Source organism: Paenibacillus sp. CECT 9249 (assembly GCF_918697855.1).
GTDB lineage: Bacteria > Bacillota > Bacilli > Paenibacillales > Paenibacillaceae > MSJ-34.
On record NZ_CAKKLI010000025.1, the window covers coordinates 1 to 57,671 of the forward strand.

Annotated in this window: 58 protein-coding genes and 3 pseudogenes (1 of these 61 running past the window's edge); 25 read left to right on the forward strand and 36 right to left on the reverse strand. The window is 50.5% G+C overall.

The window, feature by feature from the left end; all coding sequences use genetic code 11:
• The first annotated feature begins 169 nt into the window (after positions 1-169).
• Both LQ229_RS17010 and LQ229_RS17015 read left to right on the forward strand, forming a co-directional pair.
• The gene (locus LQ229_RS17010) at positions 170-532 is read left to right on the forward strand and encodes an ATP-binding protein (protein ID WP_230192350.1); all 363 of its coding nucleotides are present in this window, start codon (positions 170-172) and stop codon (positions 530-532) included.
• Positions 529-2,148 carry a response regulator gene (locus tag LQ229_RS17015; RefSeq protein ID WP_230192351.1) on the forward strand — a complete coding sequence of 540 codons (1,620 nt, stop codon included), beginning with the start codon at positions 529-531 and terminating at the stop codon, positions 2,146-2,148. Before LQ229_RS17010 ends, LQ229_RS17015 begins: the two co-directional genes overlap by 4 nt.
• 53 nt (positions 2,149-2,201) lie before the next feature.
• Here the strand turns inward: LQ229_RS17015 and LQ229_RS17020 are convergent, their stop codons facing one another.
• The gene (locus LQ229_RS17020; RefSeq protein WP_230192352.1) at positions 2,202-2,660 is read right to left on the reverse strand and encodes a helix-turn-helix domain-containing protein; all 459 of its coding nucleotides are present in this window, start codon (positions 2,658-2,660) and stop codon (positions 2,202-2,204) included.
• A 92-nt stretch (positions 2,661-2,752) separates the two neighbouring features.
• Here LQ229_RS17020 and LQ229_RS17025 point away from each other — a divergent pair, with 92 nt between their 5' ends.
• Complete coding sequence (locus LQ229_RS17025) at positions 2,753-3,313, forward strand: dihydrofolate reductase family protein (RefSeq protein WP_216541255.1); 561 nt, start codon at positions 2,753-2,755, stop codon at positions 3,311-3,313.
• A 68-nt stretch (positions 3,314-3,381) separates the two neighbouring features.
• Here LQ229_RS17025 and LQ229_RS17030 read toward each other — a convergent pair whose 3' ends face one another.
• Entirely contained in the window at positions 3,382-3,954 is a 573-nt protein-coding gene (locus LQ229_RS17030; protein WP_216541256.1) for an NAD(P)H-dependent oxidoreductase, read from the reverse strand.
• A 254-nt stretch (positions 3,955-4,208) separates the two neighbouring features.
• Between LQ229_RS17030 and LQ229_RS17035 the strand changes: the two genes are divergently transcribed.
• The 6 genes and pseudogenes from LQ229_RS17035 (at position 4,209) to LQ229_RS17060 (ending at position 8,453) form a co-directional block, all read left to right on the forward strand.
• Positions 4,209-4,964, forward strand: coding sequence for a MerR family transcriptional regulator (locus LQ229_RS17035; RefSeq protein WP_216538471.1), 756 nt, complete (start codon positions 4,209-4,211; stop codon positions 4,962-4,964).
• A complete protein-coding gene (locus LQ229_RS17040) occupies positions 4,961-5,917 on the forward strand; it encodes an ABC transporter ATP-binding protein (protein WP_216538470.1) in 957 nt (318 codons plus the stop codon). Before LQ229_RS17035 ends, LQ229_RS17040 begins: the two co-directional genes overlap by 4 nt.
• Complete coding sequence (locus LQ229_RS17045) at positions 5,892-6,626, forward strand: ABC transporter permease (protein WP_216538469.1); 735 nt, start codon at positions 5,892-5,894, stop codon at positions 6,624-6,626. Before LQ229_RS17040 ends, LQ229_RS17045 begins: the two co-directional genes overlap by 26 nt.
• Positions 6,627-6,704: 78 nt before the next feature.
• Positions 6,705-6,830: pseudogene (locus LQ229_RS17050) on the forward strand (antibiotic biosynthesis monooxygenase); the annotation flags it as partial.
• A 258-nt stretch (positions 6,831-7,088) separates the two neighbouring features.
• Entirely contained in the window at positions 7,089-8,036 is a 948-nt protein-coding gene (locus LQ229_RS17055) for an aminoglycoside phosphotransferase family protein (RefSeq protein ID WP_216538468.1), read from the forward strand.
• A gap of 21 nt (positions 8,037-8,057) precedes the next feature.
• Positions 8,058-8,453, forward strand: a complete 396-nt coding sequence (locus tag LQ229_RS17060; protein ID WP_253298101.1) for a glyoxalase superfamily protein — start codon at positions 8,058-8,060, stop codon at positions 8,451-8,453.
• 35 nt (positions 8,454-8,488) lie between these two features.
• On the opposite strand, the gene LQ229_RS17065 is transcribed toward LQ229_RS17060, so the two are convergent.
• The 9 genes from LQ229_RS17065 to LQ229_RS17105 all read right to left on the reverse strand — a co-directional run bounded on the left by LQ229_RS17065 (position 8,489) and on the right by LQ229_RS17105 (position 16,596).
• The gene (locus LQ229_RS17065; RefSeq protein WP_230192353.1) at positions 8,489-8,914 is read right to left on the reverse strand and encodes a hypothetical protein; all 426 of its coding nucleotides are present in this window, start codon (positions 8,912-8,914) and stop codon (positions 8,489-8,491) included.
• Between the two features lie 170 nt (positions 8,915-9,084).
• Positions 9,085-9,507 carry a DUF1801 domain-containing protein gene (locus tag LQ229_RS17070; protein WP_216538467.1) on the reverse strand — a complete coding sequence of 141 codons (423 nt, stop codon included), beginning with the start codon at positions 9,505-9,507 and terminating at the stop codon, positions 9,085-9,087.
• 16 nt (positions 9,508-9,523) lie between these two features.
• Positions 9,524-10,681, reverse strand: coding sequence for an N-acetylglucosamine-6-phosphate deacetylase (gene nagA / locus LQ229_RS17075; protein WP_216538466.1), 1,158 nt, complete (start codon positions 10,679-10,681; stop codon positions 9,524-9,526).
• A 121-nt stretch (positions 10,682-10,802) separates the two neighbouring features.
• Positions 10,803-11,171, reverse strand: coding sequence for a monovalent cation/H(+) antiporter subunit G (gene mnhG, locus LQ229_RS17080; RefSeq protein ID WP_216538479.1), 369 nt, complete (start codon positions 11,169-11,171; stop codon positions 10,803-10,805).
• Entirely contained in the window at positions 11,152-11,445 is a 294-nt protein-coding gene (locus tag LQ229_RS17085; RefSeq protein ID WP_216538465.1) for a Na(+)/H(+) antiporter subunit F1, read from the reverse strand. The genes mnhG and LQ229_RS17085 overlap by 20 nt, the downstream gene beginning before the upstream one ends.
• Positions 11,442-11,921, reverse strand: a complete 480-nt coding sequence (locus LQ229_RS17090; protein WP_216538464.1) for a Na+/H+ antiporter subunit E — start codon at positions 11,919-11,921, stop codon at positions 11,442-11,444. Before LQ229_RS17090 ends, LQ229_RS17085 begins: the two co-directional genes overlap by 4 nt.
• Positions 11,860-13,407: a Na+/H+ antiporter subunit D gene (locus tag LQ229_RS17095; RefSeq protein ID WP_230192354.1), complete on the reverse strand. Its 1,548-nt coding sequence runs from the start codon at positions 13,405-13,407 to the stop codon at positions 11,860-11,862. Before LQ229_RS17095 ends, LQ229_RS17090 begins: the two co-directional genes overlap by 62 nt.
• Positions 13,400-13,738 carry a Na(+)/H(+) antiporter subunit C gene (locus LQ229_RS17100; RefSeq protein WP_216538462.1) on the reverse strand — a complete coding sequence of 113 codons (339 nt, stop codon included), beginning with the start codon at positions 13,736-13,738 and terminating at the stop codon, positions 13,400-13,402. The genes LQ229_RS17095 and LQ229_RS17100 overlap by 8 nt, the downstream gene beginning before the upstream one ends.
• Before the next feature lie 2 nt (positions 13,739-13,740).
• Complete coding sequence (locus tag LQ229_RS17105; protein WP_230192355.1) at positions 13,741-16,596, reverse strand: Na+/H+ antiporter subunit A; 2,856 nt, start codon at positions 16,594-16,596, stop codon at positions 13,741-13,743.
• 136 nt (positions 16,597-16,732) lie between these two features.
• Between LQ229_RS17105 and LQ229_RS17110 the strand changes: the two genes are divergently transcribed.
• From LQ229_RS17110 to LQ229_RS17125, 4 genes are all read left to right on the forward strand, one after another.
• Positions 16,733-16,981: a hypothetical protein gene (locus tag LQ229_RS17110; RefSeq protein WP_216538460.1), complete on the forward strand. Its 249-nt coding sequence runs from the start codon at positions 16,733-16,735 to the stop codon at positions 16,979-16,981.
• A 156-nt stretch (positions 16,982-17,137) separates the two neighbouring features.
• Positions 17,138-18,310, forward strand: coding sequence for an ROK family transcriptional regulator (locus LQ229_RS17115; protein WP_230192356.1), 1,173 nt, complete (start codon positions 17,138-17,140; stop codon positions 18,308-18,310).
• Between the two features lie 18 nt (positions 18,311-18,328).
• The gene (locus LQ229_RS17120; RefSeq protein ID WP_216538458.1) at positions 18,329-19,609 is read left to right on the forward strand and encodes a hypothetical protein; all 1,281 of its coding nucleotides are present in this window, start codon (positions 18,329-18,331) and stop codon (positions 19,607-19,609) included.
• Between the two features lie 2 nt (positions 19,610-19,611).
• Entirely contained in the window at positions 19,612-20,793 is a 1,182-nt protein-coding gene (locus LQ229_RS17125; protein ID WP_216538457.1) for an MFS transporter, read from the forward strand.
• Positions 20,794-20,857: 64 nt separating this feature from the next.
• Here the strand turns inward: LQ229_RS17125 and speD are convergent, their stop codons facing one another.
• Positions 20,858-21,655, reverse strand: a complete 798-nt coding sequence (speD, locus tag LQ229_RS17130) for an adenosylmethionine decarboxylase (protein ID WP_216538456.1) — start codon at positions 21,653-21,655, stop codon at positions 20,858-20,860.
• A 474-nt stretch (positions 21,656-22,129) separates the two neighbouring features.
• Between speD and LQ229_RS17135 the strand changes: the two genes are divergently transcribed.
• Positions 22,130-23,143: a methyltransferase domain-containing protein gene (locus LQ229_RS17135; protein ID WP_216538455.1), complete on the forward strand. Its 1,014-nt coding sequence runs from the start codon at positions 22,130-22,132 to the stop codon at positions 23,141-23,143.
• 84 nt (positions 23,144-23,227) lie between these two features.
• Here the strand turns inward: LQ229_RS17135 and LQ229_RS17140 are convergent, their stop codons facing one another.
• From LQ229_RS17140 to LQ229_RS17190, 11 genes and pseudogenes are all read right to left on the reverse strand, one after another.
• On the reverse strand, positions 23,228-24,709 hold the full coding sequence (locus tag LQ229_RS17140; protein WP_216538454.1) for an MDR family MFS transporter: 1,482 nt from the start codon (positions 24,707-24,709) through the stop codon (positions 23,228-23,230).
• A 153-nt stretch (positions 24,710-24,862) separates the two neighbouring features.
• Complete coding sequence (locus LQ229_RS17145; RefSeq protein ID WP_230192357.1) at positions 24,863-25,159, reverse strand: hypothetical protein; 297 nt, start codon at positions 25,157-25,159, stop codon at positions 24,863-24,865.
• A gap of 336 nt (positions 25,160-25,495) precedes the next feature.
• Positions 25,496-26,332, reverse strand: a complete 837-nt coding sequence (locus tag LQ229_RS17150; RefSeq protein ID WP_230192379.1) for an aminoglycoside adenylyltransferase domain-containing protein — start codon at positions 26,330-26,332, stop codon at positions 25,496-25,498.
• Between the two features lie 21 nt (positions 26,333-26,353).
• Positions 26,354-27,223: pseudogene (locus LQ229_RS17155) on the reverse strand (aminoglycoside 6-adenylyltransferase); the annotation flags it as partial.
• Between the two features lie 602 nt (positions 27,224-27,825).
• A complete protein-coding gene (locus LQ229_RS17160; protein WP_230192358.1) occupies positions 27,826-28,602 on the reverse strand; it encodes an ABC transporter permease in 777 nt (258 codons plus the stop codon).
• Positions 28,599-29,492, reverse strand: a complete 894-nt coding sequence (locus LQ229_RS17165) for an ATP-binding cassette domain-containing protein (protein WP_356711119.1) — start codon at positions 29,490-29,492, stop codon at positions 28,599-28,601. Before LQ229_RS17165 ends, LQ229_RS17160 begins: the two co-directional genes overlap by 4 nt.
• A 78-nt stretch (positions 29,493-29,570) precedes the next feature.
• Positions 29,571-30,392: an NAD(P)H-binding protein gene (locus LQ229_RS17170; RefSeq protein WP_230192360.1), complete on the reverse strand. Its 822-nt coding sequence runs from the start codon at positions 30,390-30,392 to the stop codon at positions 29,571-29,573.
• A 1-nt stretch (position 30,393) separates the two neighbouring features.
• Complete coding sequence (locus LQ229_RS17175; protein WP_230192361.1) at positions 30,394-31,305, reverse strand: YafY family protein; 912 nt, start codon at positions 31,303-31,305, stop codon at positions 30,394-30,396.
• A 123-nt stretch (positions 31,306-31,428) separates the two neighbouring features.
• Positions 31,429-32,868, reverse strand: a complete 1,440-nt coding sequence (locus LQ229_RS17180; RefSeq protein ID WP_230192362.1) for a DUF6179 domain-containing protein — start codon at positions 32,866-32,868, stop codon at positions 31,429-31,431.
• Complete coding sequence (locus tag LQ229_RS17185) at positions 32,865-33,344, reverse strand: DUF6323 family protein (RefSeq protein WP_230192363.1); 480 nt, start codon at positions 33,342-33,344, stop codon at positions 32,865-32,867. The genes LQ229_RS17180 and LQ229_RS17185 overlap by 4 nt, the downstream gene beginning before the upstream one ends.
• A 227-nt stretch (positions 33,345-33,571) precedes the next feature.
• Positions 33,572-33,721 (reverse strand): annotated as a pseudogene (locus LQ229_RS17190) (methylated-DNA--[protein]-cysteine S-methyltransferase); the annotation flags it as partial.
• 418 nt (positions 33,722-34,139) lie between these two features.
• On the opposite strand from LQ229_RS17190, the gene serS reads away from it, so the two are divergent.
• Positions 34,140-35,420, forward strand: coding sequence for a serine--tRNA ligase (gene serS / locus LQ229_RS17195; protein WP_230192364.1), 1,281 nt, complete (start codon positions 34,140-34,142; stop codon positions 35,418-35,420).
• A gap of 98 nt (positions 35,421-35,518) precedes the next feature.
• Here the strand turns inward: serS and LQ229_RS17200 are convergent, their stop codons facing one another.
• The 4 genes from LQ229_RS17200 to LQ229_RS17215 form a co-directional block, all read right to left on the reverse strand.
• On the reverse strand, positions 35,519-36,622 hold the full coding sequence (locus LQ229_RS17200) for a Ger(x)C family spore germination protein (protein WP_230192365.1): 1,104 nt from the start codon (positions 36,620-36,622) through the stop codon (positions 35,519-35,521).
• Positions 36,615-37,736, reverse strand: a complete 1,122-nt coding sequence (locus LQ229_RS17205; protein WP_216538444.1) for an endospore germination permease — start codon at positions 37,734-37,736, stop codon at positions 36,615-36,617. The genes LQ229_RS17200 and LQ229_RS17205 overlap by 8 nt, the downstream gene beginning before the upstream one ends.
• A complete protein-coding gene (locus tag LQ229_RS17210) occupies positions 37,708-39,228 on the reverse strand; it encodes a spore germination protein (protein WP_230192367.1) in 1,521 nt (506 codons plus the stop codon). Before LQ229_RS17210 ends, LQ229_RS17205 begins: the two co-directional genes overlap by 29 nt.
• 114 nt (positions 39,229-39,342) lie before the next feature.
• A complete protein-coding gene (locus LQ229_RS17215; protein WP_216538477.1) occupies positions 39,343-39,543 on the reverse strand; it encodes a copper ion binding protein in 201 nt (66 codons plus the stop codon).
• Positions 39,544-39,734: 191 nt separating this feature from the next.
• On the opposite strand from LQ229_RS17215, the gene LQ229_RS17220 reads away from it, so the two are divergent.
• Complete coding sequence (locus LQ229_RS17220) at positions 39,735-40,415, forward strand: succinylglutamate desuccinylase/aspartoacylase family protein (protein WP_216538442.1); 681 nt, start codon at positions 39,735-39,737, stop codon at positions 40,413-40,415.
• Between the two features lie 15 nt (positions 40,416-40,430).
• Here the strand turns inward: LQ229_RS17220 and LQ229_RS17225 are convergent, their stop codons facing one another.
• Positions 40,431-41,285, reverse strand: coding sequence for a helix-turn-helix transcriptional regulator (locus tag LQ229_RS17225; protein ID WP_216538441.1), 855 nt, complete (start codon positions 41,283-41,285; stop codon positions 40,431-40,433).
• A gap of 201 nt (positions 41,286-41,486) precedes the next feature.
• Here LQ229_RS17225 and fabF point away from each other — a divergent pair, with 201 nt between their 5' ends.
• Positions 41,487-42,722 (forward strand): beta-ketoacyl-ACP synthase II, encoded by a 1,236-nt coding sequence (gene fabF / locus LQ229_RS17230; protein WP_216538440.1) that lies wholly within the window; start codon positions 41,487-41,489, stop codon positions 42,720-42,722.
• Positions 42,723-42,890: 168 nt separating this feature from the next.
• A complete protein-coding gene (locus LQ229_RS17235; RefSeq protein ID WP_230192368.1) occupies positions 42,891-44,051 on the forward strand; it encodes a hypothetical protein in 1,161 nt (386 codons plus the stop codon).
• Between the two features lie 18 nt (positions 44,052-44,069).
• Here the strand turns inward: LQ229_RS17235 and csaA are convergent, their stop codons facing one another.
• Positions 44,070-44,405 carry a chaperone CsaA gene (gene csaA, locus LQ229_RS17240; protein WP_216538438.1) on the reverse strand — a complete coding sequence of 112 codons (336 nt, stop codon included), beginning with the start codon at positions 44,403-44,405 and terminating at the stop codon, positions 44,070-44,072.
• Positions 44,406-44,547: 142 nt separating this feature from the next.
• Between csaA and LQ229_RS17245 the strand changes: the two genes are divergently transcribed.
• On the forward strand, positions 44,548-45,087 hold the full coding sequence (locus LQ229_RS17245) for a DMT family transporter (RefSeq protein WP_230192369.1): 540 nt from the start codon (positions 44,548-44,550) through the stop codon (positions 45,085-45,087).
• Between the two features lie 84 nt (positions 45,088-45,171).
• Here the strand turns inward: LQ229_RS17245 and LQ229_RS17250 are convergent, their stop codons facing one another.
• Both LQ229_RS17250 and LQ229_RS17255 read right to left on the reverse strand, forming a co-directional pair.
• Entirely contained in the window at positions 45,172-45,852 is a 681-nt protein-coding gene (locus LQ229_RS17250) for a TerC family protein (protein WP_216538437.1), read from the reverse strand.
• Between the two features lie 414 nt (positions 45,853-46,266).
• Positions 46,267-46,839 carry a cob(I)yrinic acid a,c-diamide adenosyltransferase gene (locus tag LQ229_RS17255; protein ID WP_216538436.1) on the reverse strand — a complete coding sequence of 191 codons (573 nt, stop codon included), beginning with the start codon at positions 46,837-46,839 and terminating at the stop codon, positions 46,267-46,269.
• A 119-nt stretch (positions 46,840-46,958) separates the two neighbouring features.
• Here LQ229_RS17255 and lepB point away from each other — a divergent pair, with 119 nt between their 5' ends.
• The 5 genes from lepB to LQ229_RS17280 all read left to right on the forward strand — a co-directional run bounded on the left by lepB (position 46,959) and on the right by LQ229_RS17280 (position 51,034).
• Complete coding sequence (lepB, locus tag LQ229_RS17260; RefSeq protein WP_216538435.1) at positions 46,959-47,510, forward strand: signal peptidase I; 552 nt, start codon at positions 46,959-46,961, stop codon at positions 47,508-47,510.
• Positions 47,511-47,709: 199 nt separating this feature from the next.
• Entirely contained in the window at positions 47,710-48,036 is a 327-nt protein-coding gene (locus LQ229_RS17265; protein ID WP_216538434.1) for a helix-turn-helix transcriptional regulator, read from the forward strand.
• A 106-nt stretch (positions 48,037-48,142) separates the two neighbouring features.
• Positions 48,143-49,012 (forward strand): class I SAM-dependent methyltransferase, encoded by an 870-nt coding sequence (locus tag LQ229_RS17270; RefSeq protein ID WP_216538433.1) that lies wholly within the window; start codon positions 48,143-48,145, stop codon positions 49,010-49,012.
• Positions 49,013-49,014: 2 nt separating this feature from the next.
• The gene (locus LQ229_RS17275; RefSeq protein WP_230192370.1) at positions 49,015-49,728 is read left to right on the forward strand and encodes an RluA family pseudouridine synthase; all 714 of its coding nucleotides are present in this window, start codon (positions 49,015-49,017) and stop codon (positions 49,726-49,728) included.
• Positions 49,721-51,034 carry a CapA family protein gene (locus LQ229_RS17280; RefSeq protein WP_230192371.1) on the forward strand — a complete coding sequence of 438 codons (1,314 nt, stop codon included), beginning with the start codon at positions 49,721-49,723 and terminating at the stop codon, positions 51,032-51,034. Before LQ229_RS17275 ends, LQ229_RS17280 begins: the two co-directional genes overlap by 8 nt.
• Here the strand turns inward: LQ229_RS17280 and LQ229_RS17285 are convergent.
• Positions 51,031-51,438: a MarR family transcriptional regulator gene (locus LQ229_RS17285; RefSeq protein WP_230192372.1), complete on the reverse strand. Its 408-nt coding sequence runs from the start codon at positions 51,436-51,438 to the stop codon at positions 51,031-51,033. The genes LQ229_RS17280 and LQ229_RS17285 overlap by 4 nt on opposite strands.
• 172 nt (positions 51,439-51,610) lie before the next feature.
• Here LQ229_RS17285 and mgtE point away from each other — a divergent pair, with 172 nt between their 5' ends.
• Entirely contained in the window at positions 51,611-52,969 is a 1,359-nt protein-coding gene (gene mgtE / locus LQ229_RS17290) for a magnesium transporter (RefSeq protein ID WP_216538431.1), read from the forward strand.
• On the opposite strand, the gene LQ229_RS17295 is transcribed toward mgtE, so the two are convergent.
• The 4 genes from LQ229_RS17295 to parE all read right to left on the reverse strand — a co-directional run.
• Complete coding sequence (locus LQ229_RS17295; protein WP_216538430.1) at positions 52,927-53,100, reverse strand: hypothetical protein; 174 nt, start codon at positions 53,098-53,100, stop codon at positions 52,927-52,929. The genes mgtE and LQ229_RS17295 overlap by 43 nt on opposite strands.
• Positions 53,101-53,375: 275 nt before the next feature.
• Positions 53,376-54,272 carry a transposase gene (locus tag LQ229_RS17300; RefSeq protein ID WP_230192373.1) on the reverse strand — a complete coding sequence of 299 codons (897 nt, stop codon included), beginning with the start codon at positions 54,270-54,272 and terminating at the stop codon, positions 53,376-53,378.
• Between the two features lie 500 nt (positions 54,273-54,772).
• A complete protein-coding gene (gene gyrA, locus LQ229_RS17305; RefSeq protein ID WP_216538428.1) occupies positions 54,773-57,208 on the reverse strand; it encodes a DNA gyrase subunit A in 2,436 nt (811 codons plus the stop codon).
• A 12-nt stretch (positions 57,209-57,220) separates the two neighbouring features.
• Positions 57,221-57,671, reverse strand: the 3' portion of a protein-coding gene (gene parE / locus LQ229_RS17310; protein WP_216538427.1) for a DNA topoisomerase IV subunit B. 1,535 nt of this gene lie beyond the right edge of the window; 451 of the gene's 1,986 nt are visible here — the last part of the coding sequence; its start codon lies off the right edge, out of view — the gene reads right to left on this strand; the stop codon is at positions 57,221-57,223.

Consider the following 57,671-nt stretch of genomic DNA (forward strand, 5'->3'; position numbering starts at 1 on the left):
GGGGAAAGTGTATCCACATAATGTTGACTTGAACCGAACGAACTGGGAAACCTCCACTTTTTTACAGTCCGCGAGGCAGATCCACTATATTCAGTGTTTGATATTACGGGCTTTCGAAATTTAGGTTGAAGACGAAGCGCTGCTCTCCTGTCCGATTCCCCGGTTCTCCTTGCAGCCGCTCGTCGAAAACGCGATCTTCCATGGCATCGAGCCCAAGGGCCGCGGGCATATCGTCATATCCGTGGAAAAAAGCGGCGAATCCGCTATTCTCGTGACGATCGAAGATAACGGCGTCGGTATGGAGGAAGAGCAAATTGCACGCATTCTCTCCGCTTCGGACTCCGAATCGGACGGTTTATTCGCGAATGTCGGACTTCGCAGCGTTCATGAACGTTTGCGGCTCACTTTCGGAGATCAATACGGCCTTTCCATAGAAAGCGAACGGGATCGCTACACGAAAATGAATATTTTGTTGCCGTACCAAACAATGGAATCATCTACGAATCAATCCGCAAATTTAGCGAGGAAGTGATAGTATTGTTCAAATTGCTGATCGCCGATGACGAAGCCCTTGTCTGTATCGGCCTCCAGTCGATGTTGAAATGGGAAGCGTATGGAATCGAAATTGTCGGCGTCGCCCATAACGGCGCCGAGGCCGAAGAGATGATCGACGCGCTGCGCCCCGATCTCGTCATTACCGACATCAAGATGCCGGTCAAAACCGGCCTGCAGGTGGCCGAGTCCGTTCGCAAAAAGTACGGTCGCATCCCGCTTTTCATGATTTTGACCAGCTATGAAGAGTTTGAATATGCCCGCAGCGCGATCGAAGTTCAGGCGGTGGACTATTTGATCAAGCTGGAGTTGAACGCGCAGACATTGGGGGAATCCGTCAAAAAGGCGGTTGCCATGCTGGAGGAACACAATGCCAAGGAAAGCTATCCGAACTGGCTCCATCGCAGCAATTTGCATGCGCTGCGCGATAAATTTTTTATCCGCCTGTTCAACCATTTATTCGAAAATAAAAATCAGTACTTGCTGCAAAAGGAAGATCTCGAACTGGATTTATCTTCCCCGGCCTATGTTGTCTGCATTTGCCGCATCTCGGGCCCGGACAGCGTGCCGCCGCGCGGGGATAAGCTCGTCGCCCTATGCTCAAGCACGGTGCAAATGGCGAAAGATACGCTAGCTTCGGTCAGGCCTTGTTATGTGACAAGTCTGGATTTGCGCAATTTCGCCATTACGCTGCCCGTTTCCGGAACGGATCCGGAAGGCTGGAAGGCCGAGGTCGAACAACTGCTGAACGAGATGGCTACGGTACTGCGCAATTATTTTAACGTCAGCGTTATCGGCGCCGTCGGCTATGCGGTGGAAGACCCTTATTTGCTGCACGAGAGCTATCTGGCCGCCCGAAGAGCGCTGCCGACGGCGATTGAGAAGCAAGCTTTCGTTTTCTTCGCCCAGGGGCGACGAGTGGAACTCGAACCGCCATTGTTCGACTATGCCAAATCGCGGCTCGAAATCCGCCGCGCCTTTGAAGAGATCGATACCGGCGCCCTGCATGCGATCATTACGAATATGATCGAAGTGTTCGAAGGCAGGCCGGATTTGCTGGTGCCTGCTACGGACGCCGCCTGCAACGTATTGTATATGGCCGCTTCGCTGCTTGCGGACGGCGAGAATATGGTCGAGCAGATTTTCGAACACGAACCGGAAGGGTACCGCGCCATTTACAAGAAGCATACGATCGAGGGCGTCATAGACTGGCTGATTCGGTTCCGGGACGGCTGCTGCGAGATTCTGTCTTCCAGAAGGCAAAGCTACAAGGAGCAGATCGTTAAGAACGTGCAAGACTATATTAAAAGGAACTTGGACAGCAAACTGTCGTTAAATCAGGTCGCCACGATGTTCAACTTCAGCCCGAATTATTTGAGCCACTTGTTCTCGAAAACGGCCAAGGTCAATTTCGTGGAATATGTAACGGAGACGAAGATGGCGGCCGCCAAGGAAATGATGTCCCGCGGAGAAGGCCGAATATACGAAATATCGCAAAAGCTCGGCTACGACAGCGCCTTTTATTTCAGCAAAGTGTTCAAGAAGGTGGAAGGAATATCGCCGCGCGAATATATGCAGCGGATGGAATCGAAATGATTATCGCGGAAAGAACCGTTCACATCATGGACGGTTCTTTTATCGCTCGGAGCCTATAAATTCAATCTTTTCACAACGCTGTTAGGACCGTTCATGAAAGAACTGCCCGATTCGACGGCTTCCCGATATAGCTTTAATACGACTTCCCGATCGTACCGCAGCGATTTGAACCAGGCGTCGGGCGCTTCCGGATGCGGGGAATGCCGCGAACCCCATACTGCCATCTCATAAACAATCGGAATAACATCCATTCCCTTCTCCGTCAACGAATAAATATATTTTCTTTTATCCGTTTCGCTGGGCGATTTGACAATAATGCCTTTTCTCTCCAAATGCGCAAGCCGGTCCGCCAACACGCTAGGCCCGATCCGCTCCTCCGAATCCAGAAATTCGCCGAACGTTTTTTTGCCGAGCGCAATCATGTCGCGCACGATCAGCAGCGACCAGGTGTCGCCGAATATTTCTACGGTATGGTTAATGGGACAATTGGATTTATGATCTTCTCTTTTCATACATCAAGTTTACCATATTTCAGTTTGATTATCAAAGCAATTTATGATACATTACTATCATTATCAAAGTAAAAATTTTGGAGGGCTTTTACATGGGCAAAATCGTATTGACGATGCAAATGTCGATCGACGGCGTTGTGTCAAATGAAGATCGGTGGATGACGTTAAGCGAAGAGATTTTTGAAGATTATTTGGAGTATTACCAGTCGTTGGAGGCGATCATCATCGGGGGCCATTCCTATTCCTCTATGGCGCACTATTGGCAAAATGCGGAGCAATCGTCCCATTCCCCGCTCGAACGAGCTATAGCCGAACGAATGAACGCGCTTCCCAAAGTTGTCATTTCCCGCTCGCAATTGGACCTAGTATGGAGAAATTCGGAGCAGATCTTAGCCATTGACGATGAATCCGTCGCTCGTGAAATCGGCAAACTGAAACAAAGGGCCGGAAAAATTTCCGTCGAGAGCGGGGTTGGAACGTGGCAGCGATTGATCCGGCAGGATCTTTTCGACGAGCTTTGGCTGCTCGTTCATCCTGTGGTGGCTTCTGACGGAGAGAAACTGTTCGCTTTGGCCGACAAGCCATTTTCCATGAATCTAAGCGGCAGCAAAATATATAAGAACGGCGTCGTCGGATTGCATTATCAGAAATAGAACTTTCTTAAGGGGTTGTCTCTGTCATCTTGGATGATGTTTGAGACATCCCCTTTCGTTTTCTATTTTCATTGTTTTCCGTTTCTTCTTACTGTCTTTAACGCACCGCTCCAAGCGATTAGTTGATCAAGCATTTGATTGGCATTATTGGCATGGTAATGGGCCGGTTTGAAGGATTTCATATTGTCGAAATCCGTCATAAGCGAGAAAGTTACCGCCGTGCGTACATCTGCAATTTGAAGCTCTCCCAGAATAAGACGAAGATTTTCGATCGCGCGCGCACCGCCCAGGCCGCCGTAAGCGACAAAGCCGGCTGCCTTGTTGTATGCTTCCGAATGCAAGTAATCGAGCGCATTTTTCAATACTCCCGATGTGGCGTGATTATATTCCGGCGATACGAAAATATAACCGTCAAAGGAAGCCATTTTATCCGACCAGGCTGTCATCGCCGCATTGGCATCGATTTGCATCGCTTCAGGTACGGCTGCACCCAAAAACGGCAATGGGTATTCAACAAGATCCACAAGTTCATAAGCGACATCATCGTTTCGTTGCACCGCAAAATCATACATCCATTGTGCCACAGCTGCACCGTTTCGACCTTGACGCGTACTCCCGATTATGATTCCGATTTTCAACATGGAATTTCCCCCTCAATCATGTGTCCTCGGAATCATTTTATAACGGTTTTTAAATAATTAATAATATATATTTATACATCTATTCATAACTTATAGTATATCAATTAAGCTGCGATGACAGAGCAGCGGGACTTCTGTTCGAATGATATAAATACGGTGTCAACGCATTTTGTTGAAACTTTTTCCAATTCCCCCTTGAATCGCACGTAACGTGTTGTTTTATACTTGGATTAGATGAATAAAGGGGTGAAAAAATGTACTCAATCGGTCAATTGTCCAAAAAAACGGGGGTCACGGTCAGAACGCTCGACTATTACGACGAGATCGGCCTGGTCGTTCCTTCCTCCTCCACAGACGGAGGCCATCGCTTATATAGCGAGAACGACGTTTTACGATTGGAACAGGTTTTGGCTCTGAAGTATATGGGCTTTCCCTTGCGGCAAATCAAGAAGATTTTAAAAGAGTCTACCGTATCGTGGCAGCAATCGATCGCTCAGCAATTAGGAATGGTGAAACAGCAGCAAATCCGGCTGCAGGCGCTTGAAAGAGCTTTGGAAGGCGTCCTCTACTCGATAGAATTCGAGGGTGAAGTGAAGTGGCCGATCGTTTTTGAAACGATCCGCTTGTTTCATCATGACCCGGAGATCGCCTTCCGTATGTTAAACAAATATTTTCCCTGCGAAGAGACCGAGGAAATACTTCGTTTGAACGATCGATTGACGAAAGAAGAACTGCGCGGATGGTTTCATATTATTCAGGACATTCAAGCCCATCTCCATGAGGACCCCGGCTCGGATCTAGCCCAGGCCTTGGCCGATAAATGGCTGGACCAAGTACGGAGCATGTTCGGAACGGATGAATCCCGCCTGGATAAAATGTGGGAGGTTGTCAAAGACCGGAAGGACGGCATCCCTTTCTACCCGTTGAATGCGGAAGTCGTTCATTTCATCGAACGTGCGATGGCGATTAAGGAGCAGCGTAACGAAGCGCAGGCGGAGGTGGAGCGATGATCCTTGACGTGAACGGGTTAACGAAAATATTCCCCGGACCGAACCGGACGCAAGTTGTCGCCAACGACCGGCTTACCTTTCAGATCGGGGAAGGAGAAATTTTTGGATTGTTAGGGCATAACGGGGCCGGAAAAACGACGATCGTCAATCAAATTTTAGGTTTATTAACTCCTGACGACGGTGAAATCACTTTAATGGGTAAATCGGTTATCACATCGCCAATGCACGCAAGAGCGATCTGTTCAGTACAGCCTCAATCGCAAGTGTCATTAGGATTCCTTACGCCGACGCAGGCCGTTACGCTTATGGGAAAAATGCGGGCGGGATCCAAATTTGATCCGAAGCGGATGAACAGATTGTTCGACATGTTGGATATGGGCGAATGGGCAAACAAAGAAGGCCAAAAACTGTCGGGCGGCATCCGCAGGTTGACGGCTTTTTGCATGGCGGTCATCACCCCTGGCAAATTGGTCATCCTTGACGAGCCGACCAACGATGTCGATCCCGTTCGCAGACGTTATCTATGGCAAGCGATTCGGGAAATAACCCGCGATGGAACTTCCGTCATTTTAGTAACGCATAATGTCGTTGAAGCCGAGAAGGCAGTCGATCGAATTGCGATCTTGGATAAAGGAAAGTTTCTCGCGCAAGGGACGCCTTCCGAAATCAAAAGCGCCGTCAGCGATCGAATGCGGCTGGAGATTCGATGGAATAAAGAGTTGGCCGATTCCGATATGCCGGATTGGGCACGCATCACTTATCGCAACGGCAATCAGATGCTATGCTCCCTTCAACCTTCTTTGGCGCCGCTTGCGATTCGTTGGGCGGCGGAACAAGTCGATCAAGGCTTTATTCTGGATTATTCCTTATCCCCCACGACGATGGAAGATGTATATATCGAATTGACTGTCGGAAAGGAGAAGTCCAATGAGCCATCTGTTCAATCAGTATAAATACGTGTTTCAAATGCAGTTTCTTAGAAATTCGGGATATTTGTTTTTCTTTGCTCTCATTCAAATTTTGCTGGCGATCGGAATTGTCATCGGGCTTACTTATATCATTCCCGACCCGAGTCCGGACAGCATCCTGTTTCTGGCGACCGGTGCGCCTACGCTCATTTTGATCGTGACCGGAATGGTTATTTTGCCGCAGCAAATCGGTACGGCGAAATCGGACGGATTCATGGAGTTTATGCGGACGTGGCCGATCCATCGCGGGATCATTCTTGGAGCGGATACGACGTTATGGCTATGCATTACGATTCCGGCAATCGCCGTTTCTTCCGTCGTCGCGCATTTGATGTTTCAACCCGGATACGATGTATCTTGGACCGTCATTCCAGCCCTTCTTATGATTGCATTAACTTCGATTGGCGTCGGATACGGCCTGTCCTACCTCCTATCCCCGGAAAATTCGCTTGCGATTTCCCAGGTGATCGTGTTTGGCGCGCTTATGTTTTCACCGGTCAATTTCCCGATGGAGCGATTGCCGGAATGGCTTCAAGCATTGCATCAAGTGTTGCCGATCTACTCTATGGCGGAAGTGATGCGATCCTCTTTGGCCGCCTCTGCCTTCACGGCCAGTACGGGCAACTATATCAATTTGCTTCTATGGTGTATAGCAGGCTACGGAGGCGCTATTTATATTTTAAATAAAAAATAAGTATACTGGATCTGTGCAACCTATTGGATCATGGAAGGAGAACGCCGCTTTGGACGAAATTGCAAAAGGAACGAACGGATGTATTATGCGGTTATTTTTACAAGCAAACGAACTCCGGGAGATCGCGGTTACAGTGCGATGGCCGACAAAATGGAGCAGCTTGCCTCCCGGCAGCCCGGCTTCCTAGGCGTGGAAAGCGTAAGGATTCGGCGGGAGTCGGCGATACAGCCGTAGATCGCCGGGAATACATGTACGATTGCAGGCTTTCCTCCCAAGCGGAGGGCTGACGACCCGTCGGGCTGCTAACGAAACGTATATACGCTAATCGCCTGTAAATCGCCTTGTTGCTGGTGTCACGAAACTATAACGGTGGCGAATTATGAAATTGATCTGATCGCAGTCTTATTCCGTATGTTATAATTTGGGATGAATCATACAGACGCTCCCCAGGAGGCCATAACAATGAACAAAATAACCACCGTCCTGAAACATCATTATGACATCGATGCGATAGACGTTTCGCCGCAGCAAGGCGGCTGGTCGGCGCTCGCCTATAAAGTGACAGGCAACGGGCATGCCTGCTTCTTAAAGGTATATGAAAAAAGCAGAGCCTCCACCCCGAAATGGACGGCATTAATCGACCAATATGTGCCGATCTTGATTTGGCTTTTCCGCCATAGCGGCTTAAAGGGCAAAATTCCCGTACCATTGCCGACAAATTCCGGCCAATATAAATGTGAAGACGACGATGGCATTTATTTGCTTTATGACTATATCGAGGGGGAGACGATCGGCGACCGCGCCCTAACCGCGGAGCAAGTTGAAGAACTCGCGCGCATCGTCGCAGAGCTTCATCGTTACGGGGAAGACATCCCTCTCGACACGGATGCGATCAAGGAACATTTCGAAGTGCCGTTCTTGCGGCAGCTTAGGAACGCGTTGAGTAATGAGTTTCATCATATTCCTAACGATATACAATTATTGATAACCCCTTATACGGATCGATTCATAGAGTTGGCCGATACCGTTGATCGTCTGTCTGTTCGTTTGAGGAACAGCAATGTAAAAATGACTCTCTGCCACACCGATATTCATCCTTGGAATTTGATGCAATCCGGGCGGCGGCTGCTGCTGATCGATTGGGAAGGTTTGAAATTGGCGCCTGTTGAAGCGGATATGATGTTTTTCGTTGAAGAGCCGTACTATGATGAATTTATGAGCGTCTACCGGAAATATCATAAAAGCTATGCGATCAATCCCGATGCCCTGCAGTTTTATCAATGGAGACGAAAATTGGAAGATATATGGGAATGGCTGGAGCAACTGCTGTTTGACAGTCAAAATGCGGAAGAAAGAAAGGTAACCGTAAATTATTTAACGCAAGAACTGAAAACGATCATGGATCATTGATCTGTAGTGAAAGGAGAAACTATGAGTGCATCTGAAATAAAAATGAGTTCCGTCATCCCGATCCTGCGTATATTCGATGAAGGAAAGGCAAAGGAATTTTACTTGCGATTTTTACCGTTTACGTTGGATTGGGAGCATCGATTCGAGGCAAACTTGCCGTTATATATGCAAATCTCCTTTCAAGACTGTATCTTGCATCTTTCAGAGCATCATGGGGATTGCTGTCCCGGTTCCGCCATTCGAATTCAGGTCGACAATATCGAGGAATTGCATCGAACAATGATTTCCCGAGAGTATCCGTTCGCTCGCCCCGGGATCGAAACGACGCCATGGGATACGTTGGAACTTTGTGTCATCGATCCGTTCGGGAACCGAATTCTGTTCTATCAAGAGATTTCTCCCGACGAAGAACGATAGGCGTCAAAAGGGAAGCGAACGGATAGTCTTTTTTACTAAGATCGCTGCCGCATACGCATGAGCGCCGTCGCCAACATTCCCGCCGCAAGGCCCCAAATCGCATTGGTGACGAGAACGCCGACGATTCCGAACGGGTTGGTCAAAGGTCCTTGCAGCTGACCGGTAAGGATCGGCGATAGAACGGCGCTCACGACGATGGCGAATACGCCGTAGGAAATCCCGACCAGCAGCAAAGTAAGTAGAGGTTGCGTTACACGTGCGAATACAACGGCAGCGATCCAAACGGCGGTAATGACGATCGTTGCCGCAATGCTGGCGAAGGGCTGTCCGATCGCCTCCAGCCAGCCCAGCATGCTCATGACCGGCCGCAATAAGGCCAAGGCGCCGAGCCCCGCAATGAGCGGCCATTGCCGCTTTGCTTCCCCGAACGATTTCGTTGATTCACGATATGAATATGCCATTCCATATCCACTCCTTATCCGTCATTCGTTGCAACGAGTTCCCTTATCGAAGCGTCACTCGCTCAACATATCATCATTTTACCAGCAACATGTTGTGAACTTATGACGAACCGGTACGGGTTCGATGAAATTGGAATAACGAATAAAGAAGCGCTTGAAGGCAGAGCAGATTATGGATTCGGATAGCTTGCCCGAAGAAACGCGACGGATTGTGTAATTAACGCCCGCAACACATCGACATCGATATCCGCGATTTTATTAATATAAACGCAAGCCTTCCCCGCCGTATGTTTTCCGAGTCTCTGCAATAATTGTTCCCGTTTCGTGTCGCCCGTCGCAAAGTACAAGCTGATTTTGCTTTTGCGGGGCGAGAAGCCGACCAGCGGCGCATCGCCTTCGTGGCCGGAATCGTATTTATAATGATAGGAGCCGAACCCGATTATGCTCGGTCCCCACATTTTCGCTTCATACCCTGTCGTTTCCGTGAAAATATCGAGCAGCCGATAAGCGTCCTCGCGTTTTTTGACATTTTCGACGCTTTCGATAAACTCGATGACGCTGTTCTCTGTTTGCTTTGTTTTCAATTCGTACAAATGCGATCCCTCCCCTTTATCCGGAATGTACGATTCGCCCTTGCACCATCGTCCATTGCACGTCAAACCGCTCGTCGAGCAATGCGAGATCGGCTTGGCAACCGGGAGCGATCCGGCCCGTGCGCGGGTTTCCAAGAATGTCCGCCGGCGTGGTCGAAGCCATTTGCACGGCATCGGTCAAAGGAATGCCGAGCTCGACCGCCAATTGCAGCGATTGATTCATCGTAATGGTGCTCGATGCCAGCGTTCCGTCTTTCAAACGGGCGATCCCGCCGACAACCTCGACTTGATGACCTCCGAACGTATAAATGCCGTCGCCCAATCCCATCGCTTGCAGCGCGTCCGTAATCAATACCATCTTCTGCGCTCCTTTCATGCGATGCATCATGCGTACGATCGCAGGATGCAGGTGGACGTTATCCACAATCGCTTGAAGGCTCACATGCTCTTCCTCGAAAGCGGCGACGATCAGGCCGGGATCGCGATGGTGAATCGGCCGCATGCCATTGAAGCAATGCGTTACATGGCTGGCTCCTTCGGCAAACGCCCGCTTCGCCTCTTCGTAAGTAGCGTCGGAATGGGCAACCGCAACGATAACGCCACGCTCCTGCAAATAGGAAATCATCTCCATCCCGCCGGGCAATTCGGGGGCGATCGTCACCATTTTAATCGATGAACCCGCTTCCGTGAAAATTCGTTTCATTTCATCGACATCGGGATGGCGGAGAAATTGCTCGTTCTGCATCCCTTTCCGTTTCCGGTTCAAGTACGGGCCTTCCAAATGAATCCCCGCAATGACGGCTCCCTCTTCCTTGCCGGCGGTCCGCTTGACGCTGCGAATCATGCCGAGCAAATCTTCGATCGTCGAGCTCACCGAAGTCGCCAGAAACGACGTGCAGCCGCTTGCCGCGCATGCCCGCGATACTTGCTGGATGCTCTGTTCCGTGCCGTCCATCATGTCGTAGCCGTTCGCTCCGTGAATATGAACGTCGATCATCCCGGGAATGAGCATGAGCCCTTTGCCGTCGATCATCTCGCAGTCTTGAGCTTGAGCAGGAAATATCGGTCCCGTTTCGACCTTCTCGATCAGTCCGTCCCGAATCCAGACGGCAGCCGGCCATAGCACGGAATCCCCGCATATGGCGCGGACCGGATAGATGACTTTGCGATTCATCGAGTTCCCCTCCCCTTCTCGCTTCCATCTTTACGTCTATTGTAAGTTGTCTAAATGTATTTATCAAACCGATACGTTGCGATCATCGCGAGGACAACGCAAATGCCGTGCTCCGGCGAGATTACGATCGATCCTCCCCGCTGTCCCGCTCCATCGCCGCTTTGAGATCGTCCCGTACGCTTCGCCCCCATAATGGAACTCCTGACCGATATGCGGCCCGTCCGGTTAAATGCCCGGCTACCGGCGAAGTAATGAAGACGAAGACGATGCCGAGAAGGAGCTTCGCGTTGACTTGTTCCAGATGGATCAAGAAATACAGGAACGCCCCGGCCAACACGCATAGCACGCCGAGCGTCGCGCTTTTGGTCGCGGCATGCGACCGCAAATAAACGTCAGGCAGCCGAATGAGCCCGAATGCGCTTAATAAGCTGAGCAAAGCGCCGATTACAACGAGCAATGCGACGGCATGCTCAACGATCGTCTTCGCCATCTCCCCGTTCAATGACAACGCCCCTTTCGATATATTTGGCAAATGCCGTCGTTCCGATAAAGGTAAGAATTCCGATCAACAAAATAATATCGATATAGACTCCGGTTTGCTGCATCATGCATATGACCGCCACCATCGCCAGCAGATGAATTCCGATCGCGTCCAAAGCGATCATCCGGTCGGCCATGGACGGCCCTGCGAGCAGCCGATATAGGCAGCCGACCACGGCCAACGATATCATACCTAGAGATGCAAGCAGCATAGCGGATATCATGACCGGGTCACCTCCATAATCGCTTTTTCGAATGTTCCTTTAATTTGCTCGGACAGCAATGTCGCATCGTCCAAATCCATAGCGTGAATATATAAAGTGCGCGCATCGCGCGACACTTCCAAAGTGAGCGTGCCCGGCGTCAAACAGATCAGGCAGGACAAGAGCGTCACTTCCCAATCGGATGCAAGATCCGTCGAATGCGCGAATATGCCCGGTCGGACGGCAAGCTTCGGCCGAATCAATTGCCGAACGACCTCGAAGCCGGAAATTAGCAATTCCTTCAGAAACAGGAGCAGCAAAGCGGCGACGGCCCAACATTTTTTCACATAGAAAGCATGCGGCCAAAATCGCCTTAACCCGCCGATCAGCAGCATCCCGATGACGAATCCGGCCGCAAATCCGGCAACCGACCGGTCATTGTGCAGAAACATCCATATGAAAGCGATGCAAAGGTTCAGCAACAGTTGCAATGCCATTTTGCCCTTCTCCCTTCAGTACTGATTCGATATAATGCTCCGGGTGCGCCAGTCCCTCTCCTGCTTGCGCCACGAACGAATACGCCCAGTCGGCTCCGATTCCAAACAGGAGCATCACGACGAACAGGCCGAGCGCCGCGTGCTGCATCCATTGCCCGCTCCTTCTCCGTTTCGCCGGACCGGATTTCTCCCGCCCCCAGAACGCGTGCATAAAGATGTTCATCATAGAGTACAGCACGATCAAGCTGGACAGCAGCGCGACGGCGGAAAACCAGTAGAACCCTTCGCCCAATCCGCCCCGGATCATCAGCGCTTTCCCGGGGAACCCGCTCAGCGGCGGCACGCCGACCATCGCCAGCGCCGTCACGAAAAACATCCAGCCCAGCAAGGGATAACGCCCGATGAGCCCGCCCATTTCCTTCACGTCGTCGGTGCCGGCTCTTGCGGCGATCATGCCGCCCAGGAAAAAGACGAGCGCTTTGGCAACCATATCGTGCAGCAAATAAAAAACGACGCCTTGCAGCGAGTCTTTGGCGGCAACCGCCAGTCCGAAAGCGATAAATCCGACGCTCACGATCACATTGTAATTAAGAATGCGTCTTATATCGGTATACGCCACGGCGCCCAATCCCCCCAAGATCATCGTCGCCGCCGCCATCCAGCCGATCCATCGGTGCGTCATATTGGGGTCGTGATAAAAAATAAGGGTAAATACGCGGATCAAAGCGTATAATCCGACTTTCGTCAACAAGGCGCCGAACAAGGCCGTTACCGCCGCAGGCGGAGCTCCGTAAGAGCCCGGCAGCCAAAAAAACAGAAACAAGCCCGCCTTCAATGAAAATACGATTAAAAACAATACGGCGATGACGTTTACAATGCCGCCCTGCCCCGCTTCGGCGATCCGAACGGATAAATGGGCGATATTCAGCGTTCCGGCAACTGAGTACAAATAAGCGATCGCAGTGACGAACAGCGTGGATGAAACGATATTGATCAAAATATATTTCAACGTTTCCCTCAATTGCCGCCTCGTTCCTCCCAGAACGATCAGCGCATACGAAGCGATCAGCATCACCTCGAAGCAGACGAACAAATTGAACAGATCCCCGGTCAGAAACGAACCGGTCACCCCTGCAAGCAAAAAATGAAAGAACGGATAAAAATAATGCTTCTCCCTGCGCCGGCCGATGCTGCGAAACGAATAGACCAAACAAGCGGCGCCAACGACCGCAGTCGTAAACACCAGCAAAGCGGCGAACATATCCGCGACGAACACGATGCCGTAAGGCGGGATCCATCCGCCCATACGGAGCGTCTGGATGCCGCCGGTCCGGACTTGGCATACAAGCAAGCAGGCCGCGGCGATATTCGGCACCGCCGCGATCGCGCTAATCAAGCGTTGCATGGCGATATTCTCTTTCAACAATACGAGCACGACAGCGGCGCACAGAGGGATGAGCAGCGGCAGCACGATCCAGTTATTCATCTTCTTCCCCCTTCAGTTCTTCCATATTGTCTGTGCCCAAAGTTTGATATCCCCGATAGGCAAGCACGAAGAAGAACGACGTTACGCCGAAGCTAATGACGATCGACGTCAATATTAACGCTTGCGGCAGCGGGTCGGCATACGGCGCCGGCGCTTGCCCGAGCAGCGGCGCGGCGCCTGCCTTCAAGCCCGACATCGTCAGCAGCAGCAAATGGACGCCGTGCGTAAGCAGCGATGTCCCCAGAATGATGCGAAGCAAGCTTTGGGACAAAATGAGGTATACGCCGACGGCGAAGACGAGGCCGATGGCAAGCGACATGAGCAGTTCCATAACTAGATGTCCCTCCCGATCGTAAAGATAATGCTCATCGCCACGCCGACGACGGCCAAATAAACGCCGAAATCAAACAATGTCGCCGTAGCCAGCTCCGTTTCACCCAATAGCGGCAAGTGAAAATGCCCGAACGTATGGCTGAGGAACGGCGCGCCGAATACGAAAGAGCCGATCCCTGTCAGAAACGCCGTAAGCAGTCCGAACGCCATCGCTTTGCGGAAGTCGACCGGAACGACGAGATGGAACATATTCATGCCGAAGGCGATGGACAACAGCACGAAAGCCGCCGCCGTCATGAGCGCGCCGATAAATCCGCCTCCCGGTTCGTTATGCCCGGCGAAGAACAAATAGAATGAAAAAGTTAAAATGATGAAAATCGCTACTTTGGAAATGGTCCGCAAAATGACATCATTGCTTCTCGGATAACGGAAGTTCCTTGCCGGAGCGCGAAGTCCCATCGCGTGCGAATCCATCTGCAGCTTGATCATCGCGTAAATTCCCAACGAAGCGATGCCGAGCACCACAATTTCGAGCATCGTATCAAAGCCGCGAAAGTCGACGAGAATGACGTTGACCACATTTTTGCCGCCGGCCGACCGGTAGCTTTCTGCAAGAAAAAAATCGGAGATGGACGGAAACTTCCGCTCGCCTGCGGCCCCTAAAGCAAGAAACGTTACAACGGCTCCCACGCCGACCGCAATGACCGCATTGGCCAGTTTGAACCGTAATGCCGTCATTTCTTTGCTTAATTTGGGCAGATGAAAAAAACAAAGCAGAAACAGCGTGACCGATACCGTCTCGACAATCATTTGGGTCAAAGCCAAATCCGGCGCCCGGAATAAAACGAACAGCAGTGTGACCATATATCCGATCGCACCGGTGAAGATAATCGCCGCAAGCCGCGTTCGCGCAAGCGGCACGGCCATGGCCGCAACGATCATAACAGCGACGATGACCGTCTCATACAACGAAACCGGGGCGAGCTCCGACATCGCGTAGCGGATCATCCGGCCCGAGCCGAGCATCGCCAAAGCCAAGGCGGCAATCATAAACGTAAAGATGTACAGCAAATAACGGCGGACGGATCCTGTCATATAGGCGCCCGTCAGCCGATGCGCCGCACTCTCCAGCGCCCGAAGCCCGCGATCGTACATCCGATTCAGCGCACCGGGGCTCGCTTGAAGGCGATGGATCGCATCCAGCCGGCCGTACAATCGGTACAAGACGGTCCCGACTGCGACGACTCCGATCGTCATCCTCAGCTCGGGCGTAAAGCCGTGCCATAAATCGATCGAGACGAGATATCGCTCCCCCTGCCCCGGCAAGCCGGGAAGAATCGACGACATCGCCGGCTCGATGAGCGAATATGACAACAGATTCGGGAACAGGCCGAACGTGACGGCAAGCGAAGCGAGAACGACCGGAGGAATCAGCATCCCTAACGGAGCTTCATGCGGCTCCCGCTTCAGCTTCGCGGCTTGCAATCGGCCCGTAAACGTTCGGAACAGCAAAATCATGCTGTACAAAAACGTAAACACGCTGGCGATCCAAGCGATTGCCGGAAAGGCCAAACTCCAGGTTCGCATATTCCAGAAGTCCATCCGCAGCGCATTCAACGCCGCGGTAAAAAACATCTCCTTGCTCAAAAAACCGTTAAGGCCCGCCATCGCGAACGTTCCGGCCAGGGCGGCGGAGAACGTGACCGGCATGACGGCCATCAGCCCTCCCAGCTTGCGGATATCCCGGGTCCCCGTCTCGTGATCGACAATGCCGGCAACCATGAACAAAGTTCCTTTGAACACAGCATGATTGATCAGATGGAAAACGGCTGCCATCGTCGCTTTGGCATAGATCAGCGGATTCGTTCCCGCTTGCAAGTGATAGGCGGACGCGGAACCGAGGCCGAGCAAGCACATAATGAGCCCCAGTTGGCTAATCGTAGAGAAAGCCAGCATCGCCTTCAAATCCTTCTGTTGAAACGCCCGGTAAGATCCGTACAATAAGGTGACCAATCCCAGACCCGAGACGATCCAGAACCATTCCGCCCGTCCGGCGAATATCGGGCTGAACCTGGCAACCAGATAGAGGCCCGCTTTCACCATCGTCGCCGAGTGCAAATAGGCGCTGACCGGAGTCGGGGCTTCCATCGCGTCCGGGAGCCAAATATGAAACGGAAATTGGGCCGATTTCGTAAACGCCCCGAGCAGCATCAGCAGCATCGCGGGAAGGAACAGCTTATGGCTTGCTATGCCTTCTAGTTGCCCGGCAATTTCCCTCAAGCTGAACGTGCCCGTCATCATGTATAAAAGAAGGAATCCGGCGAACATGGCGAAACCGCCGAAAACGGTAATGAGCATCGATTTTTGCGCACCGTATTTCGACTTCGCTCTTTGATGCCAAAATGCGATCAGCAAAAACGAAGCGATGCTCGTCAATTCCCAAAAGCCGTATAAAACCATCAAATTATCCGATAAGACGACGCCGAGCATCGCGCCCATGAACAAAAGCAAATAGACATAGAACGGCGCCAGCGCTTCTTTGGTTTGATCCAAATAATAAATCGAATACAACACAACCAGCGAACCGATTCCGGTTATGAGCAAGGCGAACAACAAGCCAAGCCCGTCGAGATAAACCGTCAGGTCGATCCCGAGCGAAGGAATCCATGGAACGGTTGCGGCCCTATTTCCGCCCGCGGCGACGGCGGGGATTCGGCTCAGGAAGAAAGCAAACAATACGATCGGTCCGGGCAATACGAACCAGCCCGCATGGATGCGCCTCATCCGCCGATACAGCAGCGGCGCCAATAGAGCAAGCGCGAAAGGCGTTATGATCGCGGCATGAAGCAATGACAAATCCGCCCCTCCTTACTAATCTTTTCGTATCCCTTAGTTCTTCCTAAAATACCCAAAGATTATGCTTCGGAACAGATCGCGTATAAAAAGCGTGCGCCCAGGGATTACTCTAAAGGGAAAGGAGCGTTCGCCTGCCATGTTATCGCGAAAAATAACGGTTTGCATAGTCGTTTTCCTGCTGATTGTGATCGGAGGAGCGGTGTTGGACCGAAACGTCCGTATTCGCTATGTTGCGCCTTCCTCGCTTACGCCGGGGGATGAAAGCATTACGGTCCGATCCTATCGCCAACAGGAGGGAATCGAAGGCTTGCAGCCTTTTCTTCCGCGCGAATACGTGAAAATGATTCGCCGTGATGCGGAACCCGAACCTAAAAAAAGGAATTGACGATAAGTAAATAAGGATGTTTTATAAACTTAAATCAAGATATTAAACCGTTTACAACGCATATCTTGTTTTATTTTTTCTTTTTATCCCTGTTTTAAGTATAGTTTATAAACTTAAGAGGTGGAATTACGACAGAAAGAAGTGTGATTACAGGCAATGGAAGTACATCTGCCCAGTACAATCCGCAAAATGAACAAGGAAATTGTACTGAATATCATTAAAGATATGGGCCCCATATCGCGTACGGAAATCGCCAAGCATTCCGGAATCACGAAAGCAACCGTCTCCGATATCGTCAAATCGCTCATCGAGGAAAAGCTTATCTTTGACGAGAAGGAAGACGCGGACGTCAGCAAACGCGGAACCAAGCTTCATTTTTCCAAAAACGCGGCTTATGGCATTGCGGTCGACTTAGGCGGAACGACGATTCATTTCGGGCAGTTTAATCTAGCGGGCGAATGCTTGGCCGAACGAACGGTTGCAACGTATGATCTTGAATCAAGCCAAGCTTTTCTGGAGCAAATGGCGGCCGATATGGAAGCCTTTATTCGCGGGTCGGGGCTGGATCCGCAGCGTCTATCCTTTATTAGCATCGCTACTCCCGGCATCGTCGATCCCGCATCGGGCGTCGTCATCGAAGGCTCCCCCAACTTGCCCGGCTGGAACAATATCGGATTGGCGCAATTTTTCACCGATAAGTTCCATGTACCCGTTGCGATCGAGAACGACGTGCGGGCTTCGCTGATCGGCGAAATGTATGCGGGAGCGCTCCGGCACTTAAACTCCGCGGTATTGATCGGGATCGGGACGGGATTAGGTTCCGCCGTGCTGATTGACGGCAAAGTCATACGAGGCGCCAACAACGCCGCCGGCGAAATCGGTTACATGTTGTTTCAAACGAATCAATTGTACGATCCGTCCGCCAAAGGACATTTTGAAACGATCTGTTCGGGGTCCGGCCTGGAAGCCGCCGCTTATTCATTATTTCAACGAAAAATTTCGGCAAAGGAATTATTTATTCTGGCGGCTCAAGGCAACTTGCAGGCAAAATACGTCATTGATCGATTCGAAGATCATCTGGCCATGGGAATCCTAAATATTGTCGCGGTATTGAATCCGGAAAAAATTGTACTGATGGGCGGAGTGACGAAATCGATATCGCTCGACAGGATCAAGGAAAAAGTCGGTCTTCATACGTCCGGAGTAACCGCCCTCTCCATCGAAATTTCAAACATGCAGCATCATTCCGCCTTGCAAGGCATTGCGATTTTAGGGTTGAATCAAGCTTTTCCTTCGTTGCAATTTATGAAAGACAAGCAAATATACTAAGAAGGAGCGTGTAGCAACATGCCAGGCATTCAATTGCATCCTCACGATATCGTCGATGAAGGTATGCCGCAAATTATTTCGTACATGAAAAAGCTGCAAGACGTACGCTACGTTTTTCCCGAAGTGAATACGATTTTCGAGAGAAACCCTTATCCCGTCGGAATATTGCCGCGGAACCCCGTACACGAGGTCGTCTACGGCACAGGCACAATGCATGCGATTTTGCCCTCTTACGAAAATGCGGGGCTCGATCAACGCAGAGAACCCGGCCTGTCGGCCGATCGCGACCCGCTCATGATCATCAAGGACGCCATGCGGGACGAACCGTTCGAGGTCATCCCTTGGTTGAATATATTGAACGGACATTTTGAAGGGCCGTTGCTAGCGAATAATTTGGTCACGGATGTGGACGGCAATGTCATCCCCCACTGGCTGTGCCCGAATGCGCCCGATGTGATCGATTTCTGGGAGAAAGCGTTCGTAGACTTATACCAGCGTTACGGATTCGCTACCTATATGATCGATCGGATCCGGTATCCGGATTGGGCGGGCCAGGAAGTCAATCCGAAAGGATTGTTGACTTGCTTCTGCTCCCATTGCCAAAGCAAAATGACCGGGCAAGGCTTAGACGTTAAAGCGATAAAAGAGTCGCTCCGAACCTTCGCCGCCCAATTGAAAGATAAACATTTCGACGACGCTGTCGCTTATTTCGGACAAAATACCCACATCCGGTCCTGGATCGCTTTTCGCCAAGAAAGCGTATCCGGTTTCGTAGAACGTCTGATCGCTCGGGTTAGAAAAGTGAACGACGCCTTTGCGATATGGCTGGATCTATGGCCTCCGGCGTACAGTTGGATGCTGGGGCAAAATTATGCAAGCATTACGAAGCTCTCCCCCGCTTTGAAGCATTTTCCTTATCACAAGCTGGGCGGAGGCGCCGACGTGCAAGGCCTGATCGAATATGTAGCCCATACGGAAGAAGAACGGGAAGCGGCTTTTCGGGCGTTCAAAACGTTCTTTAGCCTGCCGTACGATGTATCGTATGAAACCTTTAAGGCCGAAGGATTTCCAATCCGGTTCGTCGCCGACCAGAACAATCTCGTCCGCGAGTTGTCCGATTCCCGGACGCGTATTTTCAGCGGCATTCAAATGTGGAATCTGACTCCCGACAATTTGATCGAAGCGGTGAAAGCCGGCGAGAACAGCGCCGCGGACGACCTTCTTTATTATTGCTACGGCTGGGCCGCAGACGAGCTGTTCGACGCTATCCAACGACATCGAGAGAAAGGAACGAACTAACCATGCAAAAAATTCAACGCCCTATCATCTTCTTTTTGATTTTCGCCACCATGTTCGTGCTGGGCGGCATTCAAAACACGAAAGGCATTATATTGGAAAAAGTGCAAAACGATATCCAATTGGATATTAGCCAAGTCGGTGTCATGGTTTCCGTGTTCCAAATCGGATTTTTGCTTGCCAGTCTGATCGCCGGCATTTTGGCGGACCGCAAAGGCATCAAATTCGCCATGGGAATCGGCACCGTCCTGATGATCATCGGCTTGATCGGGACAGGCGCCGCGTATACGGTCGCTTTCTTTCTCGGATTTTATCTCATCGTCGGGCTTGGCATCGGGTCGATGACCGTATCGGTCGCTACCCTCATTCCCACCTATTTCAAAGAACGGGCGGGGGTCATCTTTAATTTGGCCAATGCGTTGTTCGGCGTAGGGATGATCGTAACCCCGCTGATCTTAAATGCCATTTTCGCTCAAAATATAAGCTGGCGCTTTTTCTATCTCGGGGTTTCGGTGATTATCGCGATCATTCTATTCGCGCTGTTGTCCTTTAAGCCCGATAAACCGTCCTCCGCTCAAGCGCAAGATAAGGTTACCGTAAAATCGGTCCTGCAATTGTTTCAAAACAGGCAAATTTTACTCGTTATTTTATTCATTCTGTTCTATGTCGCAGCGGAGGCCGGGTTTTTGAATTTCTTCCCGATTTTCTATACTTCGCTTGACATTGCAGGAATGGATGCCGCTCATAAAGCGGCGACGGCCGGATATATCATTGCAAGTTTCGCTTTCTTGTTCACGATCGGCCGTTTCGTAGGCGGATTGATCATCTATAAGCTTGGCGAAAGACGCACCCTGATCGCTTTCTCCCTGTTTGCCTTGCTTTCATTAATCGCCGGCCGGATCTTCGTGACCGACTTCAGTTATGTCATGATGTTGTTCGGTCTCGCCATGTCCGTCTTGTTCCCGACGGCGCAAGGCATTGCGTCCAAATTGACGAAGCAAGCCGGCTCTTTGCAAGGCTTAATCTATGTCGCATCGGGACTTGGCGGAGCCGTCGTCGGCATCGTCATCGGACAAGTGTCCGAAGCTTTCGGGATCGGCAACGGATTTAATTTGCTGATCGTGTTTACCGCACTCATCAGTATTTTCGCCTTCATGATTCGAACGCCGAAAGCTTCCGATCAATAAGGGCAAGCAGCCGCAACCAAGAGGCGAATACGTTTAAACGCGTTTACTCGCCTCCCTTTTCCCACTACGTATCGAGCATCTTTCCATAAAATATTTCATCCATCTCCGTCATCAACTTTTCGGTCATTTCCTTCTGCTCTTCCTCCGTTAACGTATCCTTCGTATATCCGAACAAATAATTGTCCAGTTCGAATTCTCTAAGCTTGCACTTGGTATGGAATATATGTTCCTGATAAATATTGACATCGATCATATCGAATTGGGAGATAATGTCTTCGGGGATATAATTTTGGATCGACGCGATCTCGTGATCGACGAACAATTTACGGCCGCTAATATCCCTCGTAAATCCCCGAACCCGATAATCCATCGTCATAATATCCGTATCGAACGACCGGATCAAATAATGCAACGCTTTGAGCGGCGATATTTCTCCGCAAGTGGACACGTCGATATCGGCGCGAAACGTGCTGATTCCTTCGCTCGGATGGTATTCCGGATACGTATGCACCGTAATATGGCTTTTATCCAATTGCATGACGACCGCTTCCGGCATCGGCGCCGAAGAATCGGCCGGAACTTCGACGACGGGACCTTCCGAGACAAGCACCGTTACGCTCGCTCCTTGCGGGATATAGTCTTGTTTGGCAACATTAACGATATGGGCCCCGATCATCTCCGATACGTTCGTCAATATGTTCGTCAACCTCTCGGCATTATACTGCTCGTCGATATATTCGATATACGCTTTCCGCTCTTCTTTTGTCTTCGTATAGCAAATGTCGTACATATTAAAGCTTAACGATTTGGTGAGATTGTTAAACCCGTGCAGTTGAATGCGTTGCTCCGGCATACGATTCATGTTTATCATCGCTCCCTTTTTTCATTAATATATCCTGCCGGAGAAGCGGATAAACCGTTCGCGTCTTCGGATCCATCCGGGTTTAGAACATGGCATCCGGTCGGATGGATGTGAACTTGACATCCTGAACCGATTTCATTTATCATCAGTTTAATGAAAAGCTATAGGAGGAACGCAGGCAATGATGATGATGGCCGTATTCTTGACAGTAGTTCGATCGTAAACGAACTAAATATCGCAATCCGCGCTCCCGAGCAGATTCGGCGATAAGCCGGGTCTATATTCGCATGGCTTGATTTGTGGATTCGATTCTGTCATGAACACAATACGGTCAATCGGTTGCTTCCTGACGATAGAGCAGTCTATTTCATATGCCCGCTGCTCCTGCGTCGCAAGCCGTAGATGAACGTTAGTTCGTCTATGGCTTTTTTTGCGTCAACCGGTTTTCCGCTTACTGAATTGGAGGAAAACCAAATGAACGGTATTCAATATATGGCTACATCGCTTCCGGGTCTGGAAGAAGTGTTGGCGAATGAAATTCGCCGTAAAATCGCAGATGCGCATCGAATAACAATGACGCGCGGCAAAGTGTTGTTCGTTTCCAATCTACCCATCGAACAATTGTTGAGCTTGCGGACGGCAGACAATTTATACCGGGTTATCGGCCAATTTCGCGCAGGATTACACCGCTCGGGCCTGTTGAATTTAGAAGCAAGCTGTGCCGCGGCCGATCTTTCATTTGTTGAAAGACTGCATTCCGCCCCGGACAACTTTATCGTCAACGCAAGCCGCAAAGGCAAGCATACGTTCAGCCGCTTTGAAGCCGCGGATGCGGCCATGCGGGGAATTGCCAAACAATATCCGCGCTGGCGGAAAGGGTCTCCCGAATATCACACGTTCGAATTCCGGCTCGACCTGGAAGGGGAGCAAGCTCTTTTCTCTTTTCGTTTAACGGATTCTGCCTTTCGATTCCGCGGCAAAGATCGCTTGTTCTCGCCTGCGGCGCTCCGTCCAACGGTTGCCCATGCGTTAGTGTGGCTCTCTTCCCCAGCCGCCGGCGACCGGTTCATCGACCCGTGCTGCGGTTCCGGCTCGATTGTCGGCGAACGGCTCGCCTATCCCGCCGCATCTATCCGGGGCGGCGATCTCTCGCCGGAAGCCGTGCAAGTCGCCAAAGCATCGGTACCGGCCGCAATCGAGCAATGGGACGCCCGGCATCTCCCGTTGGATCGCGGCGCGGTCAATATTGTCGTCAGCAATGTTCCGTTCGGACGGCAAATCGGCGACCGCAACGAATTGGACGGACTTTACCGCGAGCTGATGCGGGAAATGTCCCGGGTGCTTCAGCCAGGCGGCCGCGCCATTCTCCTTGCCGAGGACGGAGCGCTGCTCTCCCGCGCTGCGGAACGATACTTCTTATCCTGTGCGGAAACGTTGCGTCTCAGTCTTAAGGGGATCCAACCTGCCGTATATATATTGAAGAAATAACACACGAAAAGGGACTGTACTCGCAATCGATAAGATTACGGGTACAGTCCCTTGCGTACGATTCATGTTTCCCATCGATCGCAATTAATGCTGGGAAGCGTGAGCGTTCTCCCCTTGCGGCGCTTGCGTTCGCTTAATAAACAGCGACAGCAGCATGGCGAACACGGCAAAACCGAGGCCGACCATAAACGAATTGTGAATGCCCGCCAGCAAGGATTCCGCCAATTGCGCAGGGGTCGGTTCGGCAGTCAGCCGCCCGATATAGGCCTGTTGGCCGGTAGACATAATGCTGATGAACAATGCGACGCCGATCGCGCCGGAAACTTGCTGCAACGTGTTCAGCACAGCCGTTCCATGCGGGTACAAATGCGGCGGCAGTTGGTTCAATCCGTTGGTCTGTGCCGGCATCATGATCATGGCGATTGCGATCATCAGCAGCACATGCAAGACGATCAGCGTAATCGTCGTCGTTTCCATCGAAATTCGGGTAAACAGCCATGTAATGACGATGAGCAGCACCGTTCCCGGTATGACCAGCGCGCGCGGACCGAACTTATCGAACAATCGGCCGGTAATCGGCGAGATGAGACCGTTCAGCAATCCGCCCGGAAGCAGTACAAGCCCTGCCGCGAACGTGGTCATCAAAAAGGCCCCTTGCATTAGAAACGGGAGCAGCAGCATCGTGGAGAACATCGTCATCATCGCAATGATGAGCAGCACCGTCGTTAACGAGAACATCGGAAAACGGAAGACGCGCATATCGAGCATCGGTTCTTTCGATTTGATCTGTTTAATAACGAAGATCAGAAGCGAAATACCGCCGATAAGCAGCGGCAAGTACACTTGCGGGCTGGCCCATGTCGCTTCGCCCTCCCCTTTGTTGCTGAATCCGAATACGATGCCGCCAAATCCGATTGTCGACAAAATAATGGACAGGACGTCTACCTTCGGTTTTGTGACCGGAGTTACGTTTTTCAAGAACATATAAGAGAAAATGATCGAAAAAACGGCGAAAGGAAGTACGAGATAAAACAGCCAGCGCCACTCCGCCACCTGGAGAATCATACCCGACAAGGTCGGACCGACAGCCGGCGCAAACATAATGACAAGCCCGATGCTGCCCATCGCCGCGCCGCGTTTCTCCGGCGGATAAAGAACCAGAATCGTGTTCATCATGACCGGCAGCATCAAACCCGCGCCGCCCGCTTGAAGCAAACGCCCGATCAATAATACGGGGAAGCTCGGGGCAATGCCGCAAACCAACGTGCCTGCCGCGAACAATATCATTGCTCCCAAAAACATTTGTCTTGTCGTAAACCATTGCACGAGCAATGCCGAGACGGGGATCAGCACGCCGACGACCAGCATATAACCGGTAGCCAGCCACTGCAATGTAGATGCGGGAACTTTCAACGCGATCTCCAACTGCGGCAATGCGATATTTAATAACGTTTCGTTTAAAATCGAAAAAAAGGCGCCGATAATAAGCGAAATCAAGATCGGCAATTTTTTGATATTGCCCAGATCGTTCGCTTGTGAATTCTGAGCGATCGTTGCAGTATTCATGTCTCTCCATCCTAACTATAACGAAATTATGTGACTGTCCGACATTCGCTCCTTGTCGCCCGTACAAATCGGGCTTTCCTTCATCGCGTATAGTTTCTTCATCGCCTCCTACAAACGTATGTTTGCTATTATAGACAATTATTTCTTTCGATGTCAAGTTTTTTCTTGGAAAGAAAATACCGTGCCGACATCGCGTAACCGATCTAATATCGATCGAACATGTTCAGTATAACGATCATTCATGCCATCTATTGTCATATTAAACGTTTCGATTGATTTTTCCATTGTACCAAATGAATGAACCGCCGATTTCTTAACGATTGCTATTTTTTCACGAATGTTCGTTCGAGCCGACCGGTTTCGCTTTTCTCCTCCCTCAATGCCAAAAAGCAGCTTCCCGTGCGGAAGCTGCTTCGGACTGTTGAGGACAGTGGTACCTATGTTGTACAAAATACAACATTGGAGTCCGTTTCCATCCAATTTTTAAATCTATATTGCAAAAAATACAACATTTTAGGGTCAAACCAAGGGAATGTAGCCTTTCATTCGCGGAAATGTTGTATATCGTACAACATGTCATTCCGATTTGCCTTTCAACCCCGTTATATGCTGTACTTTATGCAACTTGCGACCTTGCGAATTTGATCCGGCTCATATCATCTCCCATCATACGCGGGCATTACTCTGCCCAACCTTCCCCCACTTGCTGAATGCGCGAGAACCATACAACGAAGGGGTTGCACCGGTTTCTTAACGGCGCCGGCACGCGATGAGCGATGAACGGACCTATGAATCTTGCAACAGGGATCGGGCGTAATTGCGGAAGGAAAGCAGCTTCTCCCGATCCCACTCTTTCCCTCCCGTTTTTCTTAGTTCCTCCGTTACTTCCTCCGAAGAACGATAAATATCGAGCGCTTGCCGAATCAATTGACGATACTCATTCGGAAAATGCTTGAGTCCCCATTCCCCGCCCTCATCTTTACTATGCACTTGCTGACTGTTCTCGCTAATTAATTGAAATACGCGACAAATGTTCAGCACGCTGTAGTACGGCGTTTCCAGAATGTGCTCGTCCTCCAGGATCCATTCCAGATCGTCGAGAACGGCTTTCATGAAATCATGCCATTCCACCTGACCGAATACGGCGGGGATCGGTTGGCCGTATAGGCAAATGCCGCGCTGCACCACATACGTTACATGGCATAGTATATCGCTGTCGGTCCGCTCGCTGCCGTAGTCTACTTCATTCTGCAAAATCCTGTCGTGCCAACTTGAACTGTAATGCACTTCAAATGGGGTGGGAACGGGGATATGTCCGGCCGTTTCCGCCGTAATGACGCTTAGCTCAACGTTGCCGACCGTAGGTCTGTGAACCGATTCGTTTGCGATGGCGGCCGCAACCGTCCCGGCCAATTCGGCTTCCAATTGGTCCTTGACGACCACGATCAAGTCGATGTCGCTTTTGGGCCGATAGTAGCTGCCCATCGCTAACGAGCCGTGAAGATATATACCTGCTAACCGGTCGTCGAGCGCATGTTTCAACCGTTCTATCAGTTTTTCAACGAAACGTTTAATATCTTCATCGCAATCGGGCCAAGCTTGCGGTTCGGCCGTCGGAATCACCTCTTTATAACCTTCGGTCCCATAGATTTCCTTCGCATCCTTCGGCAACGCGCGGACATGCCTTAGATGTTCGGTTACTCTTTCGTCATCGCCGATCGGATACGAATAACCGAATCGCTCGGCGATCGGAACGGCGACGGTTCGAAACAAATCGCCCATCGCATAGAGAGATCGCCACATACGGTCGTAATTCGCGTCCGAATAAGTGCCGACATATTGCTTCCAAAGCCGTTCCTCAAGGTATTTCTCGAAATATTTGGCATGTTTGCCCGCGCTAACCGTAAATGCCGTCTCGACTCCGATATGCCATTCCAACATTTGAATCAACATGTTTCTGATCGGCCCTTCCAGCATCGCTTTGGCATATGGAAGCTCTTCTCTCCAAAGCGCTTTGGCCGCGTAGGTGCTTACCCACCAAAATTCATTGCAGCAATCCGCAAATTGCTTGGCGGACGGCGGTTCGATCCAATAATCCGAATCGCTCGCAGGCGGAAACGGCTCGATGATCCCGTCTTTGTCGAGCAGAAGTATGCTCAAGCTGTCGCGGCTTACGAGTTCGTCCGCCCGATCTAGCGGAACCAACGTAAGGTCGATGCGGTTCCCGTCCGCAAACTGCATCAGGTAAATGAACTTCCCGTCATCATCCGGAGGAATAAGGCTCATTCTTTCAGGCATTTGCATCATCATCAATTCGCCGAAACGATCAATGAAGCGGTGATCCGAAGTAAAGGACGCGATATCGTTCACGACATACACGATATCGTAATCTTGGAAACAATCTTTCTCCGCGTTCGGGTTGGCCCGGGAACCGTTCATGATGACGGCGCGGATTCGCTCATCCGTCCTGGCGGCGTTTAGAATAAGTTCCATCATTTCTTGCTCGCTTCTCATATCGGGAGCCTCCTTATTCGTTTTCATATAAAGGGCAAGGACGTCTATCCAGGAGGCGGGCCGCGAGCGTTATGCGAGCTGCAGGCGCTGCAAACCGGTTATAATTGATCCCATTTTTTCTTCATCGCGATTTCTCCATTCATCAATAACTAGATTAGTTTCATTATATCAAATTGCCTCATTACTTCGAAAATTAATTATGACTACCATTACTGAACGTATTTTGAACGCACCGAATCCTTACCTTTTTTCTACTAAAATTTTATATTATACCATTTAAAATGAAAACAAGCTGCCATGAATTCATGTCAGCTTGTTTGTCTGCTTGCACTGTCGTTGCATTAACTTCTACCGCCCTGCTCCCCAAGTTCGCGGACACAGGAGACGCTAATTGTGACAAACGACCCGATTGCGGCCAGTTTCCGGACAGACGATCCTTTATTCGCGGCAAAAGCGTAAAAATAAGCCCTGCGATGAACGGATAACGGAACCAATGTCCACCGAAACAGCGAATTAGCGGTTTTGACGCAAAATAACGGTCGTACGGTCCGGATAGCCATTTCTCAATGCAACGCCATTGGTCTGCTTGCCATCCAAGGCGCTTAACGATTATTTTTTGTCATATAGAAATATAAAGCGAGCGGAGCGAAGATGACGAGCAATAGCAGGCATACGCCGATTCCCGCCGCAATGACGGCAGCGTCGGCCGTGCCGCTCATCAGACCTCTTACGGTAGAGGCCGCGATACTGATCGGATTGAATTCTACGACCAGACCGACCCATTTCGGCATCGTTGCGGAATCCACCAGAATATTGCTGGCAAAAAGAAGAGGATAAACGAAAATCATGCTCGTTCCGGATACCGTTTCAGGCCGTTTGGCCAGCACGCCGATGAAGGAAAAGATCCAGCTTACGCTAAACGAGAATAGAATCATATATAAGATGGCCGTAACGACTCCGATCGTCCCTCCCTCCGGACGAAATCCCAAGAGCATCCCTGCGCCGCATACGACTAGCAGGGCAACCGTATATCGTAATCCGTCGGTGATTAAAGGCCCAATAACAGAGGCCGGCTGCCAGAAGGGCATCGTTCGAAACCGATGGTATACCCCCTTTGAAATATCCATACATATCGCGGTTCCGCTATAGACCGTCATGGGGACGACCGTTAGCAGAAGCATGCCTGGCAAAAAAAATGGAAGATATGCCGCAGCAGAACCGGCAATCGCTCCGCCAAACAAATAAGTAAAAACAAGCAGCATCAAAACGGGAGCAATGACAACATCCACGACAAAACCAAACGAATTATGCTTCATGCTTTGCCATGTTCTCCACATAAATGTTCTTGTCGATGAGAAAATGTTCGGACTTGCAATCATGAAACGGCCTCCTTCGGCGGGATCTCGGTCAAAGTGAGAAACACTTCGTCCAGACTCGGTTCGTCCAAGGAAAAGTAGTCGACCGGGACCTCATGCGCAAGCAGCGTATGAATCGCCTGATTGGCAAGCGCGGCTTCCGTTACAGCGATTTTATAGACGAGAGGGTCGTCGCCCCGAATGACTATCAAGGAATGATGTTTCGCCACAAGGCTGCTTATCGCTTCCGGATCCGCCCGTTCAGCCATGCGAATCGTTAGCATTTTGCCGCCGATCGAAGCTTTCAACTGATTCGTCGTCCCTTGCGCAATGATCGTCCCTTGATGAATGACGGCGATTCGATCGGCCAACCGATCGGCTTCCTCCAAATATTGGGTCGTAAGCAGCACCGTCGTCCCCCGTTTCAAGAGGGAGCGGACCACGTCCCACACTTGCATTCGGCTTTGAGGGTCCAATCCTGTCGTAGGTTCATCCAGGAAAATGAGGTCAGGTTGAATCACGACGCTGGCGGCAATATCCAGACGCCGCCGCATTCCTCCGGAGTATTTCTCCACGAGGCGATCCTTGGCATCCGTTAGTCCGAAGGTTTGAATCAGCTCTTCGGCGATGGCGCGCGCTTTTTTCTTGGAGTATCCGTATAGTCTGGCAATTAGCATCAAATTTTGAACCCCCGACAATCCTTGGTCAAGGGCGGCGAACTGTCCGGTCATGCTTATTTTCTTGCGCACCTCGTGCGCATCTTGTACCACATCGTAGCCGGCCACGATCGCTGTTCCTCCGTCCGGTTTGATGAGGGTGGAAAGCATATGGATGGTCGTCGTTTTCCCCGCTCCGTTCGGGCCGAGCAACGCAAACAGCTCGCCTTGCTTCACTTGCAGATCGATTCCTTTCACCGCCTCATGTTCTTGAAACGACTTTCTGAGGTTTTTAACATCAATCGCGTATCGCATACGAGGGCAGCCCGTCCTTTCTCACATAAATTCGTCCTTATGCTCGGCGATCCATTCGTCAAACGTTTTGGCCGGTCTTCCCGTTACGAGCTCTATCGTCGGCAATACCGTATACCCCACTTCAGGCGGATTTTTGCCCATTTGAACGAAAAACTCGATATCCTCCTCTTCGTATCCTTGATCCTTCCATCCTTGCCGCGCTTGCTCCTCCGTCAATTCGACGAATCGGATCTCTTTCCCGATCGCCGCGGCAATTTTGTTCACCGCATCAACGCGGGATAAAGCTTCCGGTCCCGTCAAATAATAGCTTTCTTCATGATGTCCGTCTTCCGTCAATGCTTCCACCGCGACCGCGGCAATATCCGCTTCATGCACTCTGGCGCTAAGGCCATAGCCAAAAGGTTCGCGGACGATTCCTTCCGCGCGGATGGACGGTTGCCAATCGACAAGCGCATTCGCCATGAATTCTACTGGCTTCAGCAGCGTCCACTGCATGCCGCTGTCTTTCACGATTTGTTCAACCGGGTTGCCTTCATAGTCCATCAATATCACAACTCGTCGTACTCCCGCTTCTTTCGCGATTTCGATCACTTTCGGGTCGGTTTGCAATGCCGTATGCGCGTTATCGCTGGACATAATTAGATAGAGAGCTGTCACCCCTTGCAATGCGGCGCGCAGCGATTCCGGGGCAGCAAGATCTCCCTTCGTCACTTCAACGCCCTCCGGCAAACCGGCATTTTCAGGGTTGCGCGATACCGCTCTCACTTGCTTCCCTTTTTGCACAAGCCCGCTAACTACATGTCTTCCAACCGTTCCTGTCGCACCTGTTACTAAAATGGCCATTTCATTTTTCCTCCCCATCGTTTTGTACATACCGTTTTTGCATTTCTTTCAATTCATCGATGAAAGCGCGTTTCAGTTCGTCGGGAGAGACGATGACCGCCTTGGATCCGTAGCTTAAAACGATCGAAAGCGCGTACTCTGTGGAATAGCAGGTCGTATGGACATCGATATGGGTGCCTTGATGAACGCACTCTCCCGGAAATTGCTCAAATACGCGCGGCTGCGCGTTCAGATCAAATCGGAGATGAACTTGCATGCCATCCGTCGTTTCCGGCGGCGTCTCCGTCGATGCTTCCCTCGGTTGAAAAACTTCTTCGGAAACGTGGAATTTCGTCATTCTCGTTATCCGGAAAAACCTGATCCCATGGCGCAGCAGGCAATACCCCTCCAAATACCACACTCCGCGTTCCCAATATAGGCGGATGGGCTCCACCCGTCTTTCCGAGACCGTACCGGACGCGCCGGTGTAGGAGAAAGCTACCCGTTTCGATTGATGGATCGCATTATAGAGCGGATGAATGATCGCCCTCTCGCCTTCCGAAGCGCTCATATCGAATATGAGCTTATCGTCGCAGCCTCCATTCGCGAGAGCCGGATGCAAGCTGCCAAGCTTGTTCTTTAACGTCGTAAGTTTGCCGCCTACCGCTCCTTCCATGCTCTTTAATAGATTGTAGATGACCGCAAAATCGTCGACCGAGAAGTGCTGCTTCGTCAAGAAGAACCCGTCCATCAGTTCGAATCCGCCGTCCGTCCCCGCGAACGAGGCGACGGGGATGCCCGCTTGATTAATCAGCTCAATATCGCGATAGACCGTTCGGATGGAGACTTCAAACCTGGCTGCCAATTCGGTAGCCGTCACTCTCCTCTTCGTCATCAATTCCAGCGTAATGCCGAGCATACGATCGAGTCTCATCTTTCATCACTCCCAAGTTTCCGAACGAATCGGTTCATCTGCTTCACATCATAACGGATTAATCCTGACATCATGGATGTCAGGATTAAAAATAAAATGAAATTTTTCTTCGATATGGCCCGCTTAATACAATGACGTTTCTTCATAGTCGATCCGCCGAATCAATTTATCAATCAAGGCGATCCGGTCTTGACCGACGCTTTGAATATAATCGATATAATGTTTCTGCCACTCGATCCCGGTCGTCTTTTTCTTTATCGCGGCAGACGAACCGTCCAGCGTATCGCTGCGCAATTCCTCATAAAATACGATTTTCGCCAAAATCGCCAACTCCGCTTCGCCCAGTGTTTGAAAGAGCGTATCATATTCGTCGCCAAACAAACAATCGGAATTCAGCAAATCGATATAATCATACAGGGAATGGATGCTCGATCGAATGAGCCGAACTTTCGCTTCGGTTGTCGGACATTCCATAACCTGCCGAACCAGAATACGGAAACGGCTGTCCGTCATTCGATCCTCCTCTTTGAATGAAATGAGAATCGATTTCGGTTTCTCTTCTTGTTCCGTTATAATGATCGGCTGCAACCGATTCCGATGTTTCGCGTTGACTATCCTTTGAATGAGGCCGCTTCCGCATCGATTCATATATTCGGTTAGCCCAGGATCGTTGATTTGCAAATCGCGGCGCAGCCGATCCATCCCTTCGCGAATCGACGACTCGATCCGAGCGGCGTCGGATTGCAAGAACAGGCGTTCCAGCCGTTCGAATTGAAAGGCGGAAATCCTCGTCTGATCGGCATCCCCCCCTGACAAAACCGAAAATACCGCATTGTTCAGCGTCAATTCAAATAGATTGAAGAGCTCGATTCGATAATCGAAACCGCATAGGATTCCATAATTGCACAGCATATGTTGAAGGTCTTGCGAGCTGAAAAGACGGCAAAAACGATTTTCCATGTTCAACTTCTCCAAGTATTGCCGAATATAATAAACGCCCTGCAAACGCATATCGTCGATCGCCAAAGGATAATCGATGCTTGCCATCGTATGATGCGCGTCGAAAATAATGCTGTATTTCCGCAAAAACACGGGCACCGATTCCTCGATCGTCAACCGATAAGCTTCCACCGCGACGTCTAATTTAGTTCTATCGACTTCCTTATACAACAATTTCGTATCTTCGAAACATTCGCGAACCGCATCAATGCCGCCCTCATACATTTGTCTAACGTCGGCGGTTTTAAGATAGGCGATCGCTTGTTCCGGATCGGCATAACGCAGCATGTAAGCATCTACGGCATACATGATCGATGTCAGCAATCCTTCGGCCGTCTCGACGGCAACGGATGAGCTCTCCCCTCGTGTGTACCGTCTGATCAAGTCCTGCAATATGTTCATCCATTCATTCTGAATATGAAACACTTCCCGGCTAAGCAGCCGTCCCGTACGCAAACCTTCCTGCAAAAGCGACAACGTATATTGGTTTTGCTTGAGATTCGCTCTGTTGATATGGCCTTGCGCAGCCAGTTCCCGGCCAGCGTTTCGGTTCTCCGGTTTCACGAAAGCTCTCCCCTTTCAAGCATATCCTCAAGCTCCTCCCGTTCCCCTCCCCTGCGAACCTGTTCGGCCATCGATTCAAGCTTGCTCTTTAACAATTCAAGAGAACCGCCGCATTCATTGTCGAAACAATTCTTCATCCATCCAATCAGTCGATCGTCGCCGACCCGGTCTTCGGTTTCATTTTTCAAATCATAAAAAATTTCATGCAGTTCGTTGAGTACGGATGCGTAGTTTTCAGCGTTAATATAAGGAGAAGCGCAAAACGTTTCCATCATTCTTTTCGTCGGTACGATTCCTAACTCCACCCGCCCGTATGCGCGCAGCGCTTCATTTCGGACGGCCATCATCTCTTTGATTTCCCCGGGAGTTAATAGCAAGCCGTACTGCTTCGCGATTTCGTTGGATTCAAGCAGATCGGCCACGTACTGTTCGTGCATGGAGGCATAGATGGAATTCAGCATACGGGGTAACAACATAAAACATCACATCCTTTCCAAAAATTATACTTGACATTTTATCTTTTATATGTTATAATAAAATTTTAAAAAAAATTGTTTTTAGAGATAAATTTTACTCCGTTTTTTCGCCAATGTCAACAACAAAAAACAAGACCAACTCGGCCGGTTTCATTGCAGTACAAACCGATCGAATTGGTCTTTTTGATTAAAGATCATCTATAAAGTTGTTTTTATGCGGCTTCCTGTTAAAACTGAAAACGGGCATGCCCTTTCCTCAAAAAGCTATTAATCCCTTCTAATTGCAGCAGTTGTTCCTTTACCTGCAATCCGCCCCGAAACCCTGTCAGGGCAGTGTTTTTTCCGATAATACGATGGCATGGCACGACGATCGGGATAGATACACGGAATAAAAAATAGCGTCTTCCATTTCGGCAGTCCCTCCTCTTGACTCCATTATAAACGATCCCCGAATTCCTGATAATATGATGGGAATAGGACAGCAAAAATTCGACAGCGGTCCGTCGCTTTGCCGAAATCTTGCATTCCGTTCCCTTTTCCGCTATACTCTGTAATAATTAATTTCAGACCGCAATTATGCCGATGAAGAGCATCCAACTCGGAGGCGTTTATGACAAGAATACCTGTACGCGTATTCCCTAAATAAACCGGACCCGCCCGTTATCGCGGACCAAGCGGTTCGAGCCCGCCGCGATCGGCGCTCGGACAAATTGGATGGCACCGCGAGCGAAACGCCCCTCGTCCCAAAAGATGAGGGCGTTTTTTGTATTTTCGACGAAAAGGAGCGCGGTGTACATGCTAGACATCAAATGGATTCGCCAACATCAAGAAACGATTCAGGAGGTTGCCGATTGGAAAGGGATCGACGTGTCCATCCCCGATTTAATCGCCTGGGACGAACAAAGACGGCGGCTTCTGCAAGAAGCCGAAACGTTGCGGAATGCCAGAAACGATCTGTCGCAGCAAATAAGCGGATTGATTCGCGAAGGGAAACGCGATGCGGCGGCGGAGATCAAAGAGCGTGCGAAGGAAAACAACCGCCGGCTGGAGGAACTTTCTTCGCTGCTGGCGGAAGCCGAAAGGCACTATAGACGGCTCATGCTGCTTGTTCCGAACTGCGTCTCGCCGGACACGCCGGTCGGCCGTTCGGATGCCGACAATGTCGTCGTAAGAACGGTCGGCTCTCCCCCATGCTTTGATTTCGAACCGAAGGATCATGCGGCACTCGGCGAAATGCACGGAATCGTCGATATCGCGCGCGGGGTGAAAGTGGCGGGAGCGAGAAATTACTTTCTCGTCGGCAGCGGATTCAGCCTGCATCGAGCGGTGCAGCAGCTAGCGCTTGATTTGCTGGCAAGCCGGGGATTTACGGCGATGGAAGTGCCGCTGCTCGTTCGCGAAGACGCGCTGACGAACGCCGGCTTCTTCCCATTGGGCCAAGATCAAACGTTCGAGCTCGCCGCCGACCGCAAATGGCTGGTCGGAACGTCGGAAGTGCCGCTCATCTCGTATTACGGCAACGAGATTGTAGATGTGCGCCATCCCATGAAGCTTGCGGCCGTTTCCAACTGTTTCCGCAGGGAGATCGGCTCGGCCGGCAAGGACGTGCGCGGGCTGTATCGCGTTCATCAGTTTGCGAAGGTAGAGCAAGTGATTGTATGCGCGAACGATCCGGAGCTATCGGAACGATTGCTGCAGCAAATCACGCAGAACGCGGAAGATTTGCTTCAATTGTTGGAGCTGCCTTACCGGGTTGTCGCGGTATGTACCGGCGACATGTCGCAGAAAACATACAAGCAGTATGATATCGAAACGTGGATGCCTAGCCGCCAAGCTTACGGCGAGACGCATTCGTCGTCGAACTTGCACGATTTCCAAGCTCGCAGGTCGAACATCAAGTATCGCGACGAGAACGGCGAGCTCCGCTTTTGCCACACATTGAACAATACGGCGGTGGCCACGCCGCGCATTTTGATCCCGCTGCTGGAAGTCCACCAACGGCAGGACGGTTCGATTCATATTCCGCAAGCGTTGCGCAAATATATGGGCGGAATGAAAGAACTGACTTTACCGTAACGAACGAATGCCGGCCGGCAGCGCGATGAAAGCTGCCGGCCGGCATTCGTTCGACTTAAACCGATACAAGCCGGACAGAGAACATATGCTTCGTTGATTTACGCGGCTCTTCCGCTATCTTTAATTTTAAAGCGGATATTGCATTTCACTCTGATGTTCGGAAACTCTTGGCCCCAATCCATCCCTTTCCATTGTTCATAGGTCATGCTGTTTCTGACGTATTTGCCGATTCCTACGCTATCAACCTCGTTTTTCTGCATAAATTTCATCATTTGATTGGCTTTGCCGGAAATATGTTCGGAAATTTTATTCTCCAGTTCGATTCGAACCTTTTCTTCATCCAATCTCCCCGGTCCGATGTACTCGAGCACGGAGCCCTTTACGACCACATTGACGGCTACTTCCTCGATCCTCGTCCCTTGCTTGCGCACCTTCACGTTTCGCTTCGAGTTCAAGGAATTGAACATGACCGATTCGCGTCTTCCTTCATCTCCTCCGAGATCCACGCTAATTGACCCATGCCTGAAATTCCCCCGAAGAAAACCGAAAACAAGCGCATCCTGGGGTTGAATTTTGTTTATGTATTTTGCCCCCTTAAACAATCCGATTCCGTCTATGACGATATTTTCCTTCTCCTCCTTGATCACCGGAGCGACCGGATCGATGCCGTCGTCGAAATAATCGCGGAAAAATTCGTATAGCGTCACTTTCGGGATCGAATGCTCCTTCGCTTCTTTCATCAACAATCGGTCGATATATTTATCCGTGCGCGGATGCTGTCTGAAATTCTTCTCCAGCAAGCTGACCGCGCTTCCATTAACGACCGAAATTTTGACTTGCGGCGAAATCGCGGGATCCCTGCCGAACGTATCGAATTCTTCCATCAGACCCCTTTGGGCTAAGCTCATCCCGTACAATATATTTCGCAGTTGCCCGCTTACCAATGTTAGACTGGTTTTTCTGGAAAATTCGATTTTGGCTTCTTTGCTGCTCTTCGCTTCGGTCGTCAACAATTTTCTGCCAATCTTCACATCCGGATCGGCAATCGGGATGCTGCTGGCGATGTGCAATAGTCCGTTCGGCAGCAAGTCGAAACTTTGCGTCTCGATAAATCCCAATCGCTCCAAAACCCGTTGGTCGCCGCATCCCGACAAAATCGTCACCGCCGCGAACAATGCAAGGATAATCCGGTTTCTAGCCACGAGCCATACCGCCTTTCATACGTTGAAGAAGCAAGATCAAAATAAGAATGATCGGCAATCCGAATGCGATTCCGATTTCTAGAAATGCGAGCGTCCTTAGCCACTCGCGTACTTCGCCGATCACATCCGGAATAAAAGCGATGAAGTACGCAACCGCCAATATGCAGAACTCGATTACGCCCGGCTTCGCTCTTTTGAATATGCGAAAGAGCGCTTCTTTCGCCGCCCAAACGTACATCACGGTTGAGAACAATGTCGTGAACATAAAAAATCCGTACAATAGATTTTCCACGCGCTGCACAAACGGAAACTTAATATAAGACATCAAATCGATAACGGGGTAAAGGATCAATTTCAGTTGATCAAGACTGTAAAACCCGAAAGAAACGATGCAAGTTACCAAGTAAACGATGGTTGCGATGACGTTGCCGATAAAAACCGCCTTCATCAATTTCGTCCTCTTGTCCGCATATGGAAATAAAAACAGGCTAAGCTCATACCCAAGAAAGGCGCCAAAAAGACTAATCACTCCTTGAATCATATTCCCCCCGTCTTTAAAAATAAACGGGGTGTACCGCGCCCATTCCATGTCGCCTACGAAGAAAAAGAACAGCACCATCATCCAAATAATAAGCCAAAAGAAGATCGTTCCCGCCTTGGCGATGACATACAGCCCTTTGCTGATCAACATGATGACGAGGATATCCATCAACAGTTTCAACGCCATGGGGGGCGACGTCGGAAAAGAGAACATTTGAAAAATAAGCACATATTCTTTGGAAACCAAACATCCGATTAGAGCCCATACGATAGCAAGCGCAATATAAACGGGAAAGGCCAAAAATTTCGGTATGGATTGTTCCACGATGTCGAATACCGATCTTCCCTGGCCGAGCCGATAAACAAGGCCGATAAGCATGATGTTGAAGGTCACGATGAGCGAAACGATGATGACCGCAATCCAACCGTTCGTCCCAAAGTATTGCGCCGCGACCCGCGGCAATCGCAATACCGCGATGCCCGATTGAAACATGTAGATTAAAATCGTCGCATGGATCTCAACTTCTCTTGCACGGAGAAACCACCTATTTCCGCATTTTGTTTCGCACCTCATTGCGCGATTTGCTTTGTGTCGGTCTTTTTCGGATAAACCAAAACGGCGCCCGTATAAAAATGTCTTTCCAATCGGTTATTTGAAACGGCGCGACCGGTGTAACGTACGATGTGCCTAAGCTTGTCAATCCGCTAAGATGGATGGCGACCGCGGCAATCCCGACCGCGAGCCCGAAATTCCCGAGTACTCCTGCCAAAATGATTAAGCCGAAACGAACAAATCGAATCGATGCGCTCATCACATAGCTTGGAATGACGAAAGAAGCGATCGCGGAGGATGCGACGGCGATGACCAAAATATTGCTTGTAAAGCCCGCCTGCACGGCCGAAGAACCGATGACGATCCCGCCGACGATACCGATCGTTTGGCCGATTTTGGTCGGCAGGCGCGCGCCCGCTTCCCTTAAAAGTTCAATCGTCGTTTCCATGAGCAGCGCCTCGTACAGAGGCGGAAACGGCACCTTGCTTCTTGATTCGGTTAACGAAAGCAGCAAATTTTCCGGGATCATCTCATAATGGAATGTCGTAATGGATACATAGACCGCCGTGAACGTAATCGTGATGACAAACGCGATAAATCGCAAGAAACGGGTGGCGCTGCCAATGGCCCACCGTTGGTAATAATCGTCCGATGAAGTAAAAAATTCGAAAAAGGAAGTCGGTACGCTAACGACCGAAGGGCTGCCGTCTATAATGCAAAGCACTTTGCCGTCCGCCAGCTTGGATACGGCCGCATCGGGACGTTCCGTCGTTATAAATTGCGGAAAAATGGAGTTCGGATTGTCGTCGATAATTTGAATCAACATATTTGCATCGTAAATGGCGTCGGTCTCGATATTTTTAATTCTGTTAATCAATTCTTGCACATAGTCCATGTTGACAATATCTTGAATATATAAAACATATGTTTCTGTTTTTGTGATTTCCCCTACATTAAGCTTTACGATTTTGAGATGGGAGCTTTTTAACCGGGCGCGGATTAACGATAGATTCGATCCCGCTTGCTCGGTGAAAGCGTCATGCGGGCCGGTAATAACGGTTTCCGTTTCCGATTGGGCGATCGAGCGCGCGACCGGGCCGTATACATCGATCAAATAGGAAGCATTGCCGTGAAAGATGGCGACGCTTCCGGATAAAATGCCGTTTACCAAGACTTTCGAGTCGTTCACATACTTGAATTGGGTTTGCTTGAACAACTTAGAGATGTTGGCGGGAGTCGCTTGCGAAAGCGGAGTGACTACATCGCGGTTCAACTTCTCGTCGTCAACCAAATGACCGAAAAAAACCGTGACCACGTCAAGCTCCGGATAGGTTCGTTGATTGAGATCCGCACAATCCGCAAATTCTTGCAGCGTATGCCGAAGGGAAGGTTTGGCATTCGCTTGCTTCGTTAGATTTTCCTGCGAACCCTTATACTTTAGGGATTTCTTATATAACGATTGAATAAACCGGGTAAATAAGGTCATTTCGCACCACCGTTGTCGAATCATCATGATTTCTTGGTTATTATTGTTATCGCAGGTATGCTTTATACATTTTCGCCACGCAAAAAAAGGACGGCTTCCACATGGCCGTCCTTTTATTTCGAATCACATCCGCCGGGGTTGTTATACGACGTCGTAACCTTGCTCCTCGATCGCTTCTCTTATCGCATTCAAATTGACTTCGGCTTCGTCATACCGCACATGCACGGTGCCGGCCGCCAAATCCGCTTTGCCGGAAACACCGATCCGTTCCAACGCCTTTTCTACGGAATGAACGCAATGGCCGCATGACATGCCTTGCACTTTCAAAGTAACGTTCTGCATTTCGATCGCTCCTCCGCCTTTTTTCCTTTTTTTTCGTGCTACCATAAGTATACTTTCCCGTCCGTCGTTCCATTCCGCCCATGAGCGCTCTGACACCAGCAGCGCAATCTCGGCATATATCATAAATGTCGCATCGCTCATGCGCTAAATCATGATTTATTTGTTAATAACGTCAAGCGAGGTGAATCGTAATGCGGGTAAATCAATATCAATTGGCTGCCGGTACTTCATACAAAACGGCATATTATATCGCGCGCAGCGATCGGAAAGGACCTGCATGTCTCATCACAGCCGGCATTCACGGCAATGAAATCGCCGGCATGCGGGCGGCGGGCAATATTGCGCAGTCGTTGATGCGCCATTCGCTTGCATTGCAGCGAGGAACGTTAATTATTGTGCCTATTGTCAATCGGCAAGCGTCTCGCAAGCGAATCCGCGGCGTTCCCGATATAAACCGGACATTTCCGCGGCATCCGAAGGACCGGGCCCGTCATCCGCTTTCCGCCGCCTTAGTTCGTTTAGCGAAAAAGCATCGTCCCGAGTGGGTTCTCGACTTGCACGAAGCGAACGGGTTTTCCCGTGTCGATCCGAAAGTGCTCGGCCAATCGCTCATTACGAATTCGCGTAATGCATCGTTGCCTGTCGTGCGGCGCATCGCCAAGCGAATGAACCGGTCGATTAAACGGAGCTCCCGTCAATTTACCGTCCGGCTGCGCAGTTTGCCCGGCTCTTCCCGTACGAGCGCCGCCCGTCTATTGCGCGCCAAAGCCGTCACCGTCGAAACGTCCTGGAATTTGCCGCTTTCGCTGCGGGTTCAATTCCAGGAAACGATCGTACGCCATTTTTTGCGGGAAGCCGGTTTGATATCATAGAGCCGCTCCTATGGGTCACATCTCTTGCGGCTGCCCAAGCTTGCGCATAAGCTGGCGCATTTTCGCTTCCGTGTCCGAACCCGCGGACGGGGTATAGACGCTGCAGCGCAAATCGGTTCGGCCTTGCACCTGCAATGACGTTAAATCGAACAGCATCTTGCCGGCTTTGGCATGCCGGAATTCGATCGAAAACTCGGGGGCCGAGCTGACATCGTTATGAACCCAAAAATCGCGAAACTCGGCATTCGTTCGACTGATTCGTTCGATAAACTCATTGTACCAGGAGTCCCCGACATATTGACCGTAATACGAACGGAATATGGCCAGAAACCCGCGGACGAAGTCATTCCAATTGACAGCCAGCGCCTTCAATTCTTTCCGGGTAAACAACAGCCAAATAATGTTCCGTTCCTCCGGGGGCACCCGTTCGAAATCCATAAATACCGCGGCGGCCGCTTGATTCCACCCGACAACGTTGCATCGCCTGTCGGATACGATCGCCGGGTAATGGCGCAGCTCGCCGAGAATAAGGCCGATGGCCGGACTGATGTTCGGAGGCTCTTCATCTTTGGCGGACGGAGCGGTTTGTTCGAGCGCCAGCATAAACAAATATTTCCGCTCGTCCTCGTTCAATTGCAATGCAAAAGCAATCCGGTCGAGCACTTGAGTGGAAACGGTAATATCCCTTCCTTGCTCGAGCCATGTATACCATGTCGTGCTGACGCCTGCGATTTGGGCCACTTCCTCCCGCCGCAAGCCCGGAGTTCGTCTTCGTCCCCCGCCCGGCAATCCGGCCGCGCTTGGCTGCAGCTTCGCCCGATGCGTTTTCAGAAATTCGGATAAAGCTTGCAAACGCACATCGTCATTCATCGCTAACACACACCTCGATTACAACCGTTTATTGCAAAACCTATCATTAATTATACCATGATAAACAACAACTTGTAATAGGATATTCATTATGACATGATAGGAACAAATGAACGTTCGATCGCGACCGATCCCCATCGATGTATGGCGATCTAAAGGTTGCAAGAGACGAGAAATCAATTTCAATTGGAGGGAAATCGAATGACACGTGTAGTTGTAACGGGGATGGGCGTCATCTCGCCGCTCGGGAATGACGTTCCGACGTTCTGGAGCAAGCTTGCGAACGGAGAATCGGCTATTTCGACCATCGATACGTTCGATATTTCGCCGTATAAATCGAAGATAGCCGGTATCGTCCGCGGGTTCGATGCGGAGAAAGCCGTCGGGTCCCGCGACGTGCGAAGAATGGATCGGTTTTGCCAGTTTGCGGTCGCTGCGTCCAAGCAAGCGATCGAGGATGCCGCCCTAAACGTCGAAACGGAAGACAAGGAGCGGATCGGAGTATATATCGGTTCCGGCGTCGGCGGCTTGCAAACGCTGCTGGACAATTACCGGACGCTGCTGAACCGCGGTCCCGGACGCGTCAGCCCGACGGTTGTTCCGATGATGATCGCCAATATGGCGGCGGCGCAAGTGAGCATTATGTTCGGTTTCACAGGACCGACATTGGCGCCTGTTACGGCCTGCGCCAGCAGCAACAACGCAATCGGCGAAGCGTATAAACTGATACAGCGAGGCGGCGCCGACGTCGTCATTGCCGGAGGCGCGGAAGCGACGTTGACGGATCTCGCGCTGGCGGGATTCGGCAACGCGACCGCCCTCTCCACGCGCAACGACGAGCCTGAACGGGCCAGCCGGCCCTTCGACGCCGAGCGCGACGGTTTCGTGCCTTCCGAAGGGGCCGGCGTGCTCGTACTCGAATCGTACGAGCATGCGCGGCGCAGAGAAGCGCGAATCCATGCGGAAGTGATCGGCTACGGCGCCTCTTCCGACGCCTATCATATGGTCGCTACCGAACCGGAAGGAACAGGCGCCTATCGGGCAATGAAGGAAGCCGTTCAAGACGCCGCCATCTCCGCGGAACAAATCGATTGCATCAATGCGCATGCCACCAGCACGCCGCTTGGAGATTTGTCGGAAACATTGGCGATTAAGAAGCTGTTGGGCAGTCGCGCCTACGACATTCCCGTCACCGCCAACAAATCGATGCTGGGCCATCTGCTCGGCGCCGCAGGCGGCGTGGAAGCGATCGCGCTAATCAAATCGTTGCAGGAGGGCCTCATTCCGCCGACGATCAACTTGGAGCATCCGGATCCGCAATGCGATCTGGATTACGTGCCGAACCGTGCAAGGAAGGCGAATCCGAGCATCGGGCTGTCCAACTCCTTCGGCTTCGGAGGCCACAACGCGGTCATTATTTTGAAGAAATACGAATAATGAAGCGATCGACTGAAAAAGACATTTCAAACTGGAATGTCTTTTTTCCATTGCTGATTTTGATTGCCATTTAGGCTGCCGGCAAATGAATTCGCAGGAGTTTGCGCAAAATAACAATGGTTGACGCACGGAAATCGTACAAGAAAGGGATTGAACAGGAGGTTATGTATGTTTCATCGATCCGTCCACGCCTTCACCGCAGCGTTGTTATTATGCGCATTATTCCTGCAGCCCGCTTCGGCCTTGCCGGCGAAATCGGCCGAGCAAGCGGTCGTCACTTTCGCCGTCCGCTACAGTCCGACAGCAACGTACGAAACGAGGCTTGCCGTCTATCACCGCGAAATCGCGAAAGAGATCGCGCGAGCGCGAATGCAAAAAGCCGATCCTCATCTTTATATGACCGATCTGTACGTAACCGTGTTCCGCCAGAACCGGGAACAGCAATTTCGCTTGGAGTATACCGGAAACCTATGGAACGAAGCGCAGTCCGAACGGCTGACATTGTCTAAAGAAACGTCCGGCAAACTGCTTCGGTATGCGGAGGCGTTAAGAAAGCGCCATTATGGGAAACTGATTTCTTGGGATGAAGTGAAGCGAACCGTCCCGCGCAAAAGCATATTTTCCGTCACGGATTTGGAAACGGGACTGACGTTTCGCGTGCAGCACCGGGCGGGAAGAGATCATGCGGATGTGCAGCCTTTGACGAAAGAAGACACCAAAATAATGAAAGAGATCTATAACAACCGGTGGAGCTGGAACAGGAAAGCGATATTGGTCCAGTTCGGCAACCAACGGTACGCCGCTTCCATGAACGGAATGCCTCATGGCGGGGACGGAATTCCGGGAAACGGTTTTTCGGGCCATTTCTGCATTCATTTCAGCGGCAGCACGACCCATCGCTCCGATCGCCCGGACTTGGCCCATCAATTAATGGTTCATAAAGCGGCAGGCATGTTGAAGACCTTTTTCCAGTCCGCCTCGCCGGAGCAATTGACGGAAATATGGAAGGAAGCGATGCAGCAAAAGGATATTGATATGATAAGGCAATTGCTTGAAGGCGTATCTCCCGCCCAACTCGCATCTATTGAACGGGAGTTGAGCGAACTGACCTCCATTCAGTTCGAAAGGCTCCGTCATGCGAATAAGCCGGGAAACGATGCCGCCGAGGAAGAGTTATTGTTTAAAGAAATTCGCTTCAGGGCGACGCTTTACCGGAAAGGAAGCAGAGCGCAGCAGGTTACGTACCGGATTATATTTGAAAGGGATTCAAGCCAATCGCCGTGGCGGTTCCGGGACGTAGCAACGGTTCAAACGGCAAAGCGCAAGTAAATCGCTCTCTCCTTCCCTTTAAGCGATCGGCGTTCCGTTCGCTACCGGTTGATCGGGACCGAGCAGCACGACGTCTCCTTCACCGGGAACGGCGCCCAATACCAAAACTTCGGACACATAGCCTGCAATCCGTCTGGGCGGAAAATTAACGACTGCCGCAATTTGGCGGCCGACCAGACGCTCGGGGCAATAACGAGCCGTAATTTGCGCGCTGGAACGCTTCACGCCGAGATCGCCGAAATCGATTTCCAGTTTGATCGCGGGCTTGCGCGCTTCGGGAAACGGCTCGGCCCGTACGATCGTACCGATTCGAATATCCAACTTGTCGAAGTCCTCTATTGCCGCTGTTGTCATATCTTTCTTCCTCTCTACAACTCTTTTTGTTATGTTTTGTATTGTAACATATACGCTTGGAGCATGCCTGAGCCTAATTTTCTCTTTTCAAAAGCGGGATGGAGCAATACAATAGAATGACAGATAGAGGGAGTTGAGAAAATTGAACAACATTATTATGCTGCTGTTGGTGCTGCTTAGCGGCGCCGGTATGAGCGTACAATCCGGTGTGAACGGAGAACTCGGCAAAAAGATCGGAACGATTGAAGGAGCTTTCATCTCTTTTTTCATCGGATGCGTCGCATTAATGCTATTGATGTTTTTTATCGGCAAAGGGAATGTCACCCATGTGTTTCAAGTGCCGAAATGGCAGCTTTTCGGCGGCCTGATCGGAGCTTTTTACGTCTTTATGATGGTGTTTGCCGTTCCGCGGCTCGGCGTTGGCACCTTTGTCGTTTGCGCAATCGTGGGACAAATCGTCATGAGCTTGGCTATCGACCACTTCGGATGGTTCGGCAGACAGCCTGTCGAGTTGAATTGGCAGCGCATCTTGGGAGCCGTCTTGCTGTTCGCGGCCCTGCTGCTGATCTACAGCGGAAATACGGGCACATCGAAACAACAACATGCAGGGTCGAAATCCGGTTCGCATCGCGCCCAATCCGTCGACTCTGCCGCCAGCCAAATCGCTGAACATAAGGAATAATCGTTCAAAAAAACGCGCCGCCTCGCAAGCCGCATATGAAGCGGTTCGCGATAGCGGCGCGGCTTTTATAACGCAATCGGTCGATTATGCGGCTCCTTTGGCCGCTAATCGGCTGCGGTTTTTCATGACGCCAAGTCCGAGCACAGCGATAACCACGACGACGATAAACACCCATTTCAATGCCGGATTGGCTGCGAAAAACGGATGGATGAATTTCTCGTCGACGATCATTTTGGCCGCCGTATAAGCCAGGATGCCGGACCCGATATAAATGATCCATTTGAAACGATCCATAAGCTTAATAAACAAGGTGCTTCCCCAGACGATGATCGGGATGCTGACGAGGAGCCCGATAATGATCAGCAAGAAATTGCCGTGTGCTGCGCCGGCCACAGCCAGCACATTGTCCAAACTCATGACGACGTCGGCGACGAGAATCGTGCCGATCGCGGCAAGCACGCCCGACTTCGCTTCCATCTCATGCTTTTTCTCGCCAACGAGCAGCTTATAGGCAATCCATACAAGCAGAATACCGCCGATAAGCAGCAGTCCCGGCAGCTTCAACAGCCAAGCGACTGCCAGCGTGGCAAGGGCGCGAACAACAATGGCGCCGACCGTTCCCCAAATGATAACCCTCTTCTGCATCTCCTTCGGGACATTGCGCGCGGCCAATCCGATCACGATCGCATTGTCTCCGGCAAGCACAAGGTCGATGATAATAATACTAATTAGTGCGGATAAAAATTGGAAGCTGAACACGTCCATCACGACACACTCCTCATTTTAAAAATGGCAACCTGTAGCATCATTATTTTCCTTACCGGTCGTCCCCTAATTGCAGACTAATCCATCCATTCCGTCCGATGATTATTATTTTTCACCTGCCCCCAAATTATTTAGGCCCACACAAAGAAATAGACCTTCACCGTTAACGGCAAAGGTCTACATATGTATATATCCGGACCTTTACCTTAATCGGCAAAGGTCTTGCTAACAATGGTACATTGCCAATAAAGCCGGGGATATTTCCTATCCCGAACTGACGACTTTATTGTGAAAGCTACTCCCCTTTGTGAGTTTCCATAGACTATTAATTTATGAGCTGATTATATCGAATGGGCTTGCACATTGTCAAGCCGGAAAATGTCCTGATTGAAATAATTCGCGTGAAATAGAACATTATTTGTTATTCCGGCGAAAGACGTTTCCGCTGCGCACGTATTCGACGCCTTCCACTTTTTCGCGGAAATTAGCCGTTCTGGCCAATGTAAAGAACAAATCGGACAATCGATTTATATATTTCAGAACGTCCTGATTGATTTCCTCGGACTTGCCGAGCGTAACGATTCGGCGTTCCGCGCGCCGGCACACCGTGCGGCAAACATGCAGCGCCGAGGATACGGAGCATCCGCCCGGCATAATGAATTTTGTAATATCCGGCGTTTCCGCGTCATACCGGTCGATCCAAGCTTCCAATTTGTCCGCCATTTCGGCGGTAACGCGGTACGGCCGCAAATCTTGTTTGGCTAATGCCAAGTCATGGCCGCAATCGAACAACTCCTGTTGAATCGTCGCGATATCTTCTTTCATATCCTTATAAATCGAATCGTCCATCATACTATGCGCCATGCCGGTAAAGCTGTTCAACTCATCGACCGTCCCGTACGCTTCCACGCGAATATCGTCTTTATCGACACGGCCTCCGATGACCGCCGTAGTACCTTTATCGCCGGTACGAGTATAAATTCTCATATTCATCGTCTCCTCTTTACGAAAATGATAGCACACAAGCCGCAACAATAAAAGAAACCTTTATCCGTCCGCTGCGTATAATCAAAAAGAATACGTTTTGAAGAAAGGCAGGAATATTCGTGAAACTAGTCAAAGAAATCGGCAGTTGGGCCGGCTCCATTGCGATCGCATTCGTTCTGTCTCTTATCGTCAGCATTTTTATTTTTCAACCGTCCAAAGTGCTCGGCCATTCCATGGAACCTACTTTGAGCGATACGCAGCGTATCTACATATCCAAGCTGTCGCATACGTTTTCCTCCTTGCCGGATTACGGCGATATTGTGATCATAGACAGCCGCGTCGACCGGGAGCGCTCGTTTAGGGACGATATTATCGAGTCCCCTCTATTCAGCCTGATTACCGGGTATAACAATGAACATATTTTTTATGTGAAACGGGTCATCGGCAAGCCCGGCGACGTTTTGGAATTCAAAAACCATAAGGTATACCGGAACGGTGAAGCGCTGGACGAGCCATATTTAAACGAAACGATGCTGTATATGACCAAGGAAAAAAGAGTCGTGCCGGAAGGCCATATTTTCGTCATGGGAGACAACCGCAATCACAGCACGGACAGCAGAGACATCGGCTATATCCCGCTCGATCATGTCATCGGCAAAAAAATATTTTGAATGAAATCGGCTGCAAATGCTATCGGATCGTTCGCCCCGCGTTAAACGGGCGGCGATCCTTTTTTATGCAAATTTCGACGCAAATGCAATGTACAAGCTTAACATGATACAATTTGTATCATAAATTACTATTAAAAGGGAAAGGCTTCATTGTGCAACTTCCGCTTGCGGCAATCTTTGATAGAAGGAGTATATGACAATGACCATGGGTGATCGTTTGAGACAGCTTCGGATGAACAGGAACATTTCACAAGAAGAAGTGGCGCGCACGATCGGAATTACCCGTTCGGCCTACAGCCATTACGAAATTAACAATCGGCAGCCCGTCTATGAAACATTGCTGAAATTAGCCGCATTCTACGACGTTTCGCTCGATTATATCGTAAGCGGCGTATCCAGCCGGCCTGATGCCGGCGAAGCGAATGAAATCATTCGGCTGCTAAACACGATGGATCAGGATAAGCGCAAATACACCATCGATTTAATGATGAACATGATTAAACAAAACGACGAAACCGTTATTTGACCGATCACAGCCAATCATTGCCTTCGTCCTATGCCATTGGCTATAATGTAGGTTAGTGTCCAATATGATAAACGAATCAAATCTACGTGACAAGGATGGTATCTACATGTACGTGGCAAAAGATTGGCAAGATTATGAACTCATCGACACCGGCGGCGGCGAGAAGCTGGAGCGCTGGGGCGACGTCGTGCTGCGCAGGCCGGATCCGCAAATCATTTGGCCGCTCGCGCAGGAAACGAAACGTTGGAAAGACGTGCACGGCCACTATCACCGCAGTTCGTCCGGCGGCGGGCATTGGGAAATGAAAAAACAAGTCCCCGATCGCTGGACCGTCGCATACGGCGAACTGTCCTTCCACATTAAACCGACAAGCTTCAAGCATACGGGTTTGTTTCCCGAACAAGCCGTCAACTGGAGCTGGATGATCGACAAAATTCGATCGGCGCAGCGGCCGATTAAAGTATTGAATTTATTCGCGTATACGGGCGGAGCTACGGTGGCTTGCGCATATGCGGGCGCGGAAGTATGCCACGTCGATGCGGCCAAAGGCATGGTGCAGTGGGCGAAGGAAAACTTGCATTTGTCGGGTTTGAGCGACCGGCCGGTCCGATTTATTACGGATGACGTGTTCAAATTCGTACAACGCGAACAACGGCGCGGCAATCAATACGACGCAATCATAATGGATCCGCCCTCTTACGGAAGAGGACCGGGCGGCGAAATGTGGAAACTGGAAACCAATCTGTATCCGTTTCTTGAATTTTGCTTATCGATTATGTCGGACAACCCGTTATTTGTGCTCGTCAATTCGTATACGACCGGATTGTCGCCGGCCGTGCTGCATAATTTGCTCAGCATGACGATGAAGCGCAAGTTCGGCGGAAACATTACTTCGGGCGAAATCGGCCTTCCGATTACCCATTCCGGGCTCGTCCTGCCTTGCGGCATATTAGGCCGGTGGGAGGCATCCTCGTAATTATGATGCAATCGAATCATGCACCGGAATACCCGAATATCGCCGTCTTATTTGAAGACAACCATGTCCTCGTCGTGGAGAAACCGGTCAACATCCCTTCCCAGGAAGATGCCAGCGGCGATCCGGATATGTTGACGATTTTGCGGGCGGATTTAAAAACGAGATACAACAAACCGGGAAACGTCTATCTCGGTTTAGTGCACCGTCTGGACAGGCCCGTCGGCGGAGCGATGGTGTTCGCCAAAACGTCGAAAGCCGCTTCCCGCTTGTCCGAGGCGGTTCGCAGCCGCTCATTCGACAAGGAATATTATGCGGTTGTGCACGGCACGCCGTCCAAGCCTGCCGAAGAGCTCGTTCATTATTTGCGCAAAGACGCGAGAACGAATACCGTCTCGATCGTCGACGAACGCGCGGACGGAGCGAAAAAGGCGGTGCTCGAGTACTCGACCGTCGCCGCGCGCGACAAGCTGAGCCTCGTCCGCATCCGGCTTCACACGGGGCGTCCGCATCAAATCCGCGTTCAGATGAATGCGATCGGATGCCCGCTTGTCGGCGATCAGAAATATGGCGCGCGCCTGAACGCACCCGGCCAGCAAATCGCCTTATGGTCGGCGTCCATCGGATTCCCTCACCCGATCACGAAAGAGCGGGTAATGTTCCGGTCGGTTCCGCCCGACGCTTACCCTTGGAATTTGTGGGGTGATGCGTTTGAATAATCGGATACTCCGCCCCTTTCGTACAATCCGTCTGGCGAACGCGATCGTTTTCCTCTGTTTCGCATTGGTACTGTCCGGTTGCCAGCCGATTTCATCGGTACATACCGCGGCGCCAATCTCCCTACCGGATGAGGAAACATCGAGTCCGTCCGATTTCGGCGCTCCGGCGGAAACTTCCGACCCGTGGCTTGATCAAACCCAGGAGGGCCCCGAAACCGTAATCCCTTCTTACACAACGGAAGCGGCATTGCTCGCCGTCGGCGATATTATGATGCACATGCCGCAATTGCCGGCTTCTTACGACGCGAAGACAAAGACGTATAATTTCAACAATTTTTTTACGCATGTGAAGCCGATTTTGGAAGAAGGGGATTGGGTGCTGGCCAATCTGGAGGCGCCGCTGGGCGGCGAGGATTTGGGCTATAGCGGCTACCCGATGTTCAACGCTCCGCCCGAATTGGCGGCAGCATTGAAATACGCGGGTTTTACGATCGTAACGACGGCAAACAACCATGCGATGGACCGCAAAGAAATCGGAGTGATTCGCACATTGGATCGGCTTAAGGAGCAAGGGCTTGTGACGAAAGGAACGGCGGCAAGCGCCGAAGAAGCGGAACAATGGACGATCGTGACGAAAAACGATATCAAAATGGGGATTCTGGCCTATACATATGGAACGAACGGAATTAAGGTCCCGGAAGACAAGCCTTATCTGATCTCTCTGATCGACAAACCGAAAATGATGGCGGATATTGCCGGATTGCGCGAGGCCGGAGCCGATGTCGTAACGATCGCGCTCCATTTCGGAACCGAATATCAGCGAAAGCCCAACAAACAGCAAATGGAATTGGCGCGCGAATGCATTCAAGCGGGAGCCGACATCATTCTCGGGGCTCATGCGCATGTCGTACAACCATACGAAAAAGTCGAAGTAACGAACGAAGACGGATCCAAACGAACCGGATATATTGTCTACTCCATGGGTAATTTCCTATCGAATATGAAAGACGAGTATACCGATTACGGCATTATTTTTTCCGTACATATCAAAAAGCATTTTCCGGAAGGAACCGTAGAGTTACACGACGCAAGCGCCATCCCAACCTGGGTCCATATCTCCGGCCCGCGGGCCAAACGGCAATATCGCATTTTGCCGGTGCAGCAGACGATCGAGCATCGCAACAATCCGTTGCTCCGCGAAGCCGACTACAAACGGCTGAAAGAGAAATTGCAAGCGTTGACCGCCCACTTGGAATCGATGAACGAAACGGTTCGGGTACAAGCTTCTCCCCCGGCCGTCGATTAAGCGCTCGTAATTTTGCCTAGCAAATAGATGAACAGTTGTTGATTATGCGCCGAAATGCGGCTCAAGACGGATGAAACATATTCGTCGCGAACCTTCATTCCCCGGCGCATTTCTTCTTTCCCTTTCTCCGTCAGTTCCACCCAAACCGCCCTGCGGTCCTCTTCCGTCCGAACGCGCGTAATCAGCCCCCCTTTTTCCATCCGATCCAACAAAGTCGTAATGGCGGGCGGCGATGTTTCCAGGAAAGGCATTAAATCCGAAGGCTTCATCTTGCCATGCTGATCGATCACTTCCAAAACGTCGAGCTGCGCTTCCGTTAACGAGGGCGCCAACCGTTGTTCCAGATGAATTTTATAGTCCTTCGACAGCTTGGCCCAAAGTTTTACAAATTCATCGGTTTGCATCGACTTATTCCTCCAAAATTCGTTAATGTAGTAAATGTTTAATCCAATTAACTATATCTAGTTTACCACATTTTTGCTTGAAAGAAAAGGAAATCGGCGTCGGATGATTCTTGAACTTGGAGGGAAAAATGGAAATGGGCTATAAACATTGCCGTAAGGATGGTGCGTAAAGATGGTACATACGATGTCGGAAGAAGAAATCATGCTGTTGGTTATCCAAAATATAAAAGAGCATAAGCGCGACGAGATACAACAAATCATCGATGAATTGCAGCCTTACGATATCGGGCAGCTTTATTCGAATTTGCCGGAAAAGCATCGGCTCAAATTTCTTGGTATGCTTCAACCGAAACAAATCGCCAATCTCATTCAAGAGCTTCATCCACCCATGCAAATCGATATACTACATAAACTTGGAGTTCAGCAATCATCCAATATTATGGATTTGATGGAAAATGACGATTTGGCCGATTTGCTTCATCAATTGTCGGTCGATAAGATCGAGCAATTTTTATCCTCCATGCAAGCCGAAGAATCCAATCATATTAAAGATTTGCTGCGTTACCCTCCCGAAACCGCGGGAGGAATCATGACGAACCGTTACGTTTGGATCCGTCAAACTTACACCGTGAGAGAAGCGGTTGACAAATTGAAATCATTTGCCGATATCGCCGAGAACATTTACTATCTGTACGTCCTTGACGATAACAAACGGCTGGTCGGCGTCGTTTCATACCGCGATCTATTGCTGGCCGAATTATTCGATAAAGTGGAAGATATTATGTATACTCGCGTCATCTCCGTGCCGGTCGATATGGATCAGGAGCAAGTGGCGCGCGTCATAGAGCAGTATGACTTCATTTCCGTCCCTGTCATCGATGAACAGAGCCGCTTGATCGGCATCGTAACCGTTGACGACATCGTGGATGTCATTATCGAAGAAGCCAACGAAGATATCGCCAAACTGTCCGCATCGGGCAAAACGATCGATTGGAGTACGAGTACATTGACCGCTGCCGCGCGCCGTTTGCCTTGGCTCGTATTGCTATTAGGACTGGGAGTCCTAACCGGCAGCATCTTGAGCGGCTTCGAAGAAACGCTCACGAAAGTCGTGGCGCTCACTTATTTCATGCCGATGATTTCGGGGATGACAGGCAATACCGGCACGCAATCGCTCGTTGTCGTCGTACGCGGGCTCATGTCCAACGAGATTAACCGCAGAAGCGTGATGCGCCTGCTGCTGCGCGAATTGGGCGTCGGCGTCATTATTGGCGCGGTATGCGGCATCTTAATTACGATGATCGCAATCGTTTGGCAAGGCGATCCGGTTCTCGGTTTGGTCGTCGGCAGCACGCTGTTGGCGACGCTTATTATCGGCACGTTGGCCGGGACGTTGATTCCGCTGCTGCTATATTTGTTCAAAGTGGACCCGGCCGTCGCTTCCGGGCCTTTAATTACAACCTTGAACGACGTCTTCTCGTTAACGGTTTATTTCAGCATCGCTTCCTTGTTTATTTCCCGGCTGCTGTAAATTCGGGTCGGCGTTGCCGTTAGCCCCGCTTCGGCCGGCCCCTGTTCATGCTTTTCCTCCTCACTTGCTCGCTTCTTTTCACTTCTTTCGCTTTTCTCGCTTCTTCTCGCTTCTTTCCAACTTTTCTTCACTTTGTCGCTCTTTTCCGCTCTTTCTTTTTCAACTCTTTGGCGAACTTTTTCAGCTCACTTCAGGCCTTTCTACGCCCTTCCCTTTCCTTTTTTCCGCCCTTCTGTCGATATCCCGCTCAGTCAGGCCCCCCCTTTTCTGTTGATATCCCGCTCGGTCAGGATAGAATGTAAATGAATCTTATGTGTAACGCGGAGCCGATTCTGCTTTCAACACTAATAGTTGTTATGATAAAAATGTGTACTCGTATTTAGCAAGCGAAACTAGCGCTATTTCATTAAGAGGCGAATTTATAAGCAACCTGGCCGGAATTATCAATATGACCGACAAGCTCAGGATAAGTAATCGTTCGTGAAGTAACGCAGCTGTTGAATAGCGATTTCAGCGGGGATGGTTGACTATGGTTAAACATGTAACAATAATGATTCAAATAAGCTTGCAGATGCTTGCTTCCAATGCCGCCGAACCGGCAAGCAAGCCACGTTTCCACTTCCCCTGCAAGCCGTATTAACGTTAGGTTCCTGTCGCGTCCGATACGGCGCGTCACAATCGCACCGGCAGCCGCCTTCGGATCCACGTAACGTTCGATAAAATGATCGACCGGAAAAGGCTTGAAGCAAGTTTTGATCGGTTCTTTGCGTTGTTTTTCGATTTTTATTTTCACGATCACCCCGTTCTCGTCCTCCGAAGCGCCGATGAGCAGAGGTTGTGCTTGTTTATGCCAATTCGAGCCGGGCGTGATCCTCAAGGCATAGATCGCTTCCGAAATGCGAACCAGTCCGGACAACAGCTCCGTCGATTCCGTCTGGGACATGGCATACCGCAGCTTGTGGCAGATGAGCCAAGCGGTTTTGTAAGTTACCTCGATGATTCGGGATAATTGTATCGCGTTGACGCCCTCCGGCCTTGCATGGAGATAGATCGCCTGAAACCATTTGCGCAGCGAGGTGCGGCTGCCTTCCATGACCGTACCGGCAATGAGCGAAGTTTGCGCCCTGCAGGATTGGCACTCATAAAGAGGAAGTCTGCGGGTCGTAATGACGTAAGCGGCATGATGCTGACACCGGGGGCATCGGAACCCGTCCGGCCATCTCATCTCGTACCATGCTTTCGCGCATGTCTCTTCCTTCTCATAATAAGCTGAGAACGCTTCAAAGGATAACAACTCGGTCATGACAATCCCTCCCGGCACAATAATTAGAACTTACGTTCCCCTTTATTATACCAAACAAATGTTCCTATTTCAACTTTCAAATTTTATTTTTTAGGAAAATATGGTCACCGTCTTGCTATTTCAAAAGCTTCCCTTAGGAAGAAAAAATACAAGCTTACGTCACTAACGAAAGCCACTTTTTTGCTCTTTATGAACGATGGGGATACCGATGCTGGTTTTCCGGAGTTTATCGACAGCTAGTTTTCTGAGGTTTTCTGAACGAAGGGGATTGGACAAATAGTTATTTGGGCTTTCTGAACGAGGGGAATTTCGACAACTAGTTTTTTTTGAGCTTTCTGAACGAATGGGATTTCGACAAAAGGGGGGGGAAAAAGCAATAGTACAGCGCATTGACCGCAAGGAACCGACATTACTGAGCGACGGGGATTTCGACAAAAGAAATAAAGTCGATACTGTTGAACCGTCCAACAGCATCGACTTTTTCGCATGCACCGCAAACTTTATTCGTTTCGGCGCCAAATATGAGCGATCGTTTCCTTCTTCTCCAGCGAAACGACCGATTTGCCGACCGATTTGCGCTCGTCGATCGGAGGCTGCTCCGTCGAGAACGTATGCACCGCACCGCCGCTCGTCAGCACCGTCAGCGTATACGGCTCTTTGCAATGGAATGCGCCTACGAGGCGGGTTCCATTCGGACGAACCCTCTTGCCCTCTTTAAACTCGAACGTAATGATCCCTTTGCCGCCTCTGCCTTGGGTCGGGTAATCTACCAACAGCGTACGCTTGGCAAAGCCGAGTTCGGATATCGTGATCAATTCTCCTTCGTCGTCCACCCACTCGGCGGCCACCACTTGATCCCCGTCCTTCAATTGGATGCCGCGCACACCGCCGGATACGCGTCCCATCGAATTGACCTCCGATTCGTGAAAGCGAATGCTCATTCCGTCTTTCGTCACAAGCATAATGTCTTTCGTACCGTCGCTTTCATGGACGGCAACCACTTCGTCTCCTTCGGCCAACTTGCAGGCGGCGATCGCGATCGAACGGCTGGTGAAATATTCTTTCAGCTCCGTACGCTTCACTTGGCCGCGTCCCGTTACGAACACGAGCGATCGATTCGGTTCTTCGAAATTTTTGACCGGAATGACAGCGACGATTTGATCGTCCTTCGCGATCGGGATAACGTTGACGATAGCCGTGCCGTTGTCCTTCCATTTAAACTCCGGAACTTGATGAACCGGCAGCAAGAAGTATTGGCCTTTCCGGGTAAATAAGAGCAGATTGTCGATCGTGTTCACTTCGAACAAATAGCGGACGACGTCGCCTTCCTTCACGCCCGAACTGTCCAACTCCCCGCCGGAACGCGTAAACGACAGCATGCTTGTCCGTTTCAAATATCCTTCGTTCGACAACGTGACGAGAACGTCTTCCGGCGTAACCATGACCTCCAAATTCACCTTCAATTCCTCCACCTCGCTTTGGATGGAGGAACGGCGATCAATGCCGTATTTTTCGCGAATTTCAATCAATTCGTCCTTGATGACCTTGAGCAGCTTTTTGGTATTCTCCAAAATCGAACGGTAATTCGCGATTTTCTTGGAAATATCATGAAGCTCTTTCTCGAGCGATGTAATCTCCAAATTGGTCAGACGATATAATTGGAGCGTCAGAATGGCGTCCGCTTGGCGTTCCGTAAATTGAAACTTGTCGATCAAATTATTTTGCGCGTCCTGCCGGTTTTTCGAGCCTTTAATCGTCGCGATAATATCGTCCAACAGATTGAGCGCCTTGACGAGTCCTTCGAGCACATGCGCCCGGTCTTCCGCCTTTTCCAAATCGTACTTCGTGCGGTACGTGACAACTTCCTTCTGGTGCTCGATATACGCTTCGAGCATTTGCTTCAGGCCGAGCTGTCTCGGAGCTTTATTGACGATAGCGACCATGTTGAAATTGTAGTTTACTTGCAGATCCGTCTTTTTCAACAAATATGCCAATATGCCCTGTGCATCCGCATCCTTTTTGAGCTCGATGACGATTCGCAATCCGCCTCGGCCGCTTTCGTCGCGCACTTCGGCGATGCCTTCGACTTTTTTCTCCAGCCGAATATTTTCGATCGCAGTCACGAGCCGCGACTTGACGACTTGATACGGAATTTCCGTGACGATAATTTGTTTGCGTCCGCCGCGCATTTCTTCGATTTCCGTCTTCGAACGGACATGTATGCGGCCTTTACCCGTCTGATAAGCGTCCCTAATTCCTTCCTCGCCCATAATGAGCCCGCCGGTCGGAAAATCCGGGCCTTTCACGATTTGCATCAGTTCTTCGAGCGTAATGTTGTCCCGATCCATAACGGCGATGCAAGCATCGATGACTTCGCGTAAATTATGGGGCGGAATTTCGGTCGCAAAACCCGACGAAATCCCGCTTACCCCGTTCACCAACAAGTTCGGATAACGGGAAGGCAGGACTACCGGTTCTTTCGTCGTATTATCGAAATTGTCTTTAAACAATACCGTTCGCTTCTCGATATCGCGCAGAAGTTCCATCGCGATCGGCGATAAGCGCGCCTCGGTGTACCGCATAGCCGCGGCCGGATCGTCGTCTTGCGAGCCCCAGTTGCCGTGTCCGTCGATGAGCACATGCCCCATCTTCCAAGGCTGGGCCATGCGCACCATGCCTTCGTAAATCGACGAATCGCCGTGCGGATGATAATTCCCCATCACGTCCCCGACCGTTTTCGCCGATTTGCGGTACGGCTTGTCCGGCGTATTGCCCGCATCGTACATCGCGTATAATATGCGCCGTTGGACCGGCTTCAAGCCGTCACGGATATCGGGTATGGCTCGATCTTGAATAATGTATTTGGAATAACGGCCGAAACGATCCCCGACGACATCTTCCAGAAACGCCGGTAAAAATTGTTCCAACAAGTCCATCACGATCCCCCCTTACTCCTCATATTCCGTAAAGTCCACGTTTTCGACGATCCAGCGCTTGCGCGGATCGACTTTATCGCCCATTAAGGTGGATACGCGGCGCTCCGCTTTGGCGGCGTCTTCGATCTGCACCTGCAATAAAGTGCGGGTTTCCGGATTCATCGTCGTTTCCCACAATTGTTCCGGGTTCATTTCTCCCAAACCTTTATAACGCTGCAGTTCGAAGTTTTTGCCGAATTCTTTCAAATAATTGGCAAGCTGCTCATCCGTCCAAGCGTAGCGAACCGTAACCAGTTTGCCCGATTTGCGCGTAATTTTATAAAGCGGCGGCTGCGCGATATAGACCCGTCCCGCATCGATCAAAGGCTTCATGTAACGGTAAAAGAACGTAAGCAGCAGCACTTGAATATGCGCTCCGTCCGTATCGGCATCCGTCATAATAATTATTTTGGAGTAGTTGCTC

Coding starts and splice junctions, on each gene's coding strand:
- LQ229_RS17020 (WP_230192352.1), bottom strand. CDS start 2,660: ATGAAAAGAGAAGATCATAAATCCAATTGTCCCATTAACCATACCGTA.
- LQ229_RS17025 (WP_216541255.1), top strand. CDS start 2,753: ATGGGCAAAATCGTATTGACGATGCAAATGTCGATCGACGGCGTTGTG.
- LQ229_RS17030 (WP_216541256.1), bottom strand. CDS start 3,954: ATGTTGAAAATCGGAATCATAATCGGGAGTACGCGTCAAGGTCGAAAC.
- LQ229_RS17035 (WP_216538471.1), top strand. CDS start 4,209: ATGTACTCAATCGGTCAATTGTCCAAAAAAACGGGGGTCACGGTCAGA.
- LQ229_RS17040 (WP_216538470.1), top strand. CDS start 4,961: ATGATCCTTGACGTGAACGGGTTAACGAAAATATTCCCCGGACCGAAC.
- LQ229_RS17045 (WP_216538469.1), top strand. CDS start 5,892: ATGAGCCATCTGTTCAATCAGTATAAATACGTGTTTCAAATGCAGTTT.
- LQ229_RS17055 (WP_216538468.1), top strand. CDS start 7,089: ATGAACAAAATAACCACCGTCCTGAAACATCATTATGACATCGATGCG.
- LQ229_RS17060 (WP_253298101.1), top strand. CDS start 8,058: ATGAGTGCATCTGAAATAAAAATGAGTTCCGTCATCCCGATCCTGCGT.
- LQ229_RS17065 (WP_230192353.1), bottom strand. CDS start 8,914: ATGGCATATTCATATCGTGAATCAACGAAATCGTTCGGGGAAGCAAAG.
- nagA (WP_216538466.1), bottom strand. CDS start 10,681: ATGAATCGCAAAGTCATCTATCCGGTCCGCGCCATATGCGGGGATTCC.
- mnhG (WP_216538479.1), bottom strand. CDS start 11,171: ATGGCGAAGACGATCGTTGAGCATGCCGTCGCATTGCTCGTTGTAATC.
- LQ229_RS17085 (WP_216538465.1), bottom strand. CDS start 11,445: ATGATATCCGCTATGCTGCTTGCATCTCTAGGTATGATATCGTTGGCC.
- LQ229_RS17090 (WP_216538464.1), bottom strand. CDS start 11,921: ATGGCATTGCAACTGTTGCTGAACCTTTGCATCGCTTTCATATGGATG.
- LQ229_RS17095 (WP_230192354.1), bottom strand. CDS start 13,407: ATGAATAACTGGATCGTGCTGCCGCTGCTCATCCCTCTGTGCGCCGCT.
- LQ229_RS17100 (WP_216538462.1), bottom strand. CDS start 13,738: ATGGAACTGCTCATGTCGCTTGCCATCGGCCTCGTCTTCGCCGTCGGC.
- LQ229_RS17110 (WP_216538460.1), top strand. CDS start 16,733: ATGTTATCGCGAAAAATAACGGTTTGCATAGTCGTTTTCCTGCTGATT.
- LQ229_RS17115 (WP_230192356.1), top strand. CDS start 17,138: ATGGAAGTACATCTGCCCAGTACAATCCGCAAAATGAACAAGGAAATT.
- LQ229_RS17120 (WP_216538458.1), top strand. CDS start 18,329: ATGCCAGGCATTCAATTGCATCCTCACGATATCGTCGATGAAGGTATG.
- LQ229_RS17125 (WP_216538457.1), top strand. CDS start 19,612: ATGCAAAAAATTCAACGCCCTATCATCTTCTTTTTGATTTTCGCCACC.
- speD (WP_216538456.1), bottom strand. CDS start 21,655: ATGAATCGTATGCCGGAGCAACGCATTCAACTGCACGGGTTTAACAAT.
- LQ229_RS17135 (WP_216538455.1), top strand. CDS start 22,130: ATGAACGGTATTCAATATATGGCTACATCGCTTCCGGGTCTGGAAGAA.
- LQ229_RS17140 (WP_216538454.1), bottom strand. CDS start 24,709: ATGAATACTGCAACGATCGCTCAGAATTCACAAGCGAACGATCTGGGC.
- LQ229_RS17160 (WP_230192358.1), bottom strand. CDS start 28,602: ATGATTGCAAGTCCGAACATTTTCTCATCGACAAGAACATTTATGTGG.
- LQ229_RS17170 (WP_230192360.1), bottom strand. CDS start 30,392: ATGGCCATTTTAGTAACAGGTGCGACAGGAACGGTTGGAAGACATGTA.
- LQ229_RS17175 (WP_230192361.1), bottom strand. CDS start 31,305: ATGAGACTCGATCGTATGCTCGGCATTACGCTGGAATTGATGACGAAG.
- LQ229_RS17185 (WP_230192363.1), bottom strand. CDS start 33,344: ATGTTGTTACCCCGTATGCTGAATTCCATCTATGCCTCCATGCACGAA.
- serS (WP_230192364.1), top strand. CDS start 34,140: ATGCTAGACATCAAATGGATTCGCCAACATCAAGAAACGATTCAGGAG.
- LQ229_RS17205 (WP_216538444.1), bottom strand. CDS start 37,736: ATGAGGTGCGAAACAAAATGCGGAAATAGGTGGTTTCTCCGTGCAAGA.
- LQ229_RS17210 (WP_230192367.1), bottom strand. CDS start 39,228: ATGATGATTCGACAACGGTGGTGCGAAATGACCTTATTTACCCGGTTT.
- LQ229_RS17215 (WP_216538477.1), bottom strand. CDS start 39,543: ATGCAGAACGTTACTTTGAAAGTGCAAGGCATGTCATGCGGCCATTGC.
- LQ229_RS17220 (WP_216538442.1), top strand. CDS start 39,735: ATGCGGGTAAATCAATATCAATTGGCTGCCGGTACTTCATACAAAACG.
- LQ229_RS17225 (WP_216538441.1), bottom strand. CDS start 41,285: ATGAATGACGATGTGCGTTTGCAAGCTTTATCCGAATTTCTGAAAACG.
- fabF (WP_216538440.1), top strand. CDS start 41,487: ATGACACGTGTAGTTGTAACGGGGATGGGCGTCATCTCGCCGCTCGGG.
- LQ229_RS17235 (WP_230192368.1), top strand. CDS start 42,891: ATGTTTCATCGATCCGTCCACGCCTTCACCGCAGCGTTGTTATTATGC.
- csaA (WP_216538438.1), bottom strand. CDS start 44,405: ATGACAACAGCGGCAATAGAGGACTTCGACAAGTTGGATATTCGAATC.
- LQ229_RS17250 (WP_216538437.1), bottom strand. CDS start 45,852: ATGGACGTGTTCAGCTTCCAATTTTTATCCGCACTAATTAGTATTATT.
- LQ229_RS17255 (WP_216538436.1), bottom strand. CDS start 46,839: ATGAGAATTTATACTCGTACCGGCGATAAAGGTACTACGGCGGTCATC.
- LQ229_RS17265 (WP_216538434.1), top strand. CDS start 47,710: ATGACCATGGGTGATCGTTTGAGACAGCTTCGGATGAACAGGAACATT.
- LQ229_RS17270 (WP_216538433.1), top strand. CDS start 48,143: ATGTACGTGGCAAAAGATTGGCAAGATTATGAACTCATCGACACCGGC.
- LQ229_RS17275 (WP_230192370.1), top strand. CDS start 49,015: ATGATGCAATCGAATCATGCACCGGAATACCCGAATATCGCCGTCTTA.
- LQ229_RS17285 (WP_230192372.1), bottom strand. CDS start 51,438: ATGCAAACCGATGAATTTGTAAAACTTTGGGCCAAGCTGTCGAAGGAC.
- mgtE (WP_216538431.1), top strand. CDS start 51,611: ATGGTACATACGATGTCGGAAGAAGAAATCATGCTGTTGGTTATCCAA.
- LQ229_RS17300 (WP_230192373.1), bottom strand. CDS start 54,272: ATGACCGAGTTGTTATCCTTTGAAGCGTTCTCAGCTTATTATGAGAAG.
- gyrA (WP_216538428.1), bottom strand. CDS start 57,208: ATGGACTTGTTGGAACAATTTTTACCGGCGTTTCTGGAAGATGTCGTC.